The organism is Serratia sp. X3, from assembly GCF_014982455.1.
GTDB classification, from domain to species: domain Bacteria; phylum Pseudomonadota; class Gammaproteobacteria; order Enterobacterales; family Enterobacteriaceae; genus Serratia; species Serratia ureilytica.
In genome coordinates this window covers 171591-228199 of sequence record NZ_JADCNB010000006.1, presented here as the reverse complement: position 1 = coordinate 228199, position 56609 = coordinate 171591, and the positions used below count along the sequence as shown (strand labels likewise).

Below are 56609 nucleotides of genomic sequence, written 5' to 3'. Positions count from 1 at the left end.
GGAGCAGCTGTTCGCCGAGTTCGGCTTCACCGTGGACAACGTGGTGGCCAAGGCGCAGGCGCTGCTGAAGTAAGCCGCCGGGCGCAAGCCGATAAAAAAGCCGGTCATCATGACCGGCTTTTTTTATGGGCGGAAATCGCGATTACGACGCGGCCTTGACGCTTTCGGCGCTGCGTAACCGGTCGTAAGCCGCCGCCAACAACAGCACCAACAGCGTAGGCTGCAGCCAGACCAGACCCTGCTCGGCCAGCGGCAGCTTATCGAACCAGGCGGGCAGCAGGCCGCTGAAGCTTGAAGCCTTCAGGCCATCGGCCAGGCCGAACACCAGGCTGGTGGCGATCACCGGCGCGAAGACGCGCCTGGCGCTGCGCCAGCGGTTCTGGCTGAAGCTGAGCAACACCAGCGCGATGCAGGGCGGGTAGATCGCCGTCAGGACAGGCAGTGAGACGCGGATCAGATTGGCCAGCCCCATGTTGGAAACCAGCATGGCGAAGAGGGCGAGGATGACCACCAGCGCGCGATAAGAGAGCGGCAGGTAGCGGGAGAAGAAGTCCGCGCAGGCACAGGTCATGCCGACCGCCGTCACCAGGCAAGCGATGAACATCAGCACCGCCATAAAGACGCTGCCCAGATCGCCGAAGGTGTGCTGCACATAGGCGTGCAGGATCGCTGCGCCATCCTGAGCACCGCTGCCGACCAGGCTGCCGCTGCCGGCGCCGAGCTTGAACATGCAGATATAGACCAGCGTTAGGCCGACGCCGGCGATCAGGCTGGCCCACAGGGTGTAGCGCAGCAGCAGGCCGCTGTCGCTGACGCCGCGCGAGCGGGCGGCGGTGACGATAATCGAGCCGAACATCAGCGCCGACAGCGTGTCCATGGTTTGATAACCCTGCACGAAGCCGGTGGAAAACGCCGCGGCCTGATAGCTGCCGACGGCGGAGACCGGCGCACCGGCGGGCCACACCAGGGCGGCGATGCCGAGCGCGGCCAGCGCCAGAATTTTCAGCGGCGCCAGAATATGGCCGACGTTGTCGAGCAAGCGGCCAGGATACAGCGACACGATCATCGCCAGGGTAAAGAACAGCAGGCTGTAGATGAACTGCGGCAGGGCGCCGTCGCCGGTGAAGGGCGCGATGCCGAGGGCGAAAGAAACATTGGCGGTTCGCGGGGTGGCGAACAGCGGGCCGAGCGCCAGATAGCAGACGGTCGCCAACAGCAGGCCGGCGGTGCGGCCGATGGGGCCGGTCAGCAGGCTGATGCTGCCGCCGACGCGCGCCAGCGCGATCACGGCGATCACCGGCAGAGCGACGGCGGTCACCATAAACCCGAGGGCGGCCGGCCACAGATGTTCACCGGACTGCAGCCCCACCAGCGGGGGGAAAATGATGTTGCCGGCGCCGACAAACAGGGCGAAGGTCATAAAGCCCAGGGCGATAATGTCTTTCGGGGATAAACTCTTGGTCATAACGGTATGGCACTGCCTGTATTCATGAAATAAACGGCCTGGCTGCGAAATGAAGCGCTGCAGAAGGAGGCGCGTGGGGCTGCGTACGCCCGCAAAAATTTTCGTCCGGCAGGATATAATAATTCGGCGACAAAAACCTGATTAATACAGCGCTGTTTATCCTGGCGTGAACCGGCCGCACAGAGGGATCATGGCGGCCGGCCCTGCAGCGCGCTAGCGCGCCACCCTGTCTATCGACAGCGGAATTTCGATGTGCGGCTTGAAAGAGACGTGGCCGTCTTCGACCGGTTTACGGGGGAAAAAGATCGGCATATCGCGGGTCGAATGCAGGCTGTGTTCTGACGTTGCCGGGGCGCCATCGTACAGCGAATTCGCCTGCTGCGGCGCTCACGCCTGGCAGAATAGTCTGCGACACGGATGACCGCAAAGCCCGCGCCGCCGGGCGTGGCTATTGACTGAAAAACGTCCAACCTCACAAAACCGAAAGATAACAAGCAACGCCGTTGCCTCGTCGCAATTATTAACTGTATGTTAATTTTTGGTTTATTAAATGTGATCTGGGGATGGATGATGATGAAAAAAATCAGCGCTACCGTAGCGGCAATCACCTTACTGGGCTCCGTTTCCGCCTATGCGGCCTTCCCGGCGGGCTACCCCGCCGACTATCAGAAACTGGTCGACGGCGCGAAGAAAGAAGGCAAGGTGGTGATTTACTCGACCACCGACACCAAGGCGGCGGCGCCGCTGATCCAGGGATTTGAGGCGTTGTATCCGGGCATCAAGGTCGAATACAACGACATGAACAGCACCGAACTGTATAACCGCTTCATCAGCGAGCAGGCGGCCGGCGGCACCAGCGGCGACCTGGTGTGGAGTTCGTCGATGGACACCATTTTGAAACTGGCGGGCGATTACGCGCAGGAGTATGCCTCTCCGGAGCGGGCTCAGCTGCCGAAATGGGCGGTATGGCAAGATAAAGTGTATGGCACCACCTATGAGCCGGTGGTGTTCATCTATAACAAACGCCTGATCCCGCAGGGCGATGTGCCGGATTCGCACGCGGCGTTGGCCAAGCTGATCGCCGGCCAGACGGACAAATTCAAGAAGAAAGTCACCACTTACGACATCGAAAAATCCGGCGTCGGCTTCATGCTGTCGGTGCAGGACTTCAAGGCCGATCCCAACTACTTCAAAACGCTGGCCGACGTGGCCAAGGGCGGGCTGGCGGTGCAATCCTCCACCGGCACCATGATGGAGCGCGTCTCCTCCGGTGAAAACCTGATCGGCTTCAACATCCTCGGTTCGTACGCCGAGGCCCGCGCCAAGAGCGATCCGTCGCTCGGCATCGTCTATCCGAAAGACTATACCCTGGTGCTGTCGCGCGTGAGCTTCATCAGCAAAGAGGCCGGTCACCCTAACGCCGCCAAGCTGTGGTTCGACTACGTGCTGTCGGAGAAAGGGCAAAATATTCTCGCCAATCAGGCTGATATCCCTTCGATCCGCAACGATGTCGAAGGCAAGAACGACATCGACGGCATGACCAAGCTGCTGGGCAACGCGCTCAAGCCGATCCCGGTCGACGACAGCCTGCTGGAGTATCTGCAGCCGGCCAAGCGTCTCGACTACATCAAACAATGGCGCGCCGCCGCGGCGAAATAACAGGGACTGCATTCGGACGCGCGCCTGACGTACAGGCGCGCGCCCTTTGGTCGTCGTTTACAACCATAGGGAGCATTTATGCAAGCATGGCGCAGAAAGTGGCAGAGCCTGCCGCGCGGCCTGGTGGTGTTGATAACCGCGCTGGTTATCTATGTCCCCCTGTCGTTTATCATCATTCAAAGCTTCCTCTCGGCTCCGTTTTTCTCTCCCTCCAAGGTCTTCAGCCTGGAGGCCTTCGAGTTCATCTTTACCGATCCGGATTTCTACAAGGCGCTGAGAAGCGGCTTTATCCTGGCATTCGGCCTGGTGATCATCGCTATCCCGCTCGGCGGCATTTTGGCCTTCCTGATGGTGCGCACCGATCTGCCGGGGCGGCGGATCATCGAACCGCTGATTTTGGTGCCGATCTTCGTGTCGCCGATGGTGCTGGGCTTTGGTTACGTGGTGGCGGCGGGGCCGGTGGGCTTCTTCTCGCTGTGGGCGGAGGCGCTGCTGGGCTTCGTGCCGTGGAACATCTATTCGATGGCCAGCATCGTGGTTATCGCCGGGTTGACGCACGTGCCCCACGCCTACCTGTACATCTCCTCGGCGCTGCGCAGCGTGGGCTCAGACGTTGAAGAAGCGGCGCGCACCGCCGGCGCTACGCCGCTGCAGGTGATGACCGCCGTCAGCCTGCCGATGGTGCGGCCGTCTATCTTGTACGCCGGGGTGCTGCTGTTCTTCCTCGGGCTGGAGGTGTTCGGCCTGATGCTGGTGCTGGGCGATCCGGAAGGCAACCTGGTGCTGGCGACCTACCTGTATCAGCTGACCAACAAGCTGGGCACGCCGTCTTACCACCTGATGGCGGCGGTGGCGGTGGTGCTGATCTGCATCACCATTCCGTTGGTGATGCTGCAGCGCAGGCTGATGCGCACCGCCAACCGTTTCGTCACCGTCAAGGGCAAAGCCTCGCAGGCGCGCGCGTTGCCGCTGGGCAAATGGCGCTGGGTGGCCGGCGCGGTGGTGATGTTCTGGCTGACCGTGACCATCGGCGTGCCGCTGATCGGCGTGGTGCTGCGCGCCTTTATCTCCAACTGGGGCGTGGGCGTGTCTGTTTGGGACGAACTGTCGATCAACACCTTCCGCACCATCTGGGCGCAGCCCAACCTGCTGCGCGCCATCGTCAACTCGATGGCGATCGGGGTGATCGGCGGGGCGCTGGCGGTCGCGTGCTATCTGTTTATCGGCATCGCGATGCACCGCAAGCCGGACGGCGCCACGCGCTTCCTCGACTACAGCGTGCTGGTGCCGCGCGCGGTGCCGGGGCTGCTGGCCGGTTTGGCGTTCCTGTGGGTGTTCCTGTTCCTGCCGATGTGGCTGGATAAATCGCTCAAGGAAGGCTGGCTGTCAGTGCTGCCGATGGCCGAATGGCTGCGCGAGAACGTGATCGTCTGGCTGCGTTCGCTGCGCAGCACCATCTTCAGCGTCTGGCTGGCCTACACCGTGGTGTGGATGGCCTATGGCCTGCGGCTGATCTCTTCCACGCTGCTGCAGGTGGGGCCGGAACTGGAGGAAGCCGCGCGCAGCGCCGGCGCCAGCCGCGGCCAGATCACCCGACACGTTACCATTCCGCTGTCGCGCTACGGCCTGATCGGCTCTTGGCTGCTGATGTTCCTGATCTTTGAACGCGAATATTCCACCGGGGTTTATCTGCTGTCTCCGGGCACGGAAACCATCGGCTCGATGCTGGTTTCCCTGTGGGCCGCGGGCGCCATCGATATCGTCGCCGCGCTGTCGTTCATCAATATCCTGCTGGTGGTGCTGGGGCTGGGGATCGCCTTGCGCTTTGGAGTGAAATTACATGATTGAACTTTCGGTAGAGAATCTGCATTTGACCTATGGCGACAACCCGGTGCTGAAAGGGGTGTCGATGGATCTGAAACGGGGCGAAGTGGTTTCGCTGCTGGGTCCGTCGGGCAGCGGCAAAACCACGCTGCTGCGGGCGGTAGCCGGGCTGGAGAAGCCGAGCCAGGGGCGGATCGTCATCGGCGACAGCGCGGTTTACAACGGCAGCGCGCGCAGCGAAATTCCCGCCGAAGAGCGCAATCTGGGGCTGGTGTTTCAGTCCTATGCCCTGTGGCCGCATAAAACGGTGTTTGAGAACGTCGCTTATCCGCTGAAGCTGCGTAAGACCGCCTCGGCGGAAATCGCCCAACGGGTACAGGCGGTGCTGGATCAGCTCGGGCTGGGGCATTTGGCCAAGCGCCATCCGCACCAGCTCTCCGGCGGCCAGCAGCAGCGCGTGGCGATCGGCCGTGCGCTGGTCTACAACCCGCCGGTGATACTGCTGGATGAGCCACTGTCCAACCTCGACGCCAAGCTGCGCGAAGAAGCGCGGGTATTTCTGCGCGAGCTGATCATCAAGCTCGGTCTGTCGGCGCTGATGGTGACCCACGATCAAAACGAGGCGATGGCCATTTCCGATCGCATCCTGCTGCTCAATAACGGCAAAATCGAACAGCAGGGCACGCCGCAGGAGATGTACGGTTCGCCCGCCACGCTGTTCACCGCCGAATTCATGGGCAGCAACAACCGGTTGCCGGGCAAGATCGTGGCGCTGGAAGACGGCCGGGCGCGCATCGAAGGTAAGGATTGGGCGCTGTGGGGCAAAGCGGGCGAAGGTGTGCAGGTCGGGCAGGAGGGCACGGCGGTGATCCGCGTAGAGCGCGTGCGGTTGGGTGAAGATCCGCAGGGTAATCAGCTTGAGCTGCCGTTGCTGACCAGCATGTATCTCGGCGATCGCTGGGAATACCTGTTCCGCACCGTGGCCGAAGATTTCGTGGTACGCGCCTATGGGCACGAGGCGCGCGATCGGGCGCTGTGCCGGCTCTCCCTGCCGGCCGAGCATCTGTGGATATTCCCGAAAGCCTAACCAGGACGCCCGCCGATGCGGGCGCTCCTTTTACAAATCCAGCACCAGCCGGCTGCCTTTGGCGCGCGAGCAGCAGATCAACAGGGTCTGCTGCGCCGCGCGCTCTTCCTCGCTGAGATATTGATCGCGGTGATCGGCTTCCCCTTCGACGATGCGGGTTTCGCAGGTGCCGCAAATGCCTTCGCGGCACAGGCACTCGACCTTGGCCGCCTTGCTGTTTTCCAGCGCCTGCAGGATGGTCATGTCTTGCGCCACTTCAAGCTCAATACCCGATCGAGCCAGCACCAGCGTAAAGGCGCCGCCCGCCGTGTCTTCGGCGGCAAAGGCTTCGCTGTGCAAGCGACCGGCATCGATACCCCGTTCGGCGGCGATCCGGTAGACCGCTTCGTTCAGCGCCGCCGGGCCGCAGACGTAGATATGGGCGCCGGGTTCCACATCGGCCAGCGTGCGCGCCAGATCCAACCGGCCGCCAAGGCTGGAGACATGGCAACTGACGTTGTCTGCGAACGGCGCTTGCATCAGCTGCTGCTGGAAGGCGTTGTGTTCTTCACTGTGGAAGCAGTAGTGCAGATGGTAGCGTTGGCCGCTGCGTTGCAGCTCATGCAGATGGGCCATAAACGGCGTGATGCCGATGCCGCCGGCGATCAGCACGTGATGTTGCGCTTCCGGCGCCAGCGCGAACAGGTTATTCGGGGTGCTGATGGTCAGCGTATCGCCGACCGCCAGCCGGTCATGCATGAAGTCGGAACCGCCTTTGGAAGGAGACTCGCGCCGAACGGCGATCTGGTAATGCTCGAGTTCGAACGGTGAGCTGAGCAGCGAATAGGCGTTGCTGTAGCGCTGCTCGCCGTCCTGCATTTGCACGATAATGTGGCTGCCGCCGCTGAAGGCGGGCAGCGGCCGGCCTTTCGGATCCGCCAGGGTAAAGCGCTTGACCCGTGCGGTGACGGTTTCGATGTCGACGACGCGGACATCAAGCATCTGATAGCTGGTCATTCATTGGCTCCAAAGCGCGGGCGTCCCCGCGCATGAAAAAGTTATACCGCCTGGCACAGGTATTTGAGCTCCAGATAGTCTTCGATGCCGTATTCGGAGCCTTCACGCCCCAGCCCCGACTGTTTCACCCCGCCGAACGGCGCCACCTCGTTGGAGATAAGCCCGGTATTGATGCCGACCATGCCGTACTCCAGCCGTTCCGAAACGCGCCAGATGCGCGCCGCATCGCGGGTGTAGAAGTAAGCGGCCAAACCGTAAATGGTGTCGTTGGCCTGGCGGATCGCCTCGGCTTCGTCATCAAACACCACCAGCGGCGCGACCGGGCCGAAGATCTCTTCTTCCAGCAGCAGCGAGCCGGGCTGCACGTCGCCCAGCACCGTCGGGGTGAAGAAATTGCCGCCCAGCGCGTGCGGCGTGGCGCCGGTCAGCACCTGAGCGCCTTTGCTCAGCGCGTCATCAAGCAGCTCCAACACCTTATCGCGCGCCTTGCGATTGATCAGCGGGCCAATCTGTACGCCGGCTTCGAAGCCGTTGCCGACCTGCAGCGCCGCCACGCGGGCGACAAACTTCTCGGCGAACTGCGGGTAAACGCCGCGCTGCACGTAGAACCGGTTGACGCAGACGCAGGTCTGCCCGGCGTTGCGATACTTGGCGATCAGCGCGCCTTCCACCGCGGCATCGATGTCCGCATCGTCAAATACGATGAACGGCGCGTTGCCGCCCAGCTCCAGCGACACTTTCTTGATGGTGTCCGCGCTCTGGCGCATCAGCAGCCTGCCCACCGGTGTGGAGCCGGTAAAGCTGAGTTTGCGCACCTGCGGGTGGCGAGTCAGCTCGGCGCCGATCGCCTGCGAATTGCCGGTCACCACGTTGAATACCCCGGCGGGAATGCCGGCGCGTTCGGCCAGCTCGGCCATCGCCAGCGCCGAATAAGGGGTTTCGTTGGCGGGTTTGACCACCAGCGTACAGCCGGCCGCCAGCGCCGGCGCAGCCTTGCGGGTGATCATCGCCGCCGGAAAGTTCCAGGGCGTGATCGCCGCGCACACGCCGATGCCCTGCTTCAGCACCATCAGGCGTTTATCGCTGCTCGGTGAAGGGATGATGTCGCCGTTGGCGCGCTTGGCCTGTTCGGCGAACCATTCGATAAAGGAAGCGGCGTAGCGGATCTCGCCCAGCGACTCTGCCAGTGGCTTGCCTTGCTCCAGCGTCATCAGGCTGGCCAAATCCTGCTGGTGTTCCAGCATCAGTTCGAACCAGCGGCGCAGCAGCTGAGCGCGCTGTTGCGCCGGCAGCGCGCGCCAGCCTTCCAGCGCCTGCTGGGCGGCGTCGATCGCCCGTTGGGTTTCGGCTGTCGCCATGTTGGGCACGCCGCCGATGAGTTGGCCGGTGGCGGGATCGCTCACCGGCACGGTTTCCTGGTTGTCGGCATCGTGCCATTGCCCGTTGATGTAGGCCTGTTGGCGGAATAGCGCCCGATCGGAAATATTCACAAGAACCTCACAAGTCAGGGGAAAGGGGCCCGCGGGCCCCGTCGCATCAAGGTTGATAAACCTGCGCCAGCAGGTTGTGGAAGTGGGCGATGCCATGTTCGCTGACGCCGCTGCCGGCGCCGTCGGCCATGATGCGCCCCTGGCCGCGATAGCCGCGCGACTTCAGGCCTTTTTGCACGCTTTCCACCAGCCGCAGATCTTCCGGGCGGAACACGTCGCGGTACCAGTCGATCAGTTTGAGCTGTTCGTCGCTCAAATCGGTGTTGGTGAAGTAGATGTCGTAGTGTTGCAGGGTGGTTTCCGCATCGACCGGGAACTCATAGATCACCGTCATCATGCCTTCCAGCGGCGGCATATTGAACATGGTGCACGGCCACAGCCAGATGCCGTGGAAGCTGGCTTCTTTGCCCTCTTCAAACTTGAACGACTGCTCGGAAGGGCGGGCGTAGCCGAACTGCAGCGTCCAGTTACCGTGCAGGGTGTGCCAGTAGCGATCGACCTGCACCGAGTCGGCGAAACCGGGGTGCGCCGGGCCGCAGTGGTAGCACTCGAGGTAGTTGTCGACGATGTTCTTCCAGTTGGCCGGGGTGCGGGTGACGAAACGCGCCGCCAGCTTGAGATCGTCGACCTGCGGGCAGGCTTCGCGCACTTTGGCGCCGAGGCCCGGCAGCTGGTCTTCCACCGTGCCGGCCTGCGAGTCCAGATTGACGTAAATAAACCCGGCGTACTCTTCGACCCGCACCGGCACCAGGTGCGAGTTTTCTTTATCGAAGTTCTGCACGTTTTCACAGTTGCGCGCGTGCGCCAGCTCGCCGTCCAGCTTGAACGCCCAAGCGTGATAAGGGCAGGTGATGACGTTCTTCGCCCGGCCGTCGCCCGCCAGCAGTTGGTGGCCGCGGTGCGGGCAGACGTTGTAAAAGGCGCGCAGCACTTTATCGCGGCCGCGCACCACCAGAATGTTTTCACCGATGATCTCGCGGGTGATGTAGTCGTTGGGTTGGGCAAGCTCGCTGCGGTGCGCCACGCAGAGCCAACTGGTGGCGAACACCTGCTCTTTTTCGTGCTCGAACGCCGCCTGGTGGGTGTAGAACCGGGCCGGTATGGTGTAGGCCTCGCGGGCGTCGGCGCAGAAATCTTTCGGTAAGGTAAATTCAGGGATCAGAGTGCTCATAAGTTAACCTTCCTCTTTTCTTATTGTCATTTCGCCATAGGGCGCGGTTGATACGACGATGGAGCGGAGAGTTCGGCGGCCGGCGGGGCTTCGGGCAGCGTTGGCGGGCTGCTTTCGATCAGGTGCGCCGGGATGGCCGCGTAGTCCTGCTTCAGCCAGCGGGCGAAGCCGTAGGTTTTCACCAGCAGCACCAGCAGGAACGGCAGCGCGGTCAGGATCACCGTGGTTTTCATGGTGTCCAGCGAGGCGCCGGTAAACAGGATCGACAGCGGGATCAGGGTGATCACCACGCACCAGAACAGGCGCAGCATCGGGCTGGGATCTTGCCCCTCCTGCAGGTTGCGGGTGCTGGTGGCGGCCATGGTGTAGGCCACGGCGTCCATGTGCGAGGCCAGGAAAATGATCATGATGAACAGATAGGCGGCCAGGAACAGTTTGCCGAGCGGCAGCGCCGTCAGCAGCATCTGCACGGCGGTTTCGCCGCCCTGGGTACTGAGGATCTCCGGCACGTTGAGCTGCCCGCTGATGAACTGGTGCATGGCGTAGCTTTCCAGCGAGCCGAAGAAGAACCAGCAGCCGAGGGTGCTGCCGAGCAGCAGCGCCCAGATCACTTCTTTAATCTTGCGGCCGCGCGAGACGCGGGTGACGAACATCGCCACGCCCGGGGTATAGGAGATCCACCACAGCCAGTAGAACACTGTCCAGCTGCGGCTGAAGCTGCCGTCGCCCATCGGATCGGTGAACAGGCTCATCTGCAGAAAGTTTTGCGCCGTCAGGCCGATGGCGTTGATGGTGTTGTTGATGGTGAATTCGGTCGGGCCGACCAGCAGCACCAGCCCGGCGAAAGCGAATGCGCCCCAGCCGACCATTTTACTCAGGCGCTGCATGCCACCGTCGATACCGATGTAAGAGCTGAGACAGAAGATCACCGCCGCCAGCAGGATCACCGTCGCCTGCACCGCGAAGTTGTCCGGGATGCCGGTCAGCGCCGTCAGCCCACGGGTAAAGGTGGAGGCGGTCAGCACCAGTGAAATGGTGAGGGCGCCGACGGTGGCGACCAGGAAGATCAGATCCACCGCCCGCCCGACCGGGCCGTTGGCGCGCACGCCGGTGATGGCGGAAATGATCCCCGACAGGCTGAGCCCTTTGTTCTTACGCACGTGGAAGTGGTAGGCCATGATCAGCGAGGCGAGGGCGTAGGTCGCCCAGGCGCTCAGGCCCCAGTGGAAGAAGGAGTAGCTGATGCTGTATTCCAGCGCCTTCGGGGTGCGCGGCGCGATGTTCAGCCCCGGCGTCTGGTAGTAATACGCCCATTCCATCACCCCCCAATACAAGGTGGACGAGCCCAGGCCGGCGCAGATGAACATGAACAGCCAGGCCAACGTGGAGTATTGTGGTTTGCCTTCGCCGAGGCGGATGTTGCCGTATTTGCTCAACGCCAGATACAGCACCACCAGCAGGGCGAGCAGCACCAGGATTTGAATGGTTGAACCGAACAGCCGGGTGACGCCGTTGAAAATGGTGTTGGCGATAAGCGCGGATTGGGCCGGAAAGAGCATCAGGCAAAGGGCGATCAGCGCAATGCTGCACAGGCTGATGGCGATGAGCGTGACATCCTTTTTGGGATTGCTCTGCATGGGAGTGAACTCCTGTTATCGGTGATGGGCCGGTGCGCAAAGCGTAGGGGGCGCCCGGGCCTTATTGGTTTGAACCCTTTGTTTTGTTACACCGCGAGGAGCAAACGTCCCGGCTGAACGCTGCCGGGAATATTTACTCTTCATTAACATTTTCGAGTGTGCACAAATTACAGGAGGGCCACAATTAGGGCATCTGTAAAAGGATAAAACACAGTATGTAAACAATTTGTTGTGATCTTGACCGGGGTATTGGCGTGCCTTCTGCGGTGGTTTTCAACGGATTTGCGGCAGCGATCGATGCGGAAAAACGGACGTGGCAAAGCAGGGCGCGGAAGGGCGCCCTGCGCGGGAAAATCTGCGGCGTTCAGCGTTGCAGCAGGGCGGCGATCGCCTGGCCGACTTGCTGGGTGGAGGCGTCGCCGCGCATGTCCGGCGTGCGCGGCCCGTCGGCGATAATGCGCTCAATCGCCTGCAGGATGCCGTCGTGCGCCTGGCGGTAGCGGGCATCGCCGTCGCCGAGGAAGTCCAGCATCATCGCGCCGCTCCAGATCATGGCGATCGGGTTGGCGATGTTTTTGCCGAAAATGTCCGGCGCCGAGCCGTGCACCGGCTCGAACAGCGACGGGAAATTGCGCTCCGGGTTCAGGTTGGCCGAGGGGGCGATGCCGATGGTGCCGGTGCAGGCCGGGCCGAGATCCGACAAAATATCGCCGAACAGGTTGGAGGCGACCACCACGTCGAAGCGTTCAGGGTTCAGCACGAAGCGCGCGCACAGAATATCGATGTGCTGTTTGTCCCAGGCGATATCAGGGTATTGGCGCGCCATCTCCGCCACGCGCTCATCCCAGTACGGCATGCTGATGGCCATGCCGTTGGACTTGGTGGCGGCGGTCAGGCGTTTGCGCGGGCGCTGTTGCGCCAGCTCAAAGGCGTACTTGAGGATGCGGTCCACGCCCTGACGGGTGAAGACCGATTCCTGGATCACCATCTCGCGTTCGGTGCCTTCGAACATCCGTCCGCCGAGCGAGGAGTATTCCCCTTCGGTATTTTCGCGCACCACGTAGAAATCAATATCGCCCGGCTGCTTGTTCGCCAGCGGGCAGGGCACGCCGGGAAACAGCCGCACCGGACGCAGGTTGACGTACTGTTCGAAGTCGCGCCGGAATTTCAGCAGCGAACCCCACAGCGAGATATGATCGGGCACCGTGTCCGGCCAACCGACGGCGCCGAAATAGATGGCGTCGAAGCCTTTCAGTTGCTCGAACCAGTCGTCCGGCATCATCTGGCCGTGGTGCTGGTAGTAGTCGCAGCTGGCCCACTCGAAGGTGGCGAATTCCAGCGACAGATCCCAGCGCGCCGCCGCCGTCTGCAATACTCGTATGCCTTCCGGCAACACTTCCCGCCCGATACCGTCCCCGGGGATGGCGGCAATCTTGTAAGTTTTGCTCATACAGAGGTCTCATTTGTAGGTAGGGGAGATTGACAACACTGTTATCCTATAATTGACTAACTGTTAATCAATCCTGAAAACGGTGAAACATAAAACACGAATCATGAACAATATGCCGATCCTGAGTGACCTGCGGGTGTTCGTGCTGGTGGCGCGCCGCGCCGGGTTTGCCGCTGCCGCCGAAGAGTTGGGCGTTTCGCCGGCCTTTATCAGCAAGCGCATCGCGCTGTTGGAGAAGACGCTGGACGTGTCGTTGCTGCACCGCACCACGCGGCGGGTGGCGATCACCGAAGACGGCGAGCGCATCTACGAATGGGCGCAGCGCATTCTCAACGATGTCGATCAGATGATGGACGAACTGTCCGAAGTGCGCCAGGCGCCGCAGGGCATGCTGCGCGTGGTCAGCAGCTTCGGCTTCGGCCGGCGTTTCGTGGCGCCGGCGCTGTCGGCGCTGGCGCGGCAGTATCCGCAGCTGGAACTGCGGCTCGACGTCTCCGATCGGCTGGTGGATCTGGTCAGCGAAGGATTCGATCTGGATATCCGCATCGGCGACGATATCGCCCCTAATCTTATCGCGCGCAAGCTGGCGGACAATCAGCGCATTCTGTGCGCTTCGCCGGCGTACCTGCAGCGCCACGGGGCGCCGAAAAACCCGGCGGAGCTGGCGGGCCGTTCCTGTCTGGTGATCAAAGAACGCGATCATCCGTTTGGGCTGTGGCGGCTGCAGGGGCCGAGCGGTGAAGAAACGGTAAAGGTGACGGGCGCGCTGGCGTCGAACCACGGCGAAATCGTGCACCAGTGGTGCCTGGACGGGCAGGGCGTCGCGCTGCGTTCCGCCTGGGACGTGAAAGAGAACATCGACAGCGGCCGACTGGTGCATATCCTGCCGGAGTACTATCAGCCGGCCAACATCTGGGCGGTATACGTTTCCCGGCTGGCAACGTCGGCGAAAGTGCGGGTGACCGTCGAATTTTTGCGCGACTATTTCCGTGAGCACTACGGCGAAACGGAGCCGGCGAGCGAAAATCCGTCGCGGTCTTGAGGCCAAAAATGTGCGCCAGATCATCTTATGCTCGTAAAACTCCCCTCCGTTACCTGAGGAGCTGTTGCACCTGTTCCTTTTGCCAAAACTTTGGTTTATGCTCAGCTGAAGCGTTTCAGTTGAAGCACTCTTCGACAGAAATGCCGATGTGACGGCGGTGAAAAACCGCTGAAGCGCGGGAATAATGCAAACTCGGCGATTCACAGCGGGCGGTACGATCCACTACTCTATGCGGGTTAGTGAGACAACCAGTCAGCGCCGGGCGGCGCCGGTGAGTCAACCCGGCGTGGACGGCCCTTTTTCAGGAGCAGCATGACCATCCGCATAGCGATAAACGGCTTTGGCCGCATCGGCCGCAGCGTATTGCGCGCACTGTACGAATCGGGCCGACGGGCGGAAATCTCCGTGGTGGCGATCAACGAGCTGGCGAACGCCGAAGGTATGGCCCATCTGCTGAAGTACGACTCCAGCCATGGCCGCTTCGCCTGGGATGTGCGGCAGGAGTGCGACACGCTGAGCGTCGGAGACGACGCGATTCGCCTGTTGCATCAGCCGGCGGTGGAGCAGTTGCCCTGGGGCGAGCTGGGCGTCGATGTGGTGCTGGACTGCAGCGGCGTGTACGGCAGCCGGGCGGATGGCGAGGCCCACCTGGCGGCGGGGGCGAAGAAAGTGCTGTTCGCCCATCCGGGCGGCAACGATCTGGACGCCACCATCGTGTTCGGCGTCAACCATCAGACGCTGCTGGCGGAACATCGCATCGTGTCCAACGCCTCATGCACCACCAACTGCATTATTCCGGTGATCAAGCTGCTGGACGACGCCTACAGCATCGAATCCGGCACCGTGACCACCATTCACTCGGCGATGAACGATCAGCCGGTGATCGACGCGTATCACGCGGATTTGCGGCGCACCCGCGCGGCGAGCCAGTCGATCATTCCGGTCGATACCAAACTGGCCGCGGGCATCACCCGCATCTTCCCGCAGTTTTGCGATCGCTTCGAGGCGATCTCGGTGCGCGTGCCGACCATCAACGTGACGGCTATCGATCTGAGCGTCAGCGTGAGCGCCGCGGTGAAGGTGGCGGAGGTCAACCAGCTGTTGCAAAAGGCCGCACGGGAATCATTTCGTGGTATAGTTGACTACACGGAATTACCATTGGTCTCGATCGATTTTAACCATGACCCGCACAGCGCTATCGTCGACGGTACGCAGACCCGGGTCAGCGGGCAGCACCTGATAAAGACCTTGGTCTGGTGCGACAATGAATGGGGCTTTGCCAATCGGATGTTGGATACAACACGGGCAATGGCCGCCAGCGGTTTCTAGTACGGCGGCGCCGGCGTGATTGGCGCGCTGCTCAGGCAATTTTATAGAGATTCAATAAAGAGGGTTCACCATGTCTGTAATTAAGATGACCGATCTGGATCTGGCGGGTAAACGCGTACTGATCCGCTCCGATCTGAACGTGCCGGTAAAAGACGGTAAAGTGACTTCCGACGCGCGTATCCGCGCTTCCCTGCCGACTATCGAAGCTGCGCTGAAGCAAGGCGCCCGCGTGATGGTAACCTCCCACCTGGGTCGTCCTACCGAAGGCGAGTACAACGAAGAATTCTCCCTGCTGCCTGTGGTCAACTACCTGAAAGATCACCTGAAATCTCCAGTGCGTCTGGCGAAGGATTATCTGGATGGCGTCGACGTCGCCGAAGGCGAACTGGTGGTGCTGGAAAACGTCCGTTTCAACAAGGGCGAGAAGAAAGACGACGAAACCCTGTCCAAGAAATACGCGGCGCTGTGCGACGTGTACGTGATGGACGCATTCGGCACCGCGCACCGCGCGCAGGCTTCCACCCACGGCGTGGGCAAGTTCGCGCCTGTCGCCTGTGCCGGCCCGCTGCTGTCCGCCGAGCTGGAAGCGCTGGGCAAAGCCCTGGGCAATCCGGCCCGTCCGATGGTCGCCATCGTGGGCGGTTCTAAAGTCTCCACCAAACTGACCGTGCTGGATTCCCTGTCCAAAATCGCCGATCAGCTGATCGTCGGCGGCGGCATCGCCAACACCTTCGTGGCGGCGCAGGGCAACAACGTGGGCCAGTCCCTGTACGAACCGGATCTGATCCCGAACGCGCAGAAACTGCTGGAAACCTGCGACATTCCGGTGCCGACCGACGTGCGCGTGGCGACCGAGTTCTCTGAAACCGCGACCGCGACCGTGAAGCAGGCCAACGAGATCCAGGACAACGAGCAAATTCTGGATATGGGCGACGTCTCTGCCGAGCGTCTGGCCGTTATCCTGAAGAACGCCAAAACCATTCTGTGGAATGGCCCGGTTGGCGTATTCGAGTTCCCTAACTTCCGTAAGGGCACCGAAATTGTCGCCCGCGCGATCGCCGATAGCGACGCTTTCTCTATCGCTGGCGGCGGCGACACTCTGGCAGCCATCGATCTGTTCGGTATCGCTGACAAAATCTCCTACATCTCCACCGGCGGTGGCGCATTCCTGGAATTCGTTGAAGGGAAACCGCTGCCTGCAGTCGTGATGCTGGAAGAGCGCGCTAAGCAGTAATTCAGACAACGGGAGGCGAAAGCCGCCCGTTTGTTTTATACCGCGCGGCAAATGCTGCGCGGCGTGAAAACATCGATTTACATCCATCTACGGCCGACGAAACAGGACAAAGTAACATGTCTAAAATTTTTGATTTCGTAAAACCGGGTGTCATCACGGGTGATGACGTTCAGAAAGTCTTCGCAGTTGCTAAAGAGAACAACTTTGCGCTGCCAGCGGTAAACTGCGTGGGTACCGACTCCATCAACGCAGTGCTGGAAGCCGCGGCTAAAGTGCGCGCGCCGGTCATCGTTCAGTTCTCCAACGGCGGCGCCGCATTCATCGCCGGCAAAGGCGTGAAGACCGATGTGCCTCAGGGCGCAGCGATTCTGGGCGCTATCTCTGGCGCGCACCACGTTCACCAGATGGCTGAACACTACGGCGTGCCGGTGATCCTGCACACCGACCACTGCGCGAAGAAACTGCTGCCATGGCTGGACGGCCTGCTGGACGCCGGCGAGAAGCACTTCGCCGCTACCGGCAAACCGCTGTTCTCTTCCCACATGATCGATCTGTCTGAAGAGTCTCTGGAAGAAAACATCGAGATCTGCAGCGCCTACCTGAAGCGCATGGCCAAAATCGGCATGACGCTGGAAATCGAACTGGGCTGCACCGGCGGTGAAGAAGATGGCGTGGACAACAGCCATATGGACGCTTCCGCTCTGTACACCCAGCCGGAAGACGTGGCTTACGCGTACGAAAAACTGAACGCCATCAGCCCGCGCTTCACCATCGCTGCATCGTTCGGTAACGTGCACGGCGTGTACAAGCCGGGTAACGTTAAGCTGACTCCAACCATCCTGCGCGATTCTCAGGATTACGTGTCCAAGAAATTCAACCTGCCGCACAACAGCCTGAACTTCGTGTTCCACGGCGGTTCCGGTTCTACCGACGCAGAGATCAAAGAGTCAGTGGGTTACGGCGTGATCAAGATGAACATCGACACCGACACCCAATGGGCGACCTGGGACGGCATCCTGCAGTACTACAAAGCGAACGAAGCTTACCTGCAGGGCCAGCTGGGCAACCCGAAAGGCGCCGATCAGCCTAACAAGAAATACTACGATCCACGCGTATGGCTGCGCGCAGCGCAGACCAGCATGGTGACGCGTCTGGAGCAGGCCTTCAAAGATCTGAACGCGGTAGACGTTCTGTAATCTTCGGCACCTGTTGCATGATGTACAAGGCTCCCTGCGGGGAGCCTTTTTGTTTATGGCAAGCCTGATGCGTGGCTTGGCTTGGCTTGCCGTTGGCAATATATAAAAAATAAGGAAAATCAATTTATTGATTTCGACTGATGATCACAAAGGAGGAAAAACCACGTTTTTTCCTCCTTTGTTTGCAATTTAAAGGCTCCCTGCGGGGAGCCTTTTTCGTTTTCAGCCCAACAGGCCGGCGCCGACATTGATCGACAGCCCCAGGATCAGCATGTTGAACGCGAAGGAGATCACCGACTGCAACAGGGTGATCTTGCGCACCTCTGCCGCGCCGACCGCCACATCGGCGGTTTGCGACGCCACCGCGATGGTGAAGGAGAAGTAGGCGAAATCCAGATAGGTGGGATCGGCGAGATTGCCGGGGAACAGCAGCGGCAAAGGATCCTGCTGTGCGCCCTGGCGATAAAACTGATGAGCATAGTGCATGGTGAAGGCGGTCGGCAGCAGCAGCCAGGAGACCGCCAGCGTGGCGCCGGTCAGCAGCAAATGCAGCGTTTTCAGCGAGCCGGCCACCTGTTTGGCGCTGCTCAATTCAAACAGGATCGCCAGTAAGCTGACCAGGCAGCCGAGGCTGACTAACGCCAGCACCATGCTGGCGCTTTCGTCCTGCCGCCGGGCGATTTGGCGAATGTGCTGCGGCGTGCTGACCAGCATCAGCCGCCAGAGAAACAGCAGGTAGAGCCAGGCCAGCGTATTCCAGCCGATCATCAAGCGTTGCAGCAGCGAGAGCTGGGCGGGCAGCAGCAGAAAGCACAGCAGCCCGGCGCCGACGGAAAACAGCAGCCTGGGCCGCACTTGCCAATAGTGTTTGAGCGAAGAGCGAATGTGCATGAAGAACGGATCCCTTGTCGTGAAATGGCCAACGCGCTGTTCTCAGCATAGAAGAAGCGGCGGGCGGTTTCGGCTATTTTTAACGCTGATGGTTGGCATGAGCCTTTAATGTTGGTTACCCTTAGGCGTGGTTTCCTACTGGCCGCCGAGGCCAGTGTATTTTTGCGAGTTTCTCCCGTTAGGGACTGAGTTAGGACGACACGAATGAAAGATTTGAATGTAGTAGACGGCATCAACGGTGCCGGCGACTGGTTGGTGAAGAATCAGGATCTGTTGATCCAGTACGCGGTGAATATCGTCGCCGCCATCGTTATCCTGATCATCGGTTCGATCGTGGCCCGCGTGGTCGGCAATGCGCTGAACCGCGTGATGAAGCTGCGCGGCATCGATGCCACGGTGGCCGACTTCCTGTCGGCGATCGTTCGTTACGGCGTGCTGGCGTTCACCTTCATCGCGGTGCTGGGGCGTGTCGGCGTGCAGACCACCTCGGTGATCGCGGTGCTGGGTGCCGCCGGTTTGGCCGTCGGCCTGGCGCTGCAAGGCTCGCTGTCCAACTTCGCCGCCGGCGTGCTGCTGGTGATCTTCCGTCCGCTGCGCGTGGGTGAATATGTCGATCTGGGCGGCGTGGCCGGTACCGTCGATCAGGTGCAGATTTTCTCCACCACCCTGCGCACCGCCGACAACAAAACCATCGTGGTGCCGAACGGTAAAATCATCGCCGGCAACATCATCAACTACTCCCGCGAACCGAACCGCCGCGTGGATATCGTGGTGGGCGTGACCTACAACGCCGATATCGACGTGGTGAAGAAGGTGCTGGGCGACGTGATCGCCGCCGACAAACGCATCATGCACGCCAAAGGCGTGACCGTGCGTCTGAACGAGATGGCGCCGTCCTCGCTGAACTTCGTGACCCGTTCCTGGACCACCAACGCGGAATACTGGAACGTGTACTTCGATCTGATGGAAAACTTCAAGCGCGCGCTGGATGCCCACAACATCGGCATTCCGTTCCCGCAGATGGACGTGCACCTGTACCGCACCGAAGACGCTTCCGCCAAGGCGGAATAACGCAGAAGGGGGCCTTGGCCCTCTTTTTTATTGCAGGCCGAGACGCTACCGATGGCGTCTCGGCCTTTTATTTTCCGCGAGGTCAGACGCCGGCCGCCGGTTCCGTGAGTGGCGTGCGGCGGCGCAGGCTGAGGCGATAGAGCAGGAAGATGGCGGCGGCGCCCAGCAGCGCCGGCAGCGCCAGCCAGAGGAAGAACACTTCCGTCGAGCCGGCGGCGGCCATCATCCAGCCGCCGAGCATCGAGCCGACAATTGAGCCGAAGCGGCCATTGGCCATGGCCCAGCTGACGCCGGTGACGCGGGCTGCGGTTGGGTAGAGGGTGGCGGAAACCAGATTCAGGCCGTTTTGCGCGCCGGCCACGCCGAAGCCGATCAGGAACACGACGGCGGCCAGCGTGTAGACGTCGCCCATCAGGTAACCGGTCGCGCCAATCACCAGTGCGGCACCCAGGTAGGAGACGGCCAGCACGCGGTAGGGCCCGATCCGGTCCATCAGCAGCGCCATCAGGATGGCGCCCAGAGTGCCGCCGAGCGGCACCATGGCTCCGATGCGCGAGGCGTGGGCGATGTCGTAACCGGCGTCTTTGAGCAGGGTCGGCAGCCAGCTGGTGAGCAGGTAGAACACAAACAGCGAACAGAAGAACGCCGCCCATAGCAGCAGGGTGCGCACGGCGCGGCCTTCGATAAACAGGTGTGATATCGGCGATGTGGCCTGCGCCGGACGCTCGTCATCGACAATCGTCACACCGGCCCAACGCTGGCCGGTGATGCGCTCAACCACCCGGCGCAGCCGATCGGCGTGTTTGGCGCTGGCGGCCATAAAGCGCACCGATTCGGGCATCTGCCAGGCCAGCAGCGGCAGCAGCGCCAGCGGCGCGATACCGCCGACCAGCAGCAAGCCGCGCCAGCCGAACGTTGGGATGATCTGCCCGGCCAGCAGGCCGCCCAGGGCCAACCCGGCGGTGAAGCCGCTCCAGCTCAGGGTGACCATCAACATGCGCCGGCGCGCCGGTGAGTATTCCGAGCTGAGGGTGATGCAGGTCGGTATCGCGCCCCCGAGGCCAATGCCGGTGATGAAGCGCAACCAGGTCAGGGATTCGATCGAATGCGTATAGGCCGAAGCCAGGGTGCAGCCGCCAAACACCAGCACCGCGACGAGCAGCACGCGCTTGCGGCCGATGGCGTCGGCGAGCGGCCCGAACAGCAGGCTGCCGAGCAGCAGACCGAACAATCCTGCACCGAAGGCGGGAGAGAGCTGCGCTGGCTGCAGGCCCCACTCTTCGCGCAGCGCCGGCGCGATATAGCCGATGATGGCGGTATCGAAGCCATCCAGCAGGGCAATGAGGAAACACAGGGTCAGGATCAGGATTTGATAAGGCGAGATCTTGGCGCGATCGATGATTTCGCTGATGCGAGCGGTATTTGGGCTCATGAGGGTTCCACTTTTATTAAGCTGGTGTGGGCTGGCTGAGGGGCCGTTCAGGCCGCTTTGGCTGGCATCGCGTAGAAATCCGAGTATACACCAGCGCGGGGGCAGTGGGGGATGCGCCGCATCTGGGCAGACAGTCAGCGTCGGGCCACATGATAAGTGGGGAGGGGCGGTGAGCGCAGATCGGTTGCAGCGCTTTATCGTCATGTCTAAGGCGCGGGAAAATGGGTGGAAATAAGGCAAACAAGATGAAGGTCATTTTATCTGCGTCCATTCTCTTAAATACGGTGGCTTTCCGCTACCTGCGGAATAATAACGGCCTGTCGCGCAGGCGTCAGTCGATGGTTTTCACCTGTCTGGCGCCGAATATTCAGCTTTCGCCTCGTCATCGACTGAACTGTCGAATATAAATCTGAAGTGAAATAAATTGGATTCACTTTTATTTTTAGGTGAAGCGTTCAACGGCATTTATACAATTGGTTATTATCGCTGAAAAAATGGAAAAGGGTCGCCAATACGCCTGTATGAGTCCGCTCATCTTGCGCCAAAAGAGCAAATTGGTAAGCTTGCCAGCCTTATATCAGTGGGTGGAAAGGATTGATGCGTAACCGATTAAGAATTTTTCTCGTATTAATGTTAGCCACGACATTGCCTTTTTCTGTCGCGGCGTCTCAGCTCACGCTTCCTCAAGGCGTAATGACAAAAATTGCGCCGTGGAAAGCGCATGACAATCGAGAAAAACCGCTCATTGCCGTTGTCGGCGAAAATACTTTCACGGAACTGACAGACTTTGTCATTCCCTACGCATTGCTTAAAGAAGCAAACGTCGCGGATGTTTTCACCGTCGCCATTCGGCCTGGTCCAATACAGCTGTTTCCTGCGTTTAAAGTTGAGGCCGATATGACGGCCAGTAATTTTGATCGGCTTTATCCGCTTGGCGCAGATTACATCCTTGTTCCTGCCGTGCACGAAACGGACAATCCTGAACTGTTAAGATGGATACAGGAGCAGCAAGCGAAGGGAAGCACGATTGTTGGGATTTGCGATGGCGTGTGGGTCTTGGGCCACGCGGGGCTCCTTGATGGGCATTATGCTACGGGGCATTGGTATTCACGAGAAGATCTGGAAGAACAGTACCCGAAAGCTTCTTGGGTACAGGACCGCCGCTATGTTGCTGATGGAAAGATCGTCACCACGACCGGAGTAACCGCCTCAGTGCCCGTGACACTGGCTTTGATAGAGGCGATTGCGGGTGAAAAAAAGGCAGCCACGCTAGCCGCACAGGTGGGCGCTTCGGACTGGTCTGTTAAACATGACAGCCGCGCCTTTGCGCTGAAAACCTCCAATGTGGTTACGGTGGCATTAAATTATGTGTCCTTTTGGCAGCATGATACTTATGGCATACAGGTTTCCACGGGAGACGATGATATTAAGTTGGCATTTAGTGCAGATTCATATTCAAGAACCTACCAGACGCAGGTGTTCTCTTATGCGAAGGATATGAACCCTGTGAAACTGAAAAGCGGATTAACGCTTTTGCCGGACAGAGTCGAAGGGCGTAATGAGAATGTAGATCGTTGGATTTCTCTCATTGATAATGAAACCGCCATGGAAACGTTAAATCGCACTCTGCGGGATATTGGCGATACTTACGGTTTTCGCACGGCGGCATTGGTGGCGCTACAGCTTGAATATAAAGGCGACAATTAGGAAAAACCGATTTTGACGTTTATAACGCTATCGCCGGTACTGAGACAATTTCCTCGGTTGAGTAGATAAGCATTATTCAACCTATGAATGCATTAAAAACATGCGTTCACTATTGCGCCAGGCTGCGCCGACCCGTTCCGGTCTTGGCGCAACCCGACAAGGTTATTTGGCTAACAGCTCTCGGCGCACGATCTCGGCGCCTGCGCTTAACGCATTCAGTTTGCCGCGGGCGACCTGACGAGGCAGGGGAGCCATGCCGCAGTTGGTCGACGGATAGAGTTTGTCGGCATCGACAAACTGCAGCGCTTTGCGCAGCGTGTCGGCCACTTCCTCCGGCGTCTCAACGGCATGATTCGCCACGTCGATGGCGCCGACCATCACCTTTTTGCCGCGGATCAGTTCAAGCAGATCCATGGGCACGTGCGAGTTATGGCACTCCAGCGAGATGATATCGATGTTGGACGTTTGCAGTTTCGGAAACGCCTCTTCATATTGTCGCCATTCCGAGCCCAGCGTCTTTTTCCAGTCGGTATTGGCTTTAATCCCATATCCATAGCAGATATGTACGGCGGTTTCACACTTAAGCCCTTCAATGGCTCTTTCCAGGGCGGCGATGCCCCAGTCATTCACCTCGTCAAAGAACACATTAAATGCGGGCTCATCAAACTGAATAATGTCGACGCCTGCGGCCTCGAGCTCTTTGGCTTCCTGATTGAGGATCTTCGCGAACTCCCAGGCTAATTTCTCGCGGCTTTTATAGTGGTTGTCATAGAGCGTGTCGATCATGGTCATCGGCCCCGGCAGGGCCCATTTAATCGGCTGTGTGGTCAGCTGGCGTAAAAATTTGGCGTCTTCAACGAAAACGGGTTTTTGACGCGAGACCGCCCCCACGACCGTCGGCACGCTCGCCTCATAGCGATTGCGGATTTTAACCACTTCGCGTTTTTCGAAATCGACGCCGCTGAGATGCTCGATAAACGTCGTGACGAAGTGCTGACGGGTTTGTTCGCCATCGCTGACGATATCGATGCCGGCCTGTTGCTGCTCTGCCAGTGACAAACGCAGGGCATCCTGTTTCCCTTCGATGAGTTCTTCATTCTGCAATTTCCAGGGCGACCACAGGGTTTCCGGTTGGGCCAGCCAGACCGGTTTGGGCAAGCTGCCGGCGGTCGATGTGGGGAGCAATATTTTCATGATAGGTGACCTGTATTTAAGTGAATCAAAGCGCGTAGTGAGCAGACCATTGCTCAAGAATAGGCTTATAGGGTTTGATAAATTGCTCTTCCGTAAATTTCCCCTGCTCAATCGCTAACTGGCTACGCTCTTCGCGATCGTAAACAATCTTGGTTAATGAATGATCCTGGTTATTCAAGCTTGGCTGATAGCATTGCCCCGCCGCCGAGTTGGCATTGTAAATTTCAGGCCGATAGATTTTCTGGAAGGTCTCCATCGTGCTGATGGTGCCGATCAGTTCCAGGTCGGTGTAATCGCTCAGCAAATCCCCGGGGAAATAAAAGGCCAGGGGCGCAACGCTATTTTTCGGCATGAAATAGCGCACCTGCAGGCCCATTTTTTTAAAATACCGGTCGGTCAATGAAGCGCCGTCTTGCCGATACTCGTCGCCCAAGACCGGGTGTTGATTGCCCGTCCGATGGTAGGTGTCTTTGCTGGATACGCTGAGGCAGATCACCGGCGGTTTGCTGAAATTTTCATGGTATTCGTTTGAATTGACGAAGTGCTTAAAGATATTGCCGTGCAAATCGCCGAAATCATCCGGAATGGTAAATTCCGCCGTGTTTTTATTGTGCGCCGGCAGCAAGACGCTAAAGTCGTAATCGCGCACGTAAGAGGAGAAATTGTTTCCAACGATGCCCTCGATACGCTTTTGCGTTTTTTTATCGATGATGTTGGTTTTCAGGATCTCGATAACCGGAAAGCTGGCGCCCTGATCTTCGATGCGCATCTCAACCGAGATGATTTCCAGCTCGACGGAGTAGCGATCGGCCTTGGGGTTATCCCAATAGGCTAATGCATTAAAGCGATTGTCGATCATCACCAACGTGTTGCGCAGGTTCTCCCGGCGGTTTTTCCCTCTGGCCAAATTGGCAAAGTTGGTGGTGATACGCGTATTTTCAGAAGGGTTATAATCTTCGTCGAAAGAACTGCTCTTAATCGTAAAGGTAAAGTCTGTATTCATCGTCTTATAGCATCCTGTTATATGATATGAAGGCTGGATTTATCCATTTATTTCAATGGCTTGTTTTTCTATTTTTTTATTCAGCCGATTTCATATTGTCTGTCGTTAATGAGGTCTATTTTTGCCAGAGTCACGGAGGGAGTGAAAGAGACTTAATTTCATTACCACATGAGCGGTATTCATGATCGGGCGTTCGGGCCGTTTTACCGCTGTTGCTCTGCGGCGCAAACCGCCGGTGGGTTGGGCCGGCAACCTGGTGCAGCCTGAAACATTACGGGTATAATCCCTCCATGATCCCACGGCTTCAGACACGAACATGACAAAACTCACCTTACAAGAGCAGATGCTAAAAGCGGGCTTGGTAACCAGCAAGAAAATGGCCAAAGTCCAAAGAACGGCTAAAAAATCACGCGTTCAGGCCCGTGAGGCCAGAGAGGCGGTGGAAGAGAATAAAAAGGCGCAGCTTGAACGCGATAAGCAGCTGAGCGAGCAGCAAAAGCAAGCCGCGCTGTCCAAAGAATACAAGGCGCAGGTGAAGCAACTGATCGAGATGAACCGCATCGTCCTGGCGAAAGGCGATATCGGTTTTAACTTCACCGACGGCAACCTGATCAAGAAAATCCTGGTGGATAAAGCGACCCAGACCCAGCTGATCAATGGCCGTCTCGCCATTGCGCGTTTGCTGATCGAGAACCGGGAAGAGTGTGAATACGCGATTATCCCCGCGAGCGTCGCCGATAAAATCGCGCAGCGCGATGCGGGCAGCATTGTGTTGCACAGCGCGCTGAGTCAGGAAGAGCAGGATGAAGACGATCCGTACGCCGACTTTAAAGTGCCTGACGATTTGATGTGGTAAGCCGCGTTCAGAACGGCGCGGCGTGACGAGCGGTTATCCGCTCTCCGCTGATGGGGTGCACAAAGTCCAGTTCGCTGGCGTGCAGCATCAGCCGCGGCGTCTGTTCGGCACCCGGCAGCAGACGCCCGCCATACAGATCGCAGCCTAAAATGGGGTGGCCCAACTGCCAGCTGTGAATACGCAGCTGGTGGGTGCGCCCGGTCTCCGGGGTGAGCTGCACCCGCGTCAGCGGCAGCGATGTCCCATCCTCCACGTGACGATAAAAACGCTCGACGACCCGATAGCGGGAGCGGGCGGGCTTGCCGTGGAGGGCGCAAATCGACATCAGCGGGAACAGCGCCGGATCTTTGGCGATCGCCGCGTCTATCATCCCTTCGTCATCCGCCACATGGCCGCAAAGCAGCGCGCTGTAGACTTTACCGACGGTGCGCTCGCTGAACTGCCGGCAGAGCGCGGCGTTGACGGCCTTATTGCGGGCCACCACCATCAACCCGGATGTACCGAAATCCAGGCGGTGTGCCAGCGTGCAGCCGGGGAAGATCTGCACCAGCCGATAGTGCACCGAGTCGAGATTTTGCGGATTCTTGCCCGAAAGGCTGAGCAACCCGGCCGGCTTATTGATCAGCGCCAGATGAGCGTCCTGATAGAGGATCTCTATCTGGTCATGACAGGGCGGAGCGATAAAGGTATCGATAATCGTAGACATCGGGCGGCCGGTTGCAGAGGAGGAGCGGATGATAGCGAATTTTCTGCCGATGAGCGAATCTGGCGGCGCTGGCCTGGCGCCCACAGGGTATTAGCATCTCTGATACTTGATTAGAAACATCAATTTCACCTAATGATCGCTTCCTCGTATGATGCGCGTGTTGACCGACACGCGCCCACGTCCGGCGCCTTTTATCATTCGAGGAATTTCCCATGCTAGCCGTCTTCCTGCAGGGCTTTGCCCTGAGCGCCGCCATGATCCTGCCGCTGGGTCCGCAGAACGTATTCGTGATGAATCAGGGCATTCGCCGTCAGTATCATCTGATGATCGCCTCATTGTGCGCGCTGAGCGATATCGTGCTGATCTGCGCCGGTATTTTCGGCGGCAGCGCGTTGCTGACCCGCTCGCCGCTGCTGCTGGCGCTAGTCACCTGGGGCGGGGTGGCGTTTCTGCTGTGGTACGGCTGGGGCGCGTTCCGTTCTGCCTTCAGCCCGCAACCGGCGCAGGCCGCGGCGCAGGAGCTGGCGCAGAGCCGCTGGCGCATCGTGGTCACCATGCTGGCGGTCACCTGGCTGAATCCGCACGTCTATCTGGATACCTTCGTGGTGCTCGGCAGCCTGGGCGGACAGCTGACGGCGGACGTGCGTTCCTGGTTCGCGCTTGGCGCGGTCAGCGCGTCGGCGGTGTGGTTCTTTGGCCTGGCGCTGCTGGCCTCCTGGCTGGCGCCGTGGCTGAACACCCAGCGGGCGCAGCGCATCATCAACGCGCTGGTCGGTCTGGTGATGTGGGGCATCGCGCTGCAGCTGGCCTGGCAGGGGGCAAATTTATAAGAATTTGTCACTAATCCGAATTCAAAACGCCGTGCGATATGCTACGTTTGATGCCAGGAATCCGGCGGTTCTCGCAGGGAAAAGCCGGCGATCAGAGACAGCCTGTCATTAAGGAGACACTGTGAAGCTAAAAGCATTGGCTATGGCCGCAATGGTCGGATTAGGGACGCTACCGATGGCGCTGCAGGCGGCTGAATTGCCTGAAGGGCCGCACGTCGTCACCTCCGGCACCGCCAGCGTGGACGCCACGCCGGATATCGCCACCCTGGCGATCGAAGTGAGCGTTTCCTCCAAAGACGCCGCCCAGGCGAAGAAGCAGGTGGATGAGCGCGTGGCGCAGTACTTTGATTTCCTGCAGAAAAATAACATCGAGAAGAAAGACATCAGCGCCGCCAACCTGCGCACCCAGCCGGAATACGACTACCTGAAAACCGGCGAGTCGGTGCTGAAGGGTTACCGTGCGGTGCGTCAGGTGCAGGTGACGTTGCGCCAGTTGGACAAGCTGAACGAGCTGCTGGACGGCGCGTTGAAATCCGGCCTGAACGAGATCCGCGCGGTGGAGCTGGGCGTCGCCAAGCCGGACGTGTATCGCGAACAGGCGCGGCAAAAAGCGATCGAGAACGCGACTCAGCAGGCCGAATCCCTGGCCAAGGGCTTCCACGCCAAGTTGGGGCCGGTGTACAGCATTCGCTACCGGGTCGCCAACTACCAGCCGATGCCGGTGGCGCGGATGTATAAAGCGGCCGGCGCGGCGGCGGAAAACGACGCGGCGCAAACCTATGAACAGCAAAGCATTCACTTCGACGATCAGGTGGATGTGGTGTTCGAGCTGCAGCGCAACGCCGCGCAGTAAAGGTGTTGCCATGAAGAAAAGGTTCGCTGCGGCGAACCTTTTTTCGTTTTAATCCTGGCGCAGCACCTGGTGACCGTGCTCCAGCAACGCGTCGGTCACTTTACGCATCATGCGGCTCTCCGGCGCGAAGCGGTGCCAGTACAGCATGCGGCGCTGGTACAGCCCTGGCGTCAGATCGATCAGTTCGCCGGATGCCAGCTCTTTTTCGATCTGCAGATGCGGGATCATACAGCAGGTGGTGCCCTGACGGGCCAGCTGCACGAAGGCTTCCGATGAGTTCACGATGTGGCAGGGCACGCTGCCCGGCGACAGATCGAAGTTCTGCTGCAGAAATGCCTGGTGCATGTCGTCAAGATGATCGAAGGCCACCGCCGGCGCTTTCAACAGCGCGGAGCGGGTGACGCCGTTCGGGAAATAGCGCTCGGCGAAGCCGCTGGAGGCCACGAACAGGTAGTCCAGCGCCCCCAGCCGATCCACCAGGCAGCTCGGCAGCGGCTGCGGCTGAATACTCACCGCGCCCACCACCTCACCGCGGCGCAGCCGCTCCTGGGTGCGGGTTTCATCTTCCACCTGCAGATTCAGACGAATGGGGGAGTCCGCCAGCACCGGCTTCAGCGCCGGCAGCAGCCAGGTCGCCAGACTGTCGGCGTTGACCGCCAGCGACAGCAGCAGCGGCGTATCGACGCCGGTGTCGTTGCCCAGCCACTCTTCTTCCAGCAGCTCCACCTGATGCAGCAGCGCCAGCAGCTTTTGCCCCTGTTCGGTCGGGCGCGGCGGCACGGTGCGGACCAGCAGCGGTTGGCCGAACAGGTTTTCCAGCTGTTTGATGCGTTGGGATACCGCCGATTGCGTGATGCAGAGTTTTTGCGCGGCGCGCTCGAAGCCGCGCTCACGGATCACCGCGTCCAGCGCTTGCAGCGTACGATAGTCTGGGCGTTTCATCGGAAAGATATCCCTTAAATTAGAATGATACCGGCACTATGCCACATTTTGCGCGCGGCGCAGGTGGAAAAATCACGCCACCAACTCGCCGCCAGGCGGGTAAAAATGCGGGCTGCGGTAAATAAGTGTGATCCTGCCGGCGTGAAAAACAGCGTTTTACCCTATAATACGCACACGTTTTCGTACAGAGGCAAGGGACATATTATGACGCAGGATGAACTGAAAAAAGCGGTGGGCTGGGCGGCGCTGGAATACGTGACGCCGGGCACCATCGTCGGGGTAGGCACCGGCTCTACCGCTGCCCACTTTATTGACGCGCTGGGCTCCATCAAGCACCAGATTGAAGGCGCGGTGTCCAGCTCAGACGCCTCCACCGCCAAGCTGAAAAGCCTCGGCATCCATGTGTTCGACAGCAACGAAGTGGACTCGCTCGATATCTACGTGGACGGCGCGGACGAAATCAACGGCCACATGCAGATGATCAAAGGCGGCGGCGCGGCGCTGACGCGCGAGAAGATCATCGCCGCCATCGCCAAGAAATTCATCTGCATCGTCGACGCCAGCAAGCAGGTGGACGTGCTGGGCAAATTCCCGCTGCCGGTGGAAGTGATCCCGATGGCCCGTTCCTATGTGGCGCGTGAGCTGGTGAAACTGGGCGGCCTGCCGGAGTATCGCCAGAACGTGGTGACCGACAACGGCAACGTGATCCTCGATGTGCATAACCTGAGCATCACCGACGCCATCGCGCTGGAGAACAAGATCAACGGCATCGCCGGCGTGGTGACCGTGGGGCTGTTCGCCAACCGCGGCGCGGACGTAGCGCTGGTCGGCACCCCGGAAGGCGTGAAAGTGGTCAAATAAGCCTCTGCGGCCTGTGGCCCGGCAGTGCCGGGCCGCATATTTCTTCGGTTAAAACATCTTTTCTGAAAAGCGGCAAATTTGGTGACTTATGTCACATTGTGAAAACTGACTCCCCAAAGCTTCTGCCGAAAACTTTCCCTATGGCATTTTCTGCCGTAAACCGCCATCAACGCTGCGCCTTGTCCTGCCGGGCAGGCAATCGTTTGTATTGCCGCCCGCGTTATTTTTGTTATGTTGGATGGGAGCTGTGTCGTCACAGCCGCTTCTGAAGTCTGAACATAGGGTCGGGTAAATGGCAAAAGTATCATTGGAGAAAGACAGGATTAAATTCCTGTTGGTGGAAGGGGTTCATCAGAGCACGGTCGATAATTTGCGTGCCGCCGGTTATACCAACATCGAATACCACAAGGGTGCGTTAGACACCGAATCGCTGAAGGCCTCCATCCGCGATGCGCACTTCGTCGGCATCCGATCGCGCACGCATCTGACCGAAGAGGTGTTCGCCGCCGCAGAAAAACTGGTGGCGGTGGGCTGCTTCTGTATCGGCACCAACCAGGTTGACCTGAAAGCGGCGACCAAACGCGGCATTCCGGTCTTCAACGCCCCGTTCTCCAATACCCGATCCGTGGCCGAAATGGTGCTGGGCGAGCTGCTGTTGATGCTGCGCGGCATTCCGGCCGCCAACGCCAAGGCGCACCGCGGCGTGTGGCACAAACTGGCCGTGGGCTCCTATGAAGCGCGCGGCAAAAAACTGGGCATCATCGGCTACGGCCATATCGGCACCCAGCTGGGCATTCTGGCCGAAGGGCTGGGCATGAAGGTGTTCTTCTACGATATCGAGAACAAGCTGCCGCTGGGCAACGCGCAACAGGTGCGTCATCTGTCCGATCTGCTCAATATGAGCGACGTGGTGACGCTGCACGTGCCGGAAACGCTGGCGACCAAGAACATGATGGGGGCGGAAGAGCTGGCGCTGATGAAACCGGGCGCTATTCTGATCAACGCCTCGCGCGGCACCGTGGTGGATATCCCCGCGCTGTGCGACGCGCTGACCAGCAATCACCTGGCGGGCGCGGCGATCGACGTCTTCCCGGAAGAGCCGGCGACCAACAGCGATCCGTTCAACTCGCCGCTGTGTGAGTTCGACAACGTGCTGCTGACGCCGCACATCGGCGGTTCCACGCAGGAAGCGCAGGAGAACATCGGCGACGAAGTGGCCGGCAAGCTGGCGAAATATTCCGATAACGGTTCGACCCTGTCGGCGGTCAACTTCCCGGAAGTGTCGTTGCCGGCGCATGGTCCGAACGCCAGCCGTCTGCTGCACATCCATGAAAACCGTCCGGGCGTGCTGACGCAGATTAACCAGATCTTCGCCGAAGAGGGGGTTAACATCGCCGCGCAGTATCTGCAAACCGGGCCGGAAATCGGCTATGTGGTGATCGACATCGAAGCGGAAACCGCGCGCGCCGACGCCGCGCTGCAGCGCATGAAGGCCATCGACGGCACCATTCGCGCCCGTCTGCTGTTCTGATTCGGCGGCTCGCCGCAACGAAAAAGGCCGGAGCGATCCGGCCTTTTGCTATTTGGGCTCCCGCCACGCCCAGCTGCAGAGCGGGGTGAGGATTTCCGGCAGCGGGATATCCCAGTGTTCGGTCGGCAGGTGCTCCACCTGCTGGCAATCATGGGCCAGGCCGATGGGATAGGGGCCGCCGCTGCGCCAGTTTTGCAGGGTGCGATCGTAAAAGCCGCCGCCCATGCCCAGACGCTGTCCGGTATGATCGAATGCCACCAGCGGCGTCAGCACCACCTCCAGTTCACCCAGCGGCAACACCTGGCGCACATCGAGACGCGGCTCGAGAATATTGAAGCGATTGCGCACCAGCGGCGTTTCCGGCGCATAGCGCAGGAACAACAGGTGTCCCGGGCTGAACGGATGCAGCACCGGCAGGTAAACCCGTTTACCGAGCGTCCACAAACGCTCGATCAGCGGCCCGGTATCGAGTTCGCCGTCAAACGACAGGAAGACCGCGATGCTGTGCGCCGCTTGAATACGGCTGTGCGCGACGAGACGTTCGGTTATCTTTTCTGCGGCAAAGCGTTGCTGCTCGGGCGTAAGCTCGCGCCGACGTTGGCGAATGAGTTGACGAATGGCTTGGCGCTGCTGCGCGAATTGGGGTTGAAAAGGCATCGTATCAGGCTTGCTCAGTGTGGCGTTCAGCACACAAAACCGCTGAGAAGGGGAATCTCCGAGATGCCGTCGCAGGCTGTAACCCTTGAACCCATGGTTCAAGGTGAACGTGCCGTCGCAATCTTAAGGCTTCTCGGCGCACCGAGCGTGCTCACCGATCGCGGAGCAACACATTCTGTTTGTACTAAATATCGGCTCAGGGGACTGGCCCGCTGGCGAACATCTCAGAGAAATTTTGTACTCGTTGCCGAAAACTTGGCTTTCAACAACTTAAGTTATTCGAATTGTGCATCCTGACGTTCAGAGATGCGACCTTGTTCAAGCAGCGCTTGTTCAATGGTCTGCTGCAGCATCCGTATGCGTTGTTCCATATTGGACGCATAGTCACGGGTTTTCAACCGTTCTTGAGCAAGTTCGTGACAGACGTTCAATGCCGCGATGAAAACCAGTTGCTCAGTATTGGAGACTCTAGTGCGAACTTTAAGATCTTGCAACCGTTGGTTAAGATCGTCCGCCGCCATATTCAACGCATCTTGTTGTTCTGGCGGGCAATTGACTCTTAACGAGCGGCCAAAAATTTGAATATCTACCGGTTGTGCAGACATGCCACCTTCCTGCCTAAATTTCGCGCCAGCCTTGTCCGCCCGGGCCGGGCCGTCAAAGCGGGCGCCACTATATATACCTCGGTACCAAGATACAACCCCTTTTTCAGTACCTGGTTGTAATCTACTGTGGCGGACATTGCCAGTCAAAAAAGGGTTTCAAAATGCGTATTTACCGCACTTTCGTCACCCGCCGGCGCAGTGTGAAACCTGCCACATCGCGATTATAACTAGCCACTGAGGTGTCGCGCTTATCTGGTATAGCGACGGACCTTGGTGGTAGCATAACACGAACTTATCCTGCCAACGATGACGAATGCGCATGTCTATACAGAATACATTTCCAAGTTACCAATCTTTGACCGTGGCCCTCAACCAGCAGTCGGTGGCGCTGACCGCGGCAGAAATGCACGGCCTGATCAGCGGCTTGCTGTGCGGCGGCAGCCGTGATGCCGGCTGGCAGGCGCTGGTGCACGATCTGACCAACGAAGGCGTCGCCTTCCCGCAGGCGCTCAGCCAACCGTTGCAGCAGCTGTATGAAGCGACGCGTGACACGCTGGAAGATGACGAATTCCTGTTCCAACTGATGCTGCCTGAAGGGGAGATCGTCAGCGTGTTCGATCGCGCCGATGCGCTGGCCGGTTGGGTCAACCACTTCCTGCTCGGTCTGGGCATGATGCAGCCGAAGCTGGCTCAGGTGAAAGACGAAGTCGGTGAAGCGATTGACGATCTGCGCAACATCGCGCAGCTGGGCTACGACGAAGACGAAGATCAGGAAGAATTGGAACAGTCGTTGGAAGAAGTGGCGGAGTATGTGCGGGTCGCCGCCATCATGTGCCACGGCGAATTCACCCGTCAGAAACCGACGGCGCCGGAAAATATCAAACCGACGCTGCACTAAACGTTCTATCGCCCTTCCGCCGGCGGTGCGGACGGCATGATTTCAGGAGAAGGTAATGACTCAGCAGGAATTCAACAACCGCCGCCAGGCGCTGTTGGCGAAAATGGCGCCGGCCAGCGCGGCGGTTATTTTCTCTGCGCCGGAAACGACGCGCAGTGCAGATTCAGACTATCCCTACCGGCAGAACAGCGATTTTTGGTACCTGACCGGCTTCAATGAGCCGGAAGCGGTGCTGGTGCTGATTAAAAGCGATGAAACGCACAACCACAGCGTGTTGTTCAACCGGGTGCGCGACCTGACGGCGGAAATCTGGTTTGGCCGCCGTCTGGGGCAAGACGCCGCGCCGGCGAAGCTGGGCGTGGATCGCGCGCTGCCGTTCGATGAAATCAATGACCAGCTGCACCTGTTGCTGAATGGCCTGGACGTGGTTTACCACGCGCAGGGCGAATACGCCTATGCCGATCAGATCCTGTTCGGCGCGCTGGACAAGCTGCGCAAGGGATTCCGCCAGAACCTGCAGGCGCCGGCCACCGTCACCGACTGGCGGCCGTGGCTGCACGACATGCGGCTGTTCAAGTCGCCGGAAGAGCTGGCGGTGATGCGCCGCGCCGGCGAGATCAGCGCGTTGGCGCACACCCGCGCGATGGAAAAATGCCGTCCGGGCATGTTCGAATACCAGCTGGAAGCGGAAATTCATCATGAGTTCACCCGCCTCGGCGCCCGTTACCCGTCTTACAACACCATCGTCGGCAGCGGCGAAAACGGCTGTATCCTGCACTACACCGAGAACGAGAGCCAGATGCGCGACGGCGATCTGGTGTTGATCGACGCGGGCTGCGAGTACCAGGGGTACGCCGGCGACATCACCCGCACCTTCCCGGTCAACGGCAAGTTCAGCCGGCCGCAGCGCGCGGTGTATGACATTGTGCTGGCGTCGCTGCAGCGCGCTTTGGAACTGTTCAAACCCGGTACCAGCATCCGCGAAGTCAATGACGAAGTGGTGCGCATCATGGTGGTCGGGCTGGTGGAGCTGGGCGTATTGAAAGGTGAAGTCGACCAGTTGATCGCCGAGCAGGCCCACCGTCAGTTCTTTATGCACGGGCTGAGCCACTGGCTGGGTCTCGACGTGCACGACGTCGGCCACTATGGCACGCCGAGCCGCGATCGGCTGCTGGAGCCGGGCATGGTGCTGACCGTGGAGCCGGGGCTGTACATCGCGCCGGATGCGGACGTACCGGCGGAGTACCGCGGCATCGGTATCCGCATCGAGGACGACATCGTGATCACTGCCGACGGCAATGAAAACCTGACCGCCACCGTGGTGAAAGACGCCGATGCCATCGAGGCCTTGATGGCGGCGGCAAGGTCGTAGCATGAGCGTTATTATCGTTGGCGGCGGGATGGCGGGCGCGACGTTGGCGCTGGCCATTTCGTCGCTCACTCAGGGAAGAATGGCGGTGGATCTGGTCGAGGCGACCCGGCCGGACGACCGCAGCCACCCGGGCTTTGACGCTCGCGCCATCGCGCTGGCGCAGGGCACCTGCCAACAGCTGGCGCGCATCGGCGTTTGGCCGGCACTGCGCGATTGCGCTACACCGATCACTCAGGTGCACGTCAGCGATCGCGGCCACGCCGGGTTTGTGAATCTGCAGGCGCAAGATTATCAGGTCGATGCGCTCGGCCAGGTGATCGAACTGCACGACGCCGGGCAGCGGCTGTTCGCGCTGCTGGCCAAGGCGCCCGGCGTTACGCTGCACTGCCCGGCGCGGGTGGTGGACGTGATTCGCACCGCAGAGCGGGCGGAAGTGCTGCTGGACAACGGCCAGCGTCTGCGCGGGCAATTGCTGGTGGCGGCCGACGGCTCGCGCTCTGCGCTGGCGCAAGCCTGCAATATGCAGTGGCGGCAGGAGGACTATCCGCAGTTCGCCACCATCGCCAACGTCACCACGGCGGAAGATCCGCAGGGGCGCGCCTTTGAGCGCTTTACCCGCTATGGGCCGCTGGCGCTGTTGCCGATGTCGCAGGGGCGCAGTTCACTGGTATGGTGCCATGCGCGCGAAGATCGCGATCAGGTGGATGCCTGGGACGACGCGCGGTTTATCGCCGAGCTGCAACAAGCCTTCGGCTGGCGGCTGGGGCGCATTCTCAAAGCCGGTAAACGGCACAGTTACCCACTCGGTCTGCTGACCGCCGATCGCCATGTCAGCCACCGGCTGGCGCTGGTGGGCAACGCGGCGCAAACGCTGCATCCTATCGCCGGGCAGGGGTTCAACCTTGGCCTGCGCGACGTGATGTCGCTGGCGGAAACGCTGGCGGAAGCGGCAGACAGCGGCGAAGACGCCGGCGGTTACGCACTGCTGAGCCGTTATCAGCAGCGGCGGCAAAACGATCAGCGGGCGACGATCGGCGTGACCGACGGGTTGATTCATCTGTTCGCCAACCGTTATGGCCCGCTGGTGATCGGCCGCAATCTGGCGCTGATGGCGATGGAACGTTTGCCGGCGATACGCGATGCCTTCGCCAAGCGTACGCTGGGCTGGGTGGAACGTTAGAGACATGGTCGGGCGCTTTAACGCGCCCAAAGCGCGGCGCGGCAAGGCGTCGCGCGTTATTTAAGGAAATCGAGCAGCATGCAATCATTTGACGTGATTATCGCCGGTGGCGGTATGGTGGGGCTGGCGTTGGCCTGCGGCCTGCAGGGCAGCGGGCTGCGCGTGGCGGTGCTGGAGCAGCGCCAGCCGGAGATGGCGCCGCCGTCGGAACAGCCGGCTCTGCGCGTCTCCGCCATCAATGCCGCCAGCGAGCGTTTGCTGCAGCACATCGGCGTGTGGGACGACATTCTCCAGCTGCGCGCCAGCGCCTATAACGCGATGGAAGTGTGGGATCGCGACAGCTTCGGCAAAATCGCCTTCCGCGGCGACGAGTGCGGCTTCAGCCATCTCGGCCACATCATCGAAAACGCGGTGATCCAGCAGGCGCTGTGGAAGCGCGCCGAAAGCCTGTCGGACATTACGCTGATTACCCCGGCCGCGCTCAAGCAGGTGGCGTGGGGCGAGAACGACGCCTTCGTCACGCTGGAGGACGGCCGCATGCTGACCGCCCGGTTGGTGATTGGTGCCGACGGCGCCCAGTCGTGGCTGCGTCAGCACGCCGATATCCCGCTGACCTTCTGGGACTATCGCCACCACGCGCTGGTGGCCACCATTCGCACCGAAGAGCCGCATCAGGCGACGGCGCGGCAAATTTTCCACGGCGACGGCATTCTGGCGTTCCTGCCGTTCAGCGATCCGCATTTGAGCTCCATCGTCTGGTCGGTCGCGCCGGAAGAGGCCGAACGCCTCAAGCAGCTGGAGCCGGAACAATTCAATCGCGAACTGGCGATGGCCTTCGATATGCGTTTGGGCGCCTGCAGCCTGGAAAGCGAACGGCTGGCGTTCCCGTTGACCGGCCGCTATGCGCGCAGCTTCGCCGCGCACCGCCTGGCGCTGGTAGGCGATGCGGCGCATACCGTGCATCCGCTGGCCGGGCAGGGGGTGAACCTGGGCTTTATGGACGCCGCCGAGCTGATTTCCGAACTGCGCCGCCTGCAGCGGCAGGGCAAGGATATCGGCCAGCACCTCTATCTGCGCCGTTATGAACGCCGCCGCAAACATGGCGCGGCGGTAATGCTGGCCAGCATGCAGGGTTTCCGCGAACTGTTCGACGGTAATCACCCGGCCAAAAAGCTGCTGCGCGACGTGGGCCTGCGGCTGGCGGACAGCCTGCCGGGCGTCAAACCGAAGCTGGTGCGTCAGGCGATGGGCCTGAACGATCTGCCCGAGTGGCTTGCCTGATCCCTTCCTTCTGCGGGCCCGCATCGGGCTCGCGCTTCTCGCCTTATTCCATCGCTTTTCCTTATATAACCCTTCATTTGAAATAATCTAATTTCAGCCGCTTTTTATCATTACTTTTTCTAATTCCATGTTCGGTTATCAAAAGTCCGGATCCCATGTGAGGCCATAGGTTTGTTATATAAGTTCGGTGTTTTGCCGCTTTAATTGTTAATTTTGTGCCTTAAGGCGCATTTTTCCAGTGAAAAACTCTGCACACTAGCCCGGCGTTTTACCGCCCCGGAACGGCGATGAGCCTATTTTAACTTATGGTTAATGTGGTCGTTCGGTGATAAGTTCGAGGGAAAGGTATCGTTTGCGTCACGGCGGTTGCACGCAGTTTCCGCCCGTCCCGGCGCAGCATTTGTGTTGAGCAGTCAGTGCGCCATGGCGATCGGGCCGCGAGCCAGGCTCCGCCGCATTGCGTGGCAGCACCCTAACTTCTAGCGACGAGTGGAAAGAGGGAAAAGATGGCAAAGCAAACCCCACTGTACGACCAGCACGTGGCGTGCGGTGCGCGCATGGTAGACTTTCACGGCTGGATGATGCCGCTGCACTACGGCTCGCAGCTCGATGAGCACCACGCGGTGCGTCAGGATGCCGGCATGTTCGACGTGTCTCACATGACCATTGTGGATCTGCACGGCGCCCGCACCCGCGAGTTCCTGCGCTACCTGCTGGCGAACGACGTCGCCAAACTGACCCAACCCGGCAAAGCGCTGTACACCGGCATGCTGAATGCCTCCGGCGGCGTGATCGACGACCTGATCGTTTATTTCCTCACTGAAGACTATTTCCGCCTGGTGGTGAACTCCGCCACCCGCGACAAAGACCTGGCCTGGATCGAAGAGCACGCCGCGCCGTATGGCGTCGCGCTGACGGTGCGCGACGATCTGGCGCTGATCGCGGTGCAGGGCCCGCAGGCCAAAGAGCGCGCCGGCACCCTGTTCACCCCGGAGCAAAAAAGCGCGGTCGAAGGCATGAAGCCATTCTTCGGCGTGCAGGCCGGCGAGCTGTTCATCGCCACCACCGGTTACACCGGCGAGGCCGGCTATGAGATCGCGCTGCCGAAAGAGCAGGCGGCGGATTTCTGGCAAAAATTGCTGGCCGCGGGCGTCAAGCCGGCCGGTCTGGGCGCGCGCGACACCCTGCGCCTGGAAGCGGGCATGAACCTCTACGGGCAAGAGATGGATGAAGGCGTTTCGCCGCTGGCCGCCAACATGGGCTGGACCATCGCCTGGCAGCCGGAAGATCGCCGTTTCATCGGCCGCGAAGCGCTGGAACAACAGCGCGAGCAGGGCACCGAGCAACTGGTCGGCTTGATCATGACGGAAAAAGGCGTATTACGTAATGAGCTACCGGTGCGTTTCACCGACGCGGCGGGGCAAACCCACGAAGGTGTGATCACCAGCGGCTCGTTCTCTCCGACGCTGGGCTTCAGCATCGCGCTGGCGCGCGTGCCGGCAGGCATCGGCGAGCAGGCTATCGTGCAGATCCGCAACCGTGAAATGCCGGTTAAAGTGACCAAGCCCGGTTTCGTTCGCGCCGGCAAGCCGCTGACAAATTGATTTTTTATTGATTGATTCTTTTATTTCTTCGAAGGAGTAACCGGCGATGAGCAATGTGCCAACAGAATTGAAATACGCATCCTCCCACGAGTGGGTTCGTGCAGAAGGTAACGGCGTTTACACCGTAGGCATCACCGAACATGCGCAGGAACTGCTGGGCGATATGGTGTTTGTCGATCTGCCGGAAGTGGGCCGCAGCGTCGCCGCCGGTGAAGATTGCGCCGTGGCGGAATCCGTCAAGGCGGCATCGGACATTTACGCGCCAATCAGCGGCGAAATCGTGGCGGTGAACGGCGAGCTGGAAAGCTCCCCGGAGCTGGTGAACAGCGAACCTTACGGTGACGGCTTCCTGTTCCAGATTAAAGCCTCCGACGAAGGCGAGCTGGCGAACCTGCTGGACGCCGCGGCTTATCAGGCCTCGATCGACGAGTAATCGTGCCCACGCCCCAGGCCTTTCGGCCGGGGCGTTTTAGTTACCGTTCAAGCTATATCCCGTATCACGCAAGCATTCAGGAATTTGTAGCAATGACTCAGACACTCAGCCAACTCGAACACAGCGAAGCGTTCATTGAACGCCACATCGGCTCTTCTGCGGAACAACGCCAGGAGTTGCTGGCAGCGGTGGGCGCTCGCTCGCTCAGCGCGCTGATCCAACAGATCGTGCCGGCGGACATTCAGCTGCCGGGGCCGCCGCCGGTTGGCGACGCGGCGACCGAACATCAGGCGTTGGCTGAGCTGAAGGCGATCGCCTCCCAGAATCAGCGCTACAAATCCTATATCGGCATGGGCTACAGCGCCGTGCTGACGCCGCCGGTGATCCTGCGCAACATGCTGGAAAATCCGGGCTGGTACACCGCTTACACCCCCTATCAGCCGGAAGTGTCGCAGGGCCGTCTGGAAGCGCTGCTGAACTTCCAGACCGTGACTCTCGATCTGACCGGTCTGGATCTGGCCTCCGCTTCGCTGCTGGATGAAGCGACCGCCGCCGCCGAGGCGATGGCGTTGGCCAAACGCGCCAGCAAGCTGAAAGACGCCAACCGTTTCTTCGTGGCTGACGACGTGCATCCGCAAACGCTGGACGTGGTACGCACCCGCGCCGAAACCTTCGGCTTCGACGTCATCGTCGATAAAGCGGAAAAAGTGCTGGAGCTGGACGGCGTGTTCGGCGTGCTGCTGCAGCAGGTGGGCACCACCGGTGAACTGCACGACTACAGCGCGCTGCTGGCCGAACTGAAATCGCGCAAAATCATCACCAGCGTGGCCGCCGACATCATGGCCCTGGTGCTGCTGACCGCGCCGGGCAAGCAGGGCGCCGACGTGGTGTTCGGCTCCGCGCAACGCTTCGGCGTGCCGATGGGCTACGGCGGCCCGCACGCCGCCTTCTTCGCCTGCCGCGACGAGTTCAAGCGCTCAATGCCGGGCCGCATCATCGGCGTTTCCCGCGATGCCGCCGGCAACACCGCGCTGCGCATGGCGATGCAGACTCGCGAGCAACATATCCGCCGCGAGAAAGCCAACTCGAATATCTGTACCTCGCAGGTGCTGCTGGCCAACATCGCCAGCCTGTATGCGGTGTATCACGGCCCGCAAGGCCTGCAGCGCATCGCCGGGCGCATCCATCGCCTGACCGACATTTTGGCCGCCGGGCTGCAGAAGGCCGGCCTGACGCTGCGTCACCACACCTGGTTCGACACCCTGACCGTCGAAGTGAAGGACAAGGCGGCGGTGCTGGAGCGCGCGCTGAGCTTCGGCATCAACCTGCGTACCGACATCCACGGCGCCGTGGGCATCACGCTGGATGAAGCCACCTCGCGTGAAGACGTGCAAACGCTGTTCGCACTGCTGGCCGGCGACAATCACGGTCTGGACATCGACGCGTTGGACGCGGCGGTGAGCAAAAACAGCCAATCGATCCCGGCCGCCATGCTGCGCCAGGATCCGATCCTGACCCATCCGGTATTCAACCGCTATCACAGCGAAACCGAGATGATGCGCTACATGCATCGTCTGGAGCGCAAGGATCTGGCGCTGAACCAGGCGATGATCCCGCTGGGTTCCTGCACCATGAAATTGAACGCCGCGGCGGAAATGATCCCGATCACCTGGCCTGAATTCTCAGAGTTGCATCCGTTCTGCCCGCCGGAGCAGGCGGCCGGTTACCAGCAGATGATCGGCCAACTGTCTCAGTGGCTGGTGCAGCTGACCGGCTATGACGCGGTGTGCATGCAGCCGAACTCCGGCGCGCAGGGCGAATACGCCGGCCTGCTGGCGATCCGTCGCTACCACGAAAGCCGCAATGAAGCGGGCCGCCACGTCTGTCTGATCCCGAGCTCGGCACACGGCACCAACCCGGCTTCCGCCCAGATGGCAGGCATGAGCGTGGTGGTGGTGGCCTGCGACAAGAACGGCAACATCGACCTGCACGATCTGCGCGTCAAGGCGGAGCAGGCGGGCGAAGAACTCTCTTGCATCATGGTGACCTACCCGTCGACCCACGGTGTGTATGAAGAAACCATCCGCGAAGTGTGCCAGATCGTGCATCAGTTCGGCGGCCAGGTATATCTGGACGGCGCCAACATGAACGCCCAGGTGGGCATCACCACGCCAGGCTACATCGGCGCGGACGTTTCGCACCTCAACCTGCATAAGACCTTCTGCATCCCGCACGGCGGCGGCGGCCCGGGCATGGGCCCGATCGGCGTGAAAGCGCACCTGGCGCCGTTCGTGCCGGGCCACAGCGTGGTGCAGATCGACGGCGTGACCACCCAGCAGGGCGCGGTCTCCGCGGCGCCGTTCGGCAGCGCCTCCATCCTGCCTATCAGCTGGATGTATATTCGCATGATGGGCGCGGAGGGCCTGAAGCAGGCCAGCCAGATGGCGATACTGAACGCCAACTACATCGCCACCCGTCTGAAAGACGCGTACCCGATTCTGTATACCGGCCGCGATCACCGCGTGGCGCACGAATGTATCCTCGATATTCGTCCGCTGAAGGAAGAGACCGGCATCAGCGAAATGGACATCGCCAAGCGCCTGATCGACTTCGGTTTCCACGCCCCGACCATGTCGTTCCCGGTGGCGGGCACGCTGATGGTCGAGCCGACCGAGTCGGAAAGCAAGGTGGAGCTGGATCGCTTTATCGATGCGATGCTGGCGATCCGCAGCGAAATCGACCGCGTCGCCAAGGGCGAATGGCCGCTGGAAGACAACCCGCTGGTGAATGCGCCGCACGTGCAGGCGGAGCTGGTCAACGACTGGCAGCATCCGTACAGCCGCGAGCTGGCGGTGTTCCCGGTGGCCGGCGTACGCGAGAACAAGTACTGGCCGAGCGTTAAGCGTCTGGACGACGTGTACGGCGACCGTAACCTGTTCTGCTCTTGCGTGCCGATGAGCGATTACGAATAACACGTTCGGCAAAGTTTGTGTTCGGGGGACACCGCATCATGCGGTGTCCCTTTTTATTTTATCGCGGCCTATTCTTTCCTTTACGTTCCCACGATTTGAGGAGTCACCATGCAAGCGGCAATCGTAACAGCGCTGGGGCAACCCCCGGTTTTCGGCACCTTTGAGGAGCCTCAGGCGCAGGCGAATGAAGTGCCGATCGACGTTCTGGCGGCCGGCATCAAACAGCTGGATCGCGCCACCGTCGCCGGCACCCACTATTCCAGCCCGAAGCAATTGCCGATCGTGCCCGGCACCGATGGCGTGGGCCGTACGGCGGACGGGCAACGGGTGTACTTCGCCTCTTTCCGCCGCCCTTACGGCGCAATGGCCGAGCGCAGCGTCGCGTCCTGGACGGTGCCGGTACCGGAGGCGGTGGACGACGCCACGGCGGCCGCGCTGATCAATCCGGCCTTCGCCGCCTGGCTGCCGCTGCGCTGGCGGGCGGATCTGCAGCCCGGTGAAACGGTGCTGATCATTGGCGCCACCGGCACCTCCGGCAAGCTGGCGGTCGCGGCGGCGCGTCAGGCGGGGGCCAGGCGCATTGTTGCCGCCGGCCGTCGACTGAGCGTGCTGGAGGCATTGGGCGTAGACGCCACGGTGGATCTGAGCCTGCAGGGCGAGGCGCTGACGCAGGCCTTCGCGGCGGCGGCGGGGCCGGGCGGTTATCAGGTGATCGTCGATTACATCTGGGGCCCGGCGACGGAAGCGCTGCTGGCGACGCTCAATAATCACGATCTCTCGTCTTACGCCGGCGGACGCGGCATTCGCTTGGTCAATGTCGGTTCGATGGCCGCGCCGGACATCCGGCTGCCGGCGGCGGTGTTGCGCAGCAACCAGCTGCAGATCCTCGGCAGCGGCACCGGCAACTTCCCGCCGATCCCGGAGATGCAGCGCTACGCGACCGAGATTTTGGCGCTGGCGGCGACCGGAGCGCTCACTATCGAGACGCAGGAGCACGCGTTGGCGGAGATCGCCGAGGTGTGGGATCTGAACAAGAAAAGCGACGTGCGTTCGGTGATGCGCATCGCCCGTTAACCCCGGCCGCTAGCGGCAAGGGCAGACCAGGTGAATGTCTTCCGGCTCACGGGCGAACAATTCGGTATCCGGCTGTTCGATGAGCCGGCAGCCCTGCGCCAGATAGAAGTCTACGGTGCTTTTATTGGGGATGGAGGAGACATACAGCCCGGCGGCGCCGTCTTGCGCCGCCTGACGCAGGCAGAGCTGGAACAGCTGCCTGCCTAACCCCTGGCCGCGTTTGTGCGCGCTGACGTAAAAGAACAGCAGCTGGCGCAGATCCCGCAGTGGGCCGCGCGGCTCGGTATCCAGCGCCGCCGCCGCTACGATCTCCTCGCCTTCGAACAGCGCGAAGAACGCGCCGCCGCGATCGAAGCACGCTTCGTGGATTGGCGTATAGGTTTCCCGATCGTGCGGATCCCAGCCGCGCACGTCGTAGTACTCCGCATAGGGTTGCAGCTTGCCGTCCTGCAGGCGATACAGCGTGTCGATAATTTCGCTGCGGTCGATATCCCATAGCCGGTCGAGTTGCTGCCGTTGCAGCAGAACAGGGGCAATCATGGTCGTGGTTCACTCTCAGTCTGCGGCCGATAACTTTCCGGCAAATCGATGATGAAGCCGATGCCGCGATCGTCAAGGCCTTCGGTAACGCGCAGCTGCGCGCCGATTTTGTCGGCCAGGTTACGGGCGATGGCCAATCCGAGCCCGCTGCCGGTTTGCTGCGTGCCGGGCACGCGGTAAAAGCGTTCAAACAGGCGGGAATGATGTTCTTCGCTCACCCCCGGGCCGTTATCGCGCAACGTAATATAGCAGCCGAGCGGCGCCAGCGAGCGGATATTGGCCTCGATGCGGCTGCCGGGCGGCGCGTACTTGAGCGCGTTATCCAGCAGGTTGGTGAAGATGGCGATCAGCGCATGGCGGTCGGTACTCACCACCACATCCTCGCTGCCGTCGAGCGACAGTTCGACATCTTTTTCCAGCGCATAGGGGACGTGCTGTGCGATGCATTTGCCGATCTCCGCATAGATATCCACCGCCTCAATCTTCAGCGGAAAATCTTCCGCCTCCAGCTTGGCCAGGTTGATCAGCTGGCGTGACAGCGACGCCGCGCGATCCAGCCCTTGCTGCATGTCGCCGATGATTTCCCGGCGCTCCTGCTGCTCGCTGACCTGGGTCAGCAGATGCAGCTGCGCCAGCACGGCGGCGATCGGCGTGCGCAGCTCGTGCGCGGCGTCGGCCATAAAGCGTTTCTCGCGCTGATTGGCCGCGTCGATGCGCGCCATCAGTTTGTTGACCTCCATCACCACCGGCCGGATTTCCTGATACTGCTCGCTGACGTTGAGCGGCGACAGATTGCCCGGCTGACGATCGGAAATGGTGCGGGCGATCTGGCGCAGTGGTCGCAGGCTGAAGTAGGCGGTAAACAGCAAGGTAATGATGATCGCCGCCAGAATGCCCAACAGCGGTACAGCGGTGCTCTCCGCCGGGTTGCCGAACAGCGTGGTGCGATCGTTGAAAGACTCGCCGACGATCACCCGGTACTGGCGCTTTTCGCTCCAGCTGCCGGCAAGGTGCCAGTTGGCGCCGGCGTAATTGACAGAGCCTGACAGCACCGCAGGCGGCAGGCGCAGCGGTTCTCCCTGCGTTTGCGAACTGTAAAGCACCCGGTTATCCCGGTCGTAAACCACGAACAGCGGGTGATAGTCGATTTGATCCTGCATGCCGTTATTGATGGAATCAATGTACATGCCTTCGATGGTTTTGATGATGCCGCGGTAATCGATATTATCGGTGCCGGTTTCATCGAGAATATTGGCGATGCCTGCGGCGACGATGCGTTGCTGGTTATCGAAATATTTCTCCATGTCGGGGTAATACCAGTACTTCACCCAGGCGACGAGGATCCCCCACAATAATAAAATGGCCAGGACCTGGAAAATAATGGTGCGCATAAAGAAGGATTTGAAACCGATCATCCCGCTACTCTTTCTTCAGCAAATAGCCAATGCCGCGCACGGTAATGATTCTTTCTTTACCAATCTTGCGGCGTAAATTATGCATGTGCACTTCCAGCGAGTTGCTTTCCACGCTATCGCCGTGGCCGAACAGCCGCTGTTCCAACACCGCTTTGCGCACCACGGTGCCGGCGCAGCGCATCAGTTCGTGCAGCAGGTGATACTCTTTTTTCGACAGCATCAGCAGTTCGTTATCCAGCATGACCTGATGGTTGACCGGATCGAGATACAGCGCGCCGAGGCTCCAGGTTTGAGAAGCGAAGCCCGCCATGCGCCGGTTGACCGCCTTGACGCGCGAGATGAGTTCGGGCAGCGCGAAAGGTTTGGCCAGAAAGTCGTCCGCGCCGGAGTCGAGGCTGTTCACCAGGCTCTCGATGCGATCGCGGGCGGTCAGGATGATGATCGGGATATTTTGTCCGGCGGCGCGCCAGGCGATCAGTTTCTGCAAACCGTCGCCGTCCGGCAGCGTGAGATCCAACAGCATCAAATCGAACCCGCCGGGTGAAAGTTTATTTTCCGCGTCGGTGAGCAGGCGCACCCAGCACAAATTAAAGCCGGCCAGCTCCAATGCTCGGCACAGCGCCTTGCCTAATTGCAGGTCGTCTTCCACCAACAGTATGTTCACGTTATTTCCGCTGAGAGCCTTGAGTCGCGATTATCTAACTATAACGCTGACGGGAAGACAACGAGGAAAACCGCTCTGCCTGCGCGTTCTTAAGCAAACCTTAATCTGGCTTTAATCTCGCGTTAAGGGAGCGGGGGGGAATTTCAGTTATTTTGCTGCCATTCGAAATCATGGCTGAGAGAGCGAAACATGCAGACTGAAGGTTTCCCGAGCGCAGGCGCCTCGCGGCGGCTGATGTATTCAGGCGTGGCGATGCTGCTCGTTCTGTTGATGCTGTCTTTTCGCGGTGATGCGCAGAGCCATAGCCACGGTGGCCATCATGCTTCCGCTTTGCAGCGGGTGCATCAGGCGGCGGCGACGGACGCTTACGGCTGCGCCAAGTCGCGCATTAAAAAGCAGCTGCGCCGCCTGGCTCAGCGTTGAAGCGTTTTTTAGGGCGCCGCTCTATACTCTGACGGGCAAACGGAAGGCCTGTGCGCAGGCCGTTGTCGACATCGCCAACCAGAGAAAAAATACGATGACGAAAGTGGCATTGGTGACCGGCGCAAGCCGGGGAATTGGCCGCGCGACCGCTTTGCTGCTGGCCCGGCAGGGCTATGCGGTGGGCGTGAATTACCTGCGCGACGAAAGCGCGGCGCGGCAGGTGGTGGCGGAGATTGAGGCGCAGGGCGGCAAGGCGCTGGCGCTGCAGGCCGACGTGGCCGATGAAGCGCAGGTGATGGCAATGTTCAGGGCGCTGGACGCCGGGCTGGGCACGCTCAGTGCGCTGGTCAACAACGCCGGCATTCTGTTCCGGCAGGCGAACATTGAACAGTTGACCGCCGAGCGCATCAATAAGGTGCTCGGCACCAACGTCACCGGGTATTTCTTGTGTTGCCGCGAGGCGGTGAAGCGCATGGCGCAGCGCCATGGCGGGCAGGGCGGCGCTATCGTCAATGTGTCCTCCGCCGCTTCCCGTTTAGGTGCGCCGGGGGAATATGTGGATTATGCCGCCTCGAAAGGCGCCGTCGATTCGTTGACCATCGGGCTATCGCTGGAGGTGGCGGCGCAGGGCATCCGCGTCAACGGCGTGCGGCCTGGGCTTATCTATACCGAGATACACGCCAGCGGCGGCGAACCTGGCCGGGTGGATCGCGTGAAGAGCAGTTTGCCGATGCAGCGCGGCGGCCAGCCGCAGGAAGTGGCGGAAGCGATCGCCTGGCTGCTGTCTGACGCCGCGTCTTACGTGACCGGCACCTTTATCGAGGCCGCAGGCGGGCGTTGAACGCATCCGTAGGGTTTTGACATCCCTCCGGATGTGATGTATTTTGATTAAATAATAATCAAAATGTAGTTACAAAAATGTATGTTTATTTTGAATGGAATCAGGATAAAAATCACAGTAACCAGCACAAACACCGTGTCAGTTTTGAGATTGCGCAACGGGTTTTTCTGGATCCCAACCATTTGGCTGTGCTGGAAAGGATCGAGGGTGGAGAAGAACGTTGGCAAACGATCGGTATGGTTGGCTCTTGTTTGCTGTTGCTGGTGGCACATACGACGATCGAAACGGATGTCGAAGGCGATACAGTAGAGATCGTGCGTATCATTTCAGCACGCAAGGCCGATGCCAAAGAGAGGGGAAGATATGAAGCGCAAAAATTCCGCCAAAAATCTGGCCCATAGCGTACTCCCGCCGTTGACGGAGGAGCAGAAAGCGCAAATTGCTTCACTGAGTGCGTTGCCGGACGAGGACATCAATTATGCCGATGCGCCGGCGCTGGGGGAAGAAGCGTGGCAGACTGCGGTTCAGGGGCGTTTTTATAAGCCGATGAAAGTATCAAAAACCATCCGAATCGATGCGGATGTGTTGGCCTGGCTTCAGCGACCAGGCAAAGGCTATCAGAAACGCCTGAACGCCGTGTTGCGTGAGGCGATGTTGAAAGAGCATGAGCACGAGGAATAATTTGTGCCAGGCGGCTAACGATCCGGTGAGATTCTCACCGGATTTTTTTGCTGTTTTTTCAGGTAATGCGTTATCAACGCCGGCTGTCTTCTTGCGGCGCTCGGTCAAAACCACACAAACGGTCATTAACGGTCATGCCGCGGAACGTGGAATTGTGACCGTTTACCGTTTCTCTCCTGTCTGTCTCAGGCGTACGCGCATCATAACTGTCTGTTACTCCACACTTTCGTAATTATTCATTTCATTTCCTTCCCGATTTTTTTGACAACTATCACAGCGCGATCGTTGACCGATCGCGGGGCGATGCGCTTTGCGTCTGCGCGCAAAACGCGGCGCGGCAAATCGATATCGTAATCATCGTCGTGGAGGAGAAAAGAAACATGCTGCCTGTAGAACGTCATCGCTTTATTACCGAAGTCTTGAGCCAGCGCGGCCGCGTGATGGTGCAGGAGGTGGCGCAGCTGTGCCATATCTCTATCGAGACGGCGCGGCGTGATCTGGCCCTGCTGGAACGGCGCGGCCTGCTGCTGCGCAGCCACGGCGGCGCGGTCTTCGTCGAGCCGCCGGCGGTGGAAAAAACCTATGTGCCCGCCGAGATAGATCAGGGAGAGTCCTTCCGCCAGCGCAGCAATGAGTCGCCGGAGCAGAAGACGCGCATCGCCAAACGCGCGCTGGAGTTTATCGCGCCGGGGGATTGCCTGCTGCTGGACAGCAGCTCCACCAGCTGGTTTTTGGCGCGCCAGCTGCCGGATATCTCGCTGGTGGTGCTGACCAACTCGCTGCACATCATCCAGACGCTGGCCTGCAAGGCCAACGTGCGCACCATCGGGCTGGGGGGCGAGTATTCCGCCAAGTACGAGGATTTTATCGGCGTGCTGGCGGAGCAGATGCTGAAAGAGTTCGTGATCAACAAGCTGTTTTTCTCCTGCCACGGCATCTGCCAGGACGGCGGCATCCGCGAGAGCAATGAGCACCATGCGCGGCTGAAGCAACAGATGCTGCTGGCCTCGGAGCGCAAGTTCCTGCTGGTGGACAGCAACAAGTTCGGCCGCCGCTCGTTCGCCCGCATTTGCCATTACCGGGAAATAGATACGCTGATCACCGACAGGCTTGGCGATGACGAGTTTCGTCAGGAATTGGCCTGGAACAACGTCGATGTGATTGAAGTTTCACCCGCCGCGAAAAGGGCGGCGCGATAACAACAACGAAAACCTTTTATTACAGCCAACACTTGTGGAGAGAGAACAATGAAAAAATCCGTACTGGTCGGTCTGTTTGCCTCGCTGCTGCTGTCGGTCTCCGCGCAGGCGGCGGACAAGCTGAAAATGGGCGTGGTGGTGAAAATCGGCGGCATTCCCTGGTTCAACGCCATGGAGGCCGGTATCAAAAGCGAGAGCGCCAAACGCGGCATCGACGCCTGGATGGTCGGGCCGACGGCGGCGGATCCGGCGCTGCAGGTGCGCGCCATCGAGGATCTGATCGCGCAGAAGGTGGACATCATCGGCGTGGTGCCGAACGACGCCCGGGTGCTGGAGCCGGTGCTCAAGCGCGCGCAGGAGGCGGGCATCAAGGTGATCGTGCATGAGTCCCCCGGCCAGAAGTACGCCGACTGGGATTTTGAGCTGGTGGACGCCTCGCAGCACGGGGTCAACCACATGAAAGCGTTGGCCGCCTGCATGAAAGAGCAGGGCAAGTACGCGGTATACGTCGGCAGCCTGACGGTGCCGCTGCACATCACCTGGTCGGACTCGGCGATCAATTACCAGAAGCAGTACTACCCGAACATGCAGCTGGTGGGCGACAAGTTCGGCGTGGGGGAATCGCTGGATGACAGCGTGCGCACCACCAACGATCTGATGGCCAAATATCCCGATTTGAAAGGCGTGCTGGCGTTCGGTTCGCAGGGGCCGATCGGCGCCGGGCGCGCGGTGCTCAACCGCGGCAAAAGCAACGATATCTGCGTCATCGGGCCGTTCAGCCCGGGCCAGGGCGCTTCGCTGGTCAATCGCGGCGCCATCAAGGGCGGTTACATCTGGAACCCGATGGTGGCGGGCGAAGTGTTCGTGCGCATCGCCGACATGATGCACAAGGGCGAAAAAATCACCGATGGCATGACCATCGAAGGCATGGGCAAGGTGCAGGTGGATGCGCAGCAGCACACCATTCTTGGCAACGCCACCGAAAGCCTGGATAAGCAAAACCTGCCGAAGCTGGTGAAGATGGGGCTGTAATCATGGCGATTTCCGGCAATACGGCAACGCGGGGCGCGCCGCTTATCGAACTGCAACAGCTGTCGATGACCTTCGGCGGGCAGCGCGCGCTGAACGATATCTCATTGGCGCTGATGCCGGGGGAGGTGCACTGCCTGGCCGGCACCAACGGCTGCGGCAAGAGCACGTTGATCAAGGCGATCGCCGGCGTGTATCAACCGGATGACGGCAGCCGCATTACCCTCGATGGGCAAACCTTCGGCCGGCTGTCGCCGGATCAGGCGCGCGCCTTCGGCATTCAGGTGATCTATCAGGATCTGTCGCTGTTTCCCAACCTGACGGTGGCGGAAAACATCGCCTTTGAGCACAACCTGCGCGGGCTGTTGGGATGGCACCGCCCGGCGAGGCTGCGGCGCACCGCCGAACGCCTGCTGCAGGAGCTGAATTTCAATCTCGATCTCGACAAACCGGTGGCGGAACTGCCGATCGCCCAGCGCCAGCAGGTGGCGATCTGCCGCGCGCTGGTGGCGCAGGCACGGCTGGTGATCATGGATGAACCGACCGCCTCGCTGACCCGCACCGAGGTCAATCAGCTGCTGCGCACGGTGGATTATTTGAAAGCGCAGGGCATCTGCGTGGTGTTCGTCAGCCACCGGCTGGACGAGGTGCTGGAGATCTCGGATCGCGTCACGGTGATCCGCGACGGCAACAAGATCGGCACCTGGCCGGCGGCGGAGATCAGCGGCGATCGTCTGACCGAATTGATGACCGGCCTGACGCTGGACTATCGCCTGAAGTCACCGAGCATGAATAAGGATCGGGTGATGCTGGAGGCGGATCGTCTCAGCCGCGCCGGGCAGTATCACGATGTCAGCTTCTGCCTGCATCAGGGCGAGGTGCTCGGGCTGTGCGGACTGCTCGGCTCGGGGCGCACCGAGCTGGCGCTGAGCCTGTTCGGCATGACCCGGCCGGACAGCGGCAAGCTTTACCTCGACAGCAAACCGGTGCGCTTTCGCGGCCATGAGGACGCGATCAAGGCCGGCATCGGTTATGTCTCGGAGGATCGCCTGACGCTGGGGCTGGTGCAGCAACAGTCGGTGGCGGACAACGCGGTGCTGACCATTCTCGATAAGCTGCGCGGGCGTTTTCGCCTGATCGACGACTACCGTAAGAATCGCATCGTCGCGGAGTGGATCGCCAAACTCGGCGTGCGGGTGGCGGATCCGGATCAGGCGGTTTCGACGCTCTCCGGCGGCAATCAGCAAAAGATCGTGCTGGCCAAGTGGGTGCTGACCCAACCGCGGATCCTGATCCTCGACTCGCCGACCGTCGGTGTCGACGTCGGCGCCAAGGCCAGCATCTACCAATTGATCCATCTGCTGGCGCAGGAGGGGATCGCGATTCTGCTGATCTCCGACGAGGTGCCCGAAGTGTATTACAACTGCGATCGGGTGCTGCACTTCAGCGGCGGCAGCGTGATCGGCGAGTACCTGCCGGGGCAGGTGAGCCAGCTGCAGCTGGCGGAGGCGGTTAATGCGTAGATTCAGTCTGAAACCGCGCGGCAACGAAGGCTACCTGGCCTGGGTGCTGCTGCTGACGGTCATCGTCTTTTCGCTACTCAGCGATCAGTTTTTGACGGTGCAAAACCTGCTCGATCTCAGCGAAAGCTACGCGGTGAGCGGCATATTCGCCCTCGGCCTGTTCGTGGTGCTGGTGACCGGCGGCATCGACATTTCCTTCGCCGCAGTCGCCTCGGTGGTGCAGTACCTGATCGCCACGCTGGCGACGCATTACGGCCTGGCCAGCCCGGCGGGCAGCATTTTGCTGGCGTTGGCGATCGGCGCCGCGCTCGGCATGGTCAACGCGCTGTTGATCTACTGCCTGCGCATCGTCTCGATCATCGTCACCATCAGCATGCAGGCGTTGTTGTTCGGCATGCTGATGTGGCTGACCAACGGCCGCAGCCTGTACGCATTGCCGGACTGGTGGACGCTGCCGCGCAGCGTGTTGCCGTTCCAACTGGGTGAGCAGAGCTATCAGCTCGGTTTGCCGACGCTGGTGATGCTGGCGGTGGCGCTGCTGACCTGGCTGCTGCTGAACAAAACGCACCTCGGGCGCCAGCTGTTTGCCGTGGGCGGGGATGCGGAGTCGGCGCGGCGCATCGGCATTCGCGTCGGCCTGCTGCATCTGTTCGCCTATGGCTATCTGGGCGCGATGGCGGCGATCGGCGGCCTGGTGCAGGTGTATCGCATGGGGGAAGTGGTGCCCAACGCGCTGGTGGGCGGCGAGCTCGACGTGCTGGCGGCGGCGGTGCTGGGCGGCGCCAGCCTGAACGGCGGCAAGGGCAGCGTGGTCGGCACGCTGATGGGCGTGTTCCTGATCGGCGTGCTGAAAAACGGCCTCAACCTGATCGGCGTGTCCAGCTACTTCATGAACGTGGTGATCGGTCTGGTGATCGTCGCGGCGATCACCGTCACTCACTACAAGAAACGCAAAGAAACCGACGTCGGTTTCGCCTGAGGAGCGCTTGATGGGCAACAACCTGAAATTTCGTCCGGACGGGGCCGCCGTCGGTTTGCTGGCCTTGCTGCTGGCGGTGGTGCTCGCCTTCAGCTTGCTGATGCCGGGGCGCTTCTTCAGCGGCGCCACCTTCACCAGCGTGGCCTTCCAGCTGCCGGAACTGGGTCTGCTGACGCTGGCGATGTTCATCCCGATCCTCAGTGGCGGCCTGAACCTGTGCATTATCGCCAGCGCCAACCTGACCAGCCTGCTGATGGCCTGGCTGTTCATCAGCTACCTGCCGGCGGACGCCGGGCTGGGCTTGCAGGCGCTGTGGCTGGCGTTGGCGCTGGCGGCGGCGATGCTGCTGGCCGGGCTTATCGGCGCGGCGACCGGTGCGCTGGTGGCCTACGTCGGCGCGCACCCGATTCTGGTGACGCTGGCTACCATGACCACGGTCAACGGCATCGGCATCTACCTGACGCGCGGCGCCGCCCTGAGCGGCATGCCGGAGATCGTGCGCTTTATCGGCGCCGAGAGCGTGCTGGGCGTACCGGTGCCGCTCTTGATCTTCCTGACGGTCGCCGCGCTGCTGGCGCTGTTCCTGCAGAAAACCCGGCTCGGCAAATGCATCTACATGAGCGGCAGCAACATCAACGCCACCCATTTCAGCGGCGTGAATACCCATCGGGTGCTGATCGCCATTTACACCCTCTCCAGCCTGCTGTGCGTCATTGCCGGGCTGGTGATGATGGCGCGCTTCAACTCGGCGCGCATGGGTTACGGCGACTCTTACCTGCTGCTGACGGTGCTGGCGATCATTCTGGGCGGCACCGATCCGTTCGGCGGTTTTGGCCGGGTCAGCGGCGTGGTGCTGGCGCTGATCGTGCTGCAGGTGATCGCGACCGGCTTAAACCTGATGAACGTCAGCCCGCATTTTAGTCTGGCGATGTGGGGCGCCGTGCTGATCGCGGTGCTGGCGCTGAAGTTTTTCCGGCATCGCTATCGGCAGCGGCGGGCGATGCGCCGCAGCGCGGCCCAGGCCAGAACCGCGGCGGGCCACTGATCCTTTTCCCTTTTGCGCAGGATAACGCTAATGAAATACCAGATTTCGCCTTCACTGATGTGCATGAACCTGATGGATATCCGCCAGCAATTGGCGGTGCTGAACCGCCGCGCCGATATGCTGCATATCGACATCATGGACGGGCACTACGTTAAAAACATCACGCTGTCGCCGTTCTTTATCGAACAGATCCGCCCGCACACCTCGTTGTTGCTGGATGTGCATCTGATGGTGGAGAACCCGACCGACTTTATCGAGCCGATCGCCCGCGCAGGCGCGGACTTTATCTGCCCGCACGCTGAAACCATCAACCGCGACGCGTTTCGGGTGATCAATCAAATCCGCGCGCTGGGCAAAAAAGTGGGGGTGGTGCTGAACCCGGCCACGCCGGTGGAGTTTATTCGCCACTACCTTCACCTGCTGGACAAGGTCACCGTCATGACCGTCGATCCGGGCTATGCCGGGCAGCCGTTCATTCCCGAAATGCTGGAAAAGATCCGCCAATTGCGCGACCTGAAAAGCCAACAAAATTTGCGCTATCTGATCGAGATCGACGGATCCTGCAACCAGCGCACTTACCGCGATCTGATGGGCGCCGGTGCAGAAGTGTTGATCGTCGGCAGCTCCGGGCTGTTCAATCTTGATCCGGATCTGGAGACGGCATGGGAAAAAATGCTGGATCAGATGCGGCAGGCGGCCTGAGGCGGGGGACATGATGCGGTATTTTCTTGGCGTTGACGTCGGCGGCACCAATACCCGCCTGCTGTTGATGGATGATGAAGGTGAATTCAGCGGTTACCGCAAGATAGCGACCGCCGACTGGGCGCGGCAGGCCGATCCGCTGGCGGCGTTAGGCCGGCTGATCGCCGGGCATTGCCAAGATCGTCAGGTGGCGCAGGTGATGCTGGGGCTGCCGGGGATCCTCAGCCGCGATCGCTCGCGGGTGCTGTCGCTGCCGTTTATCCCGGCGCTGGACGCTCAGCCGGTGGCGGCGCTGTTGGCCGATTTGCTGGCGCTGCCGGTGCGAATGGACAAGGACGTCAATCATCTGCTGTGGTGGGATCTGCAGCAGCTGCCGGCGTTGCCGCAGGTGGCGGTCGGGCTGTATCTGGGCACCGGCATGGGCAACAGCCTGTGGCTGAACGGCGATTTTTACCACGGCGCGCACGGCGCCGCCGGCGAGCTGGGGCACATTCCCTGGCCGGGCCATCAGGGCGAATGCCCGTGCGGTAAACGGGGCTGCGTCGAGAGTTTGACCTCCGGTCACTGGCTAACCGGCTGGGCGCGCGCCAACGCGGCGCAAACGCCGTTTGACCGGCTGTTCGAACGCCACGGCGAGCATCCGGATCTGCAGCGCTTCGTCGAGCGATTGGCGCAGACCATCGCCGTCGAAATGAACGTGATCGACCCCCAGTGCCTGATCCTGGGCGGCGGCGTGATCGCCATGCGCGGTTTTCCGTTGGTGCGGTTGGAGCAGGAGATCCGCCGTCATCTGCGCGCGCCGCAGCCGGCGCAGGGGCTGACGATCTCCGTCAGCCGCCTCGGCGATGAAACCGGCAGCAAAGGCGCCTGTCTGGCCGCCCGGCGCCACCTCCAATTGAGCAGGGAGTACCCGCAATGAAAGGCAAAGTCTGCGTGTTCGGTTCGTTCAACCTGGATATCGTCGCCGGTATGGCGCGCTTTCCGCAGCCCGGCGAATCACTGATCGCCCGCAACAGCATGATGGGGGCGGGCGGCAAGGGCGCCAACCAGGCGACCGCCGCGCTGCGCGCCGGGGCGCGGGTGCATTATATCGGCAAGGTGGGGCGCGACGACTTCGGCACCTTCGCCCGGCGCCACCTCGCCGCCGCCGGTTTCGATGCGGTGACGCTGTTCTCTACCGGCGATTGCCCCACCGGCAATGCGCTTATCTACGTTGCCGGCGAGGATGCGGAAAACATGATCGCCGTCGATCCCGGCGCCAATCTGACGGTCAGCGAAGACGAGGTGCGTCAGTGCCGGCCGGCGATCGCCGCGGCGGATATTCTGCTGACTCAATTGGAGAACAATCTGCCGGCGATCGAGCAGGTGATCGCCATTGCCCGCGAAGCGCAAACGTTCATCATACTCAACCCGGCGCCGTTTCAGCCGGTGCCGGACAGCCTGTTGGCGCAGGTCGATCTGCTGACGCCCAACGCCACCGAGTGCACGTTGCTGACCGGCGTGCCGGTGCGCGATGTGGCTTCGGCGCGTCAGGCGGCGCAGGTGTTGCACGCCAAGGGCATTCGTTTGCTGATTGTGACGTTGGGCACGCAGGGGGCGTTGTTCTCGGACGGGGAAAACAGCGAGCTGATCCCGGCGTTTCCGGCACAGCCGAAAGACACCACCGGCGCGGGCGATGCGTTTAACGGCGCCTTGGCGGCGCAGCTGGCGAATCAGGTGCCGTTAGCCGAGGCGGTGCGTTTTGCCGCCGCCTATGCGGCGGTCTGCGTGGAGCGCGCCGGTGCGGCGGTGTCGATGCCGAGCTATGACGAGGCGCTGGCGCGCCAACGGGCGTTTGCTTGACGATGACGGGCTGCGGCGCGGAGGCGGCAGCCCGGTTCCCTTATTTCAACCAGCCTTTGCGCTGCGCATCCCGCAGATGTTGCTCCAGGTGGCGCCACAGCTCGGGATGCACGTCGGCGATCGCCGCATTGCGCGACAGTACCTGCTCCAGGCTGATGCCGTTTTCCACCCAGCTCTGGCCTTCGTTGTGCAG

At 60.6% G+C, this 56609-nt stretch carries 52 protein-coding genes, 1 other RNA gene and 1 pseudogene (1 of these 54 only partly in view); 35 read left to right on the top strand and 19 right to left on the bottom strand.

All coding sequences use genetic code 11. The features are described from left to right. Nucleotides 1-73 (top strand): annotated as a pseudogene (locus IMX17_RS25475) (transketolase); the annotation flags it as partial. Nucleotides 74-142: 69 nt separating this feature from the next. Here the strand turns inward: IMX17_RS25475 and brnQ are convergent. Next, nucleotides 143-1465: a branched-chain amino acid transport system II carrier protein gene (brnQ, locus tag IMX17_RS20770; protein ID WP_033652193.1), complete on the bottom strand. Its 1323-nt coding sequence runs from the start codon at nucleotides 1463-1465 to the stop codon at nucleotides 143-145. Between the two features lie 570 nt (nucleotides 1466-2035). On the opposite strand from brnQ, the gene IMX17_RS20765 reads away from it, so the two are divergent. The 3 genes from IMX17_RS20765 to IMX17_RS20755 all read left to right on the top strand — a co-directional run bounded on the left by IMX17_RS20765 (nucleotide 2036) and on the right by IMX17_RS20755 (nucleotide 6035). Beyond that, complete coding sequence (locus IMX17_RS20765; RefSeq protein WP_046898965.1) at nucleotides 2036-3124, top strand: ABC transporter substrate-binding protein; 1089 nt, start codon at nucleotides 2036-2038, stop codon at nucleotides 3122-3124. 78 nt (nucleotides 3125-3202) lie between these two features. Further along, nucleotides 3203-4972 (top strand): iron ABC transporter permease, encoded by a 1770-nt coding sequence (locus IMX17_RS20760; RefSeq protein WP_033644727.1) that lies wholly within the window; start codon nucleotides 3203-3205, stop codon nucleotides 4970-4972. Next, nucleotides 4965-6035 (top strand): ABC transporter ATP-binding protein, encoded by a 1071-nt coding sequence (locus tag IMX17_RS20755; protein WP_033652192.1) that lies wholly within the window; start codon nucleotides 4965-4967, stop codon nucleotides 6033-6035. Before IMX17_RS20760 ends, IMX17_RS20755 begins: the two co-directional genes overlap by 8 nt. A gap of 30 nt (nucleotides 6036-6065) precedes the next feature. Here the strand turns inward: IMX17_RS20755 and IMX17_RS20750 are convergent, their stop codons facing one another. The 5 genes from IMX17_RS20750 to IMX17_RS20730 form a co-directional block, all read right to left on the bottom strand. Next, on the bottom strand, nucleotides 6066-7031 hold the full coding sequence (locus IMX17_RS20750; RefSeq protein ID WP_046898967.1) for a PDR/VanB family oxidoreductase: 966 nt from the start codon (nucleotides 7029-7031) through the stop codon (nucleotides 6066-6068). A 41-nt stretch (nucleotides 7032-7072) separates the two neighbouring features. Next, entirely contained in the window at nucleotides 7073-8521 is a 1449-nt protein-coding gene (locus IMX17_RS20745) for an NAD-dependent succinate-semialdehyde dehydrogenase (protein ID WP_046898968.1), read from the bottom strand. A 46-nt stretch (nucleotides 8522-8567) separates the two neighbouring features. After that, on the bottom strand, nucleotides 8568-9692 hold the full coding sequence (locus tag IMX17_RS20740; RefSeq protein WP_046898969.1) for an aromatic ring-hydroxylating dioxygenase subunit alpha: 1125 nt from the start codon (nucleotides 9690-9692) through the stop codon (nucleotides 8568-8570). Nucleotides 9693-9718: 26 nt separating this feature from the next. After that, on the bottom strand, nucleotides 9719-11329 hold the full coding sequence (locus IMX17_RS20735) for a BCCT family transporter (RefSeq protein WP_193550178.1): 1611 nt from the start codon (nucleotides 11327-11329) through the stop codon (nucleotides 9719-9721). A 364-nt stretch (nucleotides 11330-11693) separates the two neighbouring features. Then, the gene (locus tag IMX17_RS20730; protein WP_046898971.1) at nucleotides 11694-12779 is read right to left on the bottom strand and encodes a tartrate dehydrogenase; all 1086 of its coding nucleotides are present in this window, start codon (nucleotides 12777-12779) and stop codon (nucleotides 11694-11696) included. A gap of 82 nt (nucleotides 12780-12861) precedes the next feature. Between IMX17_RS20730 and IMX17_RS20725 the strand changes: the two genes are divergently transcribed. The 4 genes from IMX17_RS20725 (at nucleotide 12862) to fbaA (ending at nucleotide 17580) form a co-directional block, all read left to right on the top strand. Beyond that, nucleotides 12862-13821, top strand: a complete 960-nt coding sequence (locus tag IMX17_RS20725) for a LysR substrate-binding domain-containing protein (RefSeq protein ID WP_161796312.1) — start codon at nucleotides 12862-12864, stop codon at nucleotides 13819-13821. A gap of 312 nt (nucleotides 13822-14133) precedes the next feature. After that, nucleotides 14134-15150: an erythrose-4-phosphate dehydrogenase gene (gene epd, locus IMX17_RS20720; protein ID WP_004931582.1), complete on the top strand. Its 1017-nt coding sequence runs from the start codon at nucleotides 14134-14136 to the stop codon at nucleotides 15148-15150. Nucleotides 15151-15220: 70 nt separating this feature from the next. Continuing rightward, nucleotides 15221-16384, top strand: a complete 1164-nt coding sequence (gene pgk / locus IMX17_RS20715; protein ID WP_025160206.1) for a phosphoglycerate kinase — start codon at nucleotides 15221-15223, stop codon at nucleotides 16382-16384. A 116-nt stretch (nucleotides 16385-16500) separates the two neighbouring features. After that, complete coding sequence (fbaA, locus tag IMX17_RS20710; RefSeq protein ID WP_025304179.1) at nucleotides 16501-17580, top strand: class II fructose-bisphosphate aldolase; 1080 nt, start codon at nucleotides 16501-16503, stop codon at nucleotides 17578-17580. A 222-nt stretch (nucleotides 17581-17802) separates the two neighbouring features. On the opposite strand, the gene IMX17_RS20705 is transcribed toward fbaA, so the two are convergent. Next, nucleotides 17803-18471, bottom strand: a complete 669-nt coding sequence (locus IMX17_RS20705) for a DUF1345 domain-containing protein (protein WP_033644737.1) — start codon at nucleotides 18469-18471, stop codon at nucleotides 17803-17805. A gap of 204 nt (nucleotides 18472-18675) precedes the next feature. Between IMX17_RS20705 and mscS the strand changes: the two genes are divergently transcribed. Then, a complete protein-coding gene (mscS, locus tag IMX17_RS20700) occupies nucleotides 18676-19542 on the top strand; it encodes a small-conductance mechanosensitive channel MscS (protein ID WP_193550177.1) in 867 nt (288 codons plus the stop codon). 82 nt (nucleotides 19543-19624) lie between these two features. On the opposite strand, the gene IMX17_RS20695 is transcribed toward mscS, so the two are convergent. Further along, a complete protein-coding gene (locus IMX17_RS20695) occupies nucleotides 19625-20974 on the bottom strand; it encodes an MFS transporter (RefSeq protein WP_046898975.1) in 1350 nt (449 codons plus the stop codon). 597 nt (nucleotides 20975-21571) lie between these two features. Here IMX17_RS20695 and IMX17_RS20690 point away from each other — a divergent pair. After that, nucleotides 21572-22681, top strand: a complete 1110-nt coding sequence (locus IMX17_RS20690) for a DJ-1/PfpI family protein (RefSeq protein ID WP_080350237.1) — start codon at nucleotides 21572-21574, stop codon at nucleotides 22679-22681. Nucleotides 22682-22843: 162 nt separating this feature from the next. Here the strand turns inward: IMX17_RS20690 and IMX17_RS20685 are convergent, their stop codons facing one another. Both IMX17_RS20685 and IMX17_RS20680 read right to left on the bottom strand, forming a co-directional pair. Then, complete coding sequence (locus tag IMX17_RS20685; protein ID WP_033644741.1) at nucleotides 22844-23875, bottom strand: methionine synthase; 1032 nt, start codon at nucleotides 23873-23875, stop codon at nucleotides 22844-22846. Nucleotides 23876-23900: 25 nt separating this feature from the next. Continuing rightward, nucleotides 23901-24878, bottom strand: a complete 978-nt coding sequence (locus IMX17_RS20680) for a DUF1852 domain-containing protein (protein ID WP_033644742.1) — start codon at nucleotides 24876-24878, stop codon at nucleotides 23901-23903. A gap of 316 nt (nucleotides 24879-25194) precedes the next feature. Between IMX17_RS20680 and IMX17_RS20675 the strand changes: the two genes are divergently transcribed. Beyond that, a complete protein-coding gene (locus IMX17_RS20675; RefSeq protein ID WP_046898977.1) occupies nucleotides 25195-25734 on the top strand; it encodes a DUF2058 domain-containing protein in 540 nt (179 codons plus the stop codon). 7 nt (nucleotides 25735-25741) lie between these two features. Here the strand turns inward: IMX17_RS20675 and IMX17_RS20670 are convergent, their stop codons facing one another. Further along, on the bottom strand, nucleotides 25742-26440 hold the full coding sequence (locus IMX17_RS20670; protein ID WP_193550176.1) for an RluA family pseudouridine synthase: 699 nt from the start codon (nucleotides 26438-26440) through the stop codon (nucleotides 25742-25744). Between the two features lie 212 nt (nucleotides 26441-26652). Between IMX17_RS20670 and argO the strand changes: the two genes are divergently transcribed. Then, on the top strand, nucleotides 26653-27270 hold the full coding sequence (gene argO / locus IMX17_RS20665) for an arginine exporter ArgO (RefSeq protein WP_004931603.1): 618 nt from the start codon (nucleotides 26653-26655) through the stop codon (nucleotides 27268-27270). A 121-nt stretch (nucleotides 27271-27391) separates the two neighbouring features. Further along, nucleotides 27392-28123 (top strand): oxidative stress defense protein, encoded by a 732-nt coding sequence (locus IMX17_RS20660; protein ID WP_031300626.1) that lies wholly within the window; start codon nucleotides 27392-27394, stop codon nucleotides 28121-28123. Nucleotides 28124-28171: 48 nt separating this feature from the next. On the opposite strand, the gene IMX17_RS20655 is transcribed toward IMX17_RS20660, so the two are convergent. After that, the gene (locus IMX17_RS20655) at nucleotides 28172-29065 is read right to left on the bottom strand and encodes a LysR family transcriptional regulator ArgP (protein WP_004931613.1); all 894 of its coding nucleotides are present in this window, start codon (nucleotides 29063-29065) and stop codon (nucleotides 28172-28174) included. 204 nt (nucleotides 29066-29269) lie between these two features. Between IMX17_RS20655 and rpiA the strand changes: the two genes are divergently transcribed. Both rpiA and serA read left to right on the top strand, forming a co-directional pair. Beyond that, entirely contained in the window at nucleotides 29270-29926 is a 657-nt protein-coding gene (gene rpiA, locus IMX17_RS20650) for a ribose-5-phosphate isomerase RpiA (protein WP_025304157.1), read from the top strand. Nucleotides 29927-30218: 292 nt separating this feature from the next. Beyond that, nucleotides 30219-31457 carry a phosphoglycerate dehydrogenase gene (serA, locus tag IMX17_RS20645; protein ID WP_046898979.1) on the top strand — a complete coding sequence of 413 codons (1239 nt, stop codon included), beginning with the start codon at nucleotides 30219-30221 and terminating at the stop codon, nucleotides 31455-31457. Between the two features lie 48 nt (nucleotides 31458-31505). Here serA and IMX17_RS20640 read toward each other — a convergent pair whose 3' ends face one another. The 3 genes from IMX17_RS20640 to zapA all read right to left on the bottom strand — a co-directional run bounded on the left by IMX17_RS20640 (nucleotide 31506) and on the right by zapA (nucleotide 32719). Further along, nucleotides 31506-32114, bottom strand: coding sequence for a 5-formyltetrahydrofolate cyclo-ligase (locus tag IMX17_RS20640; RefSeq protein WP_046898980.1), 609 nt, complete (start codon nucleotides 32112-32114; stop codon nucleotides 31506-31508). A 51-nt stretch (nucleotides 32115-32165) separates the two neighbouring features. Beyond that, nucleotides 32166-32348, bottom strand: a non-coding RNA gene (gene ssrS / locus IMX17_RS20635) — 6S RNA. Nucleotides 32349-32389: 41 nt separating this feature from the next. Next, nucleotides 32390-32719, bottom strand: coding sequence for a cell division protein ZapA (gene zapA, locus IMX17_RS20630; RefSeq protein WP_004931621.1), 330 nt, complete (start codon nucleotides 32717-32719; stop codon nucleotides 32390-32392). A 319-nt stretch (nucleotides 32720-33038) separates the two neighbouring features. On the opposite strand from zapA, the gene IMX17_RS20625 reads away from it, so the two are divergent. The 8 genes from IMX17_RS20625 (at nucleotide 33039) to IMX17_RS20590 (ending at nucleotide 43533) form a co-directional block, all read left to right on the top strand. Beyond that, the gene (locus tag IMX17_RS20625) at nucleotides 33039-33617 is read left to right on the top strand and encodes a YecA family protein (protein ID WP_046898981.1); all 579 of its coding nucleotides are present in this window, start codon (nucleotides 33039-33041) and stop codon (nucleotides 33615-33617) included. Nucleotides 33618-33672: 55 nt separating this feature from the next. Next, nucleotides 33673-34989, top strand: a complete 1317-nt coding sequence (gene pepP, locus IMX17_RS20620; protein WP_049240090.1) for a Xaa-Pro aminopeptidase — start codon at nucleotides 33673-33675, stop codon at nucleotides 34987-34989. Between the two features lies 1 nt (nucleotide 34990). After that, nucleotides 34991-36169 carry a 2-octaprenyl-6-methoxyphenyl hydroxylase gene (ubiH, locus tag IMX17_RS20615; RefSeq protein WP_182265340.1) on the top strand — a complete coding sequence of 393 codons (1179 nt, stop codon included), beginning with the start codon at nucleotides 34991-34993 and terminating at the stop codon, nucleotides 36167-36169. Between the two features lie 78 nt (nucleotides 36170-36247). Continuing rightward, nucleotides 36248-37450 carry an FAD-dependent 2-octaprenylphenol hydroxylase gene (gene ubiI / locus IMX17_RS20610; RefSeq protein ID WP_182265339.1) on the top strand — a complete coding sequence of 401 codons (1203 nt, stop codon included), beginning with the start codon at nucleotides 36248-36250 and terminating at the stop codon, nucleotides 37448-37450. A 506-nt stretch (nucleotides 37451-37956) separates the two neighbouring features. Further along, nucleotides 37957-39054, top strand: a complete 1098-nt coding sequence (gene gcvT, locus IMX17_RS20605; protein ID WP_004931631.1) for a glycine cleavage system aminomethyltransferase GcvT — start codon at nucleotides 37957-37959, stop codon at nucleotides 39052-39054. Nucleotides 39055-39100: 46 nt separating this feature from the next. Further along, a complete protein-coding gene (gene gcvH / locus IMX17_RS20600; protein WP_025304150.1) occupies nucleotides 39101-39487 on the top strand; it encodes a glycine cleavage system protein GcvH in 387 nt (128 codons plus the stop codon). Between the two features lie 92 nt (nucleotides 39488-39579). Continuing rightward, the gene (gcvP, locus tag IMX17_RS20595) at nucleotides 39580-42459 is read left to right on the top strand and encodes an aminomethyl-transferring glycine dehydrogenase (protein ID WP_015378983.1); all 2880 of its coding nucleotides are present in this window, start codon (nucleotides 39580-39582) and stop codon (nucleotides 42457-42459) included. Between the two features lie 108 nt (nucleotides 42460-42567). Next, complete coding sequence (locus IMX17_RS20590; RefSeq protein WP_046898985.1) at nucleotides 42568-43533, top strand: zinc-binding alcohol dehydrogenase family protein; 966 nt, start codon at nucleotides 42568-42570, stop codon at nucleotides 43531-43533. Between the two features lie 9 nt (nucleotides 43534-43542). Here the strand turns inward: IMX17_RS20590 and IMX17_RS20585 are convergent, their stop codons facing one another. From IMX17_RS20585 to IMX17_RS20575, 3 genes are read right to left on the bottom strand one after another with little or no spacing between them, the layout of a single operon-like run. Then, complete coding sequence (locus tag IMX17_RS20585; protein ID WP_288446132.1) at nucleotides 43543-44070, bottom strand: GNAT family N-acetyltransferase; 528 nt, start codon at nucleotides 44068-44070, stop codon at nucleotides 43543-43545. Beyond that, nucleotides 44070-45488 carry an ATP-binding protein gene (locus IMX17_RS20580; RefSeq protein WP_094144087.1) on the bottom strand — a complete coding sequence of 473 codons (1419 nt, stop codon included), beginning with the start codon at nucleotides 45486-45488 and terminating at the stop codon, nucleotides 44070-44072. Before IMX17_RS20580 ends, IMX17_RS20585 begins: the two co-directional genes overlap by 1 nt. Nucleotides 45489-45492: 4 nt before the next feature. Next, nucleotides 45493-46152 carry a response regulator gene (locus tag IMX17_RS20575; RefSeq protein WP_033652176.1) on the bottom strand — a complete coding sequence of 220 codons (660 nt, stop codon included), beginning with the start codon at nucleotides 46150-46152 and terminating at the stop codon, nucleotides 45493-45495. 189 nt (nucleotides 46153-46341) lie between these two features. Between IMX17_RS20575 and IMX17_RS20570 the strand changes: the two genes are divergently transcribed. The 12 genes from IMX17_RS20570 to rbsK all read left to right on the top strand — a co-directional run bounded on the left by IMX17_RS20570 (nucleotide 46342) and on the right by rbsK (nucleotide 56416). Further along, nucleotides 46342-46575 carry a hypothetical protein gene (locus IMX17_RS20570; RefSeq protein ID WP_046898989.1) on the top strand — a complete coding sequence of 78 codons (234 nt, stop codon included), beginning with the start codon at nucleotides 46342-46344 and terminating at the stop codon, nucleotides 46573-46575. A gap of 94 nt (nucleotides 46576-46669) precedes the next feature. Continuing rightward, nucleotides 46670-47416 (top strand): SDR family oxidoreductase, encoded by a 747-nt coding sequence (locus tag IMX17_RS20565; protein WP_094144085.1) that lies wholly within the window; start codon nucleotides 46670-46672, stop codon nucleotides 47414-47416. A 77-nt stretch (nucleotides 47417-47493) separates the two neighbouring features. Further along, nucleotides 47494-47817, top strand: coding sequence for a BrnT family toxin (locus IMX17_RS20560; RefSeq protein ID WP_072062332.1), 324 nt, complete (start codon nucleotides 47494-47496; stop codon nucleotides 47815-47817). Then, a complete protein-coding gene (locus IMX17_RS20555) occupies nucleotides 47780-48097 on the top strand; it encodes a BrnA antitoxin family protein (protein WP_046898992.1) in 318 nt (105 codons plus the stop codon). Before IMX17_RS20560 ends, IMX17_RS20555 begins: the two co-directional genes overlap by 38 nt. Before the next feature lie 380 nt (nucleotides 48098-48477). Further along, a complete protein-coding gene (locus tag IMX17_RS20550; protein ID WP_033644759.1) occupies nucleotides 48478-49296 on the top strand; it encodes a DeoR/GlpR family DNA-binding transcription regulator in 819 nt (272 codons plus the stop codon). 48 nt (nucleotides 49297-49344) lie between these two features. Next, nucleotides 49345-50328, top strand: a complete 984-nt coding sequence (locus IMX17_RS20545) for a substrate-binding domain-containing protein (RefSeq protein ID WP_060448421.1) — start codon at nucleotides 49345-49347, stop codon at nucleotides 50326-50328. 2 nt (nucleotides 50329-50330) lie between these two features. Then, the gene (locus IMX17_RS20540; protein WP_193550174.1) at nucleotides 50331-51848 is read left to right on the top strand and encodes a sugar ABC transporter ATP-binding protein; all 1518 of its coding nucleotides are present in this window, start codon (nucleotides 50331-50333) and stop codon (nucleotides 51846-51848) included. Continuing rightward, a complete protein-coding gene (locus IMX17_RS20535; protein ID WP_025304132.1) occupies nucleotides 51841-52827 on the top strand; it encodes an ABC transporter permease in 987 nt (328 codons plus the stop codon). Before IMX17_RS20540 ends, IMX17_RS20535 begins: the two co-directional genes overlap by 8 nt. A 10-nt stretch (nucleotides 52828-52837) precedes the next feature. Then, complete coding sequence (locus tag IMX17_RS20530) at nucleotides 52838-53872, top strand: ABC transporter permease (protein WP_193550173.1); 1035 nt, start codon at nucleotides 52838-52840, stop codon at nucleotides 53870-53872. Nucleotides 53873-53902: 30 nt separating this feature from the next. Beyond that, a complete protein-coding gene (gene alsE, locus IMX17_RS20525) occupies nucleotides 53903-54574 on the top strand; it encodes a D-allulose 6-phosphate 3-epimerase (RefSeq protein WP_033644765.1) in 672 nt (223 codons plus the stop codon). Between the two features lie 10 nt (nucleotides 54575-54584). After that, nucleotides 54585-55493, top strand: coding sequence for an allose kinase (gene alsK, locus IMX17_RS20520; RefSeq protein ID WP_046898996.1), 909 nt, complete (start codon nucleotides 54585-54587; stop codon nucleotides 55491-55493). Further along, the gene (gene rbsK, locus IMX17_RS20515; protein ID WP_046898997.1) at nucleotides 55490-56416 is read left to right on the top strand and encodes a ribokinase; all 927 of its coding nucleotides are present in this window, start codon (nucleotides 55490-55492) and stop codon (nucleotides 56414-56416) included. The genes alsK and rbsK overlap by 4 nt, the downstream gene beginning before the upstream one ends. Before the next feature lie 40 nt (nucleotides 56417-56456). Here the strand turns inward: rbsK and IMX17_RS20510 are convergent, their stop codons facing one another. Then, on the bottom strand, nucleotides 56457-56609 hold the 3' portion of the coding sequence (locus IMX17_RS20510) for an HD family hydrolase (RefSeq protein WP_033644771.1). The gene runs 456 nt beyond the window's last position; 153 of the gene's 609 nt are visible here — the last part of the coding sequence; the start codon falls outside the window, past its right edge — the gene reads right to left on this strand; the stop codon is at nucleotides 56457-56459.

Excerpts from the sequence above, each read along its gene's own strand:
- IMX17_RS20705 (WP_033644737.1), bottom strand. The coding sequence starts at position 18,471 with ATGCACATTCGCTCTTCGCTCAAACACTATTGGCAAGTGCGGCCCAGG.
- IMX17_RS20540 (WP_193550174.1), top strand. The coding sequence starts at position 50,331 with ATGGCGATTTCCGGCAATACGGCAACGCGGGGCGCGCCGCTTATCGAA.
- IMX17_RS20690 (WP_080350237.1), top strand. The coding sequence starts at position 21,572 with ATGCGTAACCGATTAAGAATTTTTCTCGTATTAATGTTAGCCACGACA.
- IMX17_RS20535 (WP_025304132.1), top strand. The coding sequence starts at position 51,841 with ATGCGTAGATTCAGTCTGAAACCGCGCGGCAACGAAGGCTACCTGGCC.
- rbsK (WP_046898997.1), top strand. The coding sequence starts at position 55,490 with ATGAAAGGCAAAGTCTGCGTGTTCGGTTCGTTCAACCTGGATATCGTC.
- IMX17_RS20680 (WP_033644742.1), bottom strand. The coding sequence starts at position 24,878 with ATGAATACAGACTTTACCTTTACGATTAAGAGCAGTTCTTTCGACGAA.
- IMX17_RS20550 (WP_033644759.1), top strand. The coding sequence starts at position 48,478 with ATGCTGCCTGTAGAACGTCATCGCTTTATTACCGAAGTCTTGAGCCAG.
- ubiH (WP_182265340.1), top strand. The coding sequence starts at position 34,991 with ATGAGCGTTATTATCGTTGGCGGCGGGATGGCGGGCGCGACGTTGGCG.
- IMX17_RS20555 (WP_046898992.1), top strand. The coding sequence starts at position 47,780 with ATGAAGCGCAAAAATTCCGCCAAAAATCTGGCCCATAGCGTACTCCCG.
- IMX17_RS20685 (WP_033644741.1), bottom strand. The coding sequence starts at position 23,875 with ATGAAAATATTGCTCCCCACATCGACCGCCGGCAGCTTGCCCAAACCG.
- IMX17_RS20760 (WP_033644727.1), top strand. The coding sequence starts at position 3,203 with ATGCAAGCATGGCGCAGAAAGTGGCAGAGCCTGCCGCGCGGCCTGGTG.
- IMX17_RS20735 (WP_193550178.1), bottom strand. The coding sequence starts at position 11,329 with ATGCAGAGCAATCCCAAAAAGGATGTCACGCTCATCGCCATCAGCCTG.
- IMX17_RS20670 (WP_193550176.1), bottom strand. The coding sequence starts at position 26,440 with ATGTCTACGATTATCGATACCTTTATCGCTCCGCCCTGTCATGACCAG.
- IMX17_RS20545 (WP_060448421.1), top strand. The coding sequence starts at position 49,345 with ATGAAAAAATCCGTACTGGTCGGTCTGTTTGCCTCGCTGCTGCTGTCG.
- IMX17_RS20755 (WP_033652192.1), top strand. The coding sequence starts at position 4,965 with ATGATTGAACTTTCGGTAGAGAATCTGCATTTGACCTATGGCGACAAC.
- IMX17_RS20530 (WP_193550173.1), top strand. The coding sequence starts at position 52,838 with ATGGGCAACAACCTGAAATTTCGTCCGGACGGGGCCGCCGTCGGTTTG.
- gcvP (WP_015378983.1), top strand. The coding sequence starts at position 39,580 with ATGACTCAGACACTCAGCCAACTCGAACACAGCGAAGCGTTCATTGAA.
- gcvH (WP_025304150.1), top strand. The coding sequence starts at position 39,101 with ATGAGCAATGTGCCAACAGAATTGAAATACGCATCCTCCCACGAGTGG.
- rpiA (WP_025304157.1), top strand. The coding sequence starts at position 29,270 with ATGACGCAGGATGAACTGAAAAAAGCGGTGGGCTGGGCGGCGCTGGAA.
- IMX17_RS20640 (WP_046898980.1), bottom strand. The coding sequence starts at position 32,114 with ATGCCTTTTCAACCCCAATTCGCGCAGCAGCGCCAAGCCATTCGTCAA.
- IMX17_RS20730 (WP_046898971.1), bottom strand. The coding sequence starts at position 12,779 with ATGAGCAAAACTTACAAGATTGCCGCCATCCCCGGGGACGGTATCGGG.
- IMX17_RS20695 (WP_046898975.1), bottom strand. The coding sequence starts at position 20,974 with ATGAGCCCAAATACCGCTCGCATCAGCGAAATCATCGATCGCGCCAAG.
- IMX17_RS20590 (WP_046898985.1), top strand. The coding sequence starts at position 42,568 with ATGCAAGCGGCAATCGTAACAGCGCTGGGGCAACCCCCGGTTTTCGGC.
- IMX17_RS20580 (WP_094144087.1), bottom strand. The coding sequence starts at position 45,488 with ATGATCGGTTTCAAATCCTTCTTTATGCGCACCATTATTTTCCAGGTC.
- IMX17_RS20560 (WP_072062332.1), top strand. The coding sequence starts at position 47,494 with ATGTATGTTTATTTTGAATGGAATCAGGATAAAAATCACAGTAACCAG.
- epd (WP_004931582.1), top strand. The coding sequence starts at position 14,134 with ATGACCATCCGCATAGCGATAAACGGCTTTGGCCGCATCGGCCGCAGC.
- IMX17_RS20625 (WP_046898981.1), top strand. The coding sequence starts at position 33,039 with ATGTCTATACAGAATACATTTCCAAGTTACCAATCTTTGACCGTGGCC.
- IMX17_RS20740 (WP_046898969.1), bottom strand. The coding sequence starts at position 9,692 with ATGAGCACTCTGATCCCTGAATTTACCTTACCGAAAGATTTCTGCGCC.
- pepP (WP_049240090.1), top strand. The coding sequence starts at position 33,673 with ATGACTCAGCAGGAATTCAACAACCGCCGCCAGGCGCTGTTGGCGAAA.
- zapA (WP_004931621.1), bottom strand. The coding sequence starts at position 32,719 with ATGTCTGCACAACCGGTAGATATTCAAATTTTTGGCCGCTCGTTAAGA.
- pgk (WP_025160206.1), top strand. The coding sequence starts at position 15,221 with ATGTCTGTAATTAAGATGACCGATCTGGATCTGGCGGGTAAACGCGTA.
- ubiI (WP_182265339.1), top strand. The coding sequence starts at position 36,248 with ATGCAATCATTTGACGTGATTATCGCCGGTGGCGGTATGGTGGGGCTG.
- IMX17_RS20570 (WP_046898989.1), top strand. The coding sequence starts at position 46,342 with ATGCAGACTGAAGGTTTCCCGAGCGCAGGCGCCTCGCGGCGGCTGATG.
- alsE (WP_033644765.1), top strand. The coding sequence starts at position 53,903 with ATGAAATACCAGATTTCGCCTTCACTGATGTGCATGAACCTGATGGAT.
- IMX17_RS20655 (WP_004931613.1), bottom strand. The coding sequence starts at position 29,065 with ATGAAACGCCCAGACTATCGTACGCTGCAAGCGCTGGACGCGGTGATC.
- alsK (WP_046898996.1), top strand. The coding sequence starts at position 54,585 with ATGATGCGGTATTTTCTTGGCGTTGACGTCGGCGGCACCAATACCCGC.
- serA (WP_046898979.1), top strand. The coding sequence starts at position 30,219 with ATGGCAAAAGTATCATTGGAGAAAGACAGGATTAAATTCCTGTTGGTG.
- mscS (WP_193550177.1), top strand. The coding sequence starts at position 18,676 with ATGAAAGATTTGAATGTAGTAGACGGCATCAACGGTGCCGGCGACTGG.
- fbaA (WP_025304179.1), top strand. The coding sequence starts at position 16,501 with ATGTCTAAAATTTTTGATTTCGTAAAACCGGGTGTCATCACGGGTGAT.
- argO (WP_004931603.1), top strand. The coding sequence starts at position 26,653 with ATGCTAGCCGTCTTCCTGCAGGGCTTTGCCCTGAGCGCCGCCATGATC.
- IMX17_RS20765 (WP_046898965.1), top strand. The coding sequence starts at position 2,036 with ATGATGAAAAAAATCAGCGCTACCGTAGCGGCAATCACCTTACTGGGC.
- gcvT (WP_004931631.1), top strand. The coding sequence starts at position 37,957 with ATGGCAAAGCAAACCCCACTGTACGACCAGCACGTGGCGTGCGGTGCG.
- IMX17_RS20750 (WP_046898967.1), bottom strand. The coding sequence starts at position 7,031 with ATGACCAGCTATCAGATGCTTGATGTCCGCGTCGTCGACATCGAAACC.
- IMX17_RS20675 (WP_046898977.1), top strand. The coding sequence starts at position 25,195 with ATGACAAAACTCACCTTACAAGAGCAGATGCTAAAAGCGGGCTTGGTA.
- IMX17_RS20565 (WP_094144085.1), top strand. The coding sequence starts at position 46,670 with ATGACGAAAGTGGCATTGGTGACCGGCGCAAGCCGGGGAATTGGCCGC.
- brnQ (WP_033652193.1), bottom strand. The coding sequence starts at position 1,465 with ATGACCAAGAGTTTATCCCCGAAAGACATTATCGCCCTGGGCTTTATG.